At 61.2% G+C, this 57671-nt stretch carries 48 protein-coding genes and 1 pseudogene (2 of these 49 cut by a window edge); 16 read left to right on the top strand and 33 right to left on the bottom strand.

Going from position 1 to position 57671, the window contains the following annotated elements; translation table 11 throughout:
- The 4 genes from secA to MON38_RS19555 all read right to left on the bottom strand — a co-directional run.
- Nucleotides 1-1903 carry the 5' portion of a preprotein translocase subunit SecA gene (gene secA, locus MON38_RS19570; RefSeq protein ID WP_241937850.1) on the bottom strand. It extends 1502 nt beyond the left edge of the window, so 1903 of the gene's 3405 nt are visible here — the first part of the coding sequence; it begins with the start codon at nt 1901-1903; its stop codon lies off the left edge, out of view.
- 243 nt (nt 1904-2146) lie between these two features.
- Nucleotides 2147-3325 carry a UDP-galactopyranose mutase gene (glf, locus tag MON38_RS19565; protein WP_241937849.1) on the bottom strand — a complete coding sequence of 393 codons (1179 nt, stop codon included), beginning with the start codon at nt 3323-3325 and terminating at the stop codon, nt 2147-2149.
- A 69-nt stretch (nt 3326-3394) separates the two neighbouring features.
- Nucleotides 3395-4699, bottom strand: a complete 1305-nt coding sequence (locus MON38_RS19560; RefSeq protein WP_241937848.1) for a glycosyltransferase family 1 protein — start codon at nt 4697-4699, stop codon at nt 3395-3397.
- Nucleotides 4700-4863: 164 nt separating this feature from the next.
- Nucleotides 4864-5391, bottom strand: coding sequence for a GNAT family N-acetyltransferase (locus MON38_RS19555; RefSeq protein ID WP_241937847.1), 528 nt, complete (start codon nt 5389-5391; stop codon nt 4864-4866).
- A gap of 106 nt (nt 5392-5497) precedes the next feature.
- Here MON38_RS19555 and MON38_RS19550 point away from each other — a divergent pair, with 106 nt between their 5' ends.
- The 3 genes from MON38_RS19550 (at nt 5498) to MON38_RS19540 (ending at nt 7216) form a co-directional block, all read left to right on the top strand.
- Nucleotides 5498-5950, top strand: a complete 453-nt coding sequence (locus tag MON38_RS19550) for a MarR family winged helix-turn-helix transcriptional regulator (RefSeq protein WP_277881573.1) — start codon at nt 5498-5500, stop codon at nt 5948-5950.
- 43 nt (nt 5951-5993) lie between these two features.
- Nucleotides 5994-6431 carry an organic hydroperoxide resistance protein gene (locus MON38_RS19545; RefSeq protein WP_241937846.1) on the top strand — a complete coding sequence of 146 codons (438 nt, stop codon included), beginning with the start codon at nt 5994-5996 and terminating at the stop codon, nt 6429-6431.
- Between the two features lie 104 nt (nt 6432-6535).
- Nucleotides 6536-7216: a type 1 glutamine amidotransferase domain-containing protein gene (locus MON38_RS19540; RefSeq protein WP_241937845.1), complete on the top strand. Its 681-nt coding sequence runs from the start codon at nt 6536-6538 to the stop codon at nt 7214-7216.
- A gap of 75 nt (nt 7217-7291) precedes the next feature.
- Here MON38_RS19540 and dapF read toward each other — a convergent pair whose 3' ends face one another.
- The 3 genes from dapF to MON38_RS19525 all read right to left on the bottom strand — a co-directional run bounded on the left by dapF (nt 7292) and on the right by MON38_RS19525 (nt 10677).
- Nucleotides 7292-8089, bottom strand: coding sequence for a diaminopimelate epimerase (dapF, locus tag MON38_RS19535; protein WP_241937844.1), 798 nt, complete (start codon nt 8087-8089; stop codon nt 7292-7294).
- A gap of 174 nt (nt 8090-8263) precedes the next feature.
- On the bottom strand, nt 8264-10084 hold the full coding sequence (locus tag MON38_RS19530) for a peptidoglycan D,D-transpeptidase FtsI family protein (RefSeq protein ID WP_241937843.1): 1821 nt from the start codon (nt 10082-10084) through the stop codon (nt 8264-8266).
- 104 nt (nt 10085-10188) lie between these two features.
- Complete coding sequence (locus tag MON38_RS19525; RefSeq protein ID WP_241937842.1) at nt 10189-10677, bottom strand: DinB family protein; 489 nt, start codon at nt 10675-10677, stop codon at nt 10189-10191.
- Nucleotides 10678-10862: 185 nt separating this feature from the next.
- Between MON38_RS19525 and MON38_RS19520 the strand changes: the two genes are divergently transcribed.
- From MON38_RS19520 to MON38_RS19510, 3 genes are all read left to right on the top strand, one after another.
- A complete protein-coding gene (locus MON38_RS19520; RefSeq protein WP_241937841.1) occupies nt 10863-11747 on the top strand; it encodes a class I SAM-dependent methyltransferase in 885 nt (294 codons plus the stop codon).
- A gap of 105 nt (nt 11748-11852) precedes the next feature.
- Nucleotides 11853-12806, top strand: a complete 954-nt coding sequence (locus MON38_RS19515; RefSeq protein ID WP_241937840.1) for a Ppx/GppA phosphatase family protein — start codon at nt 11853-11855, stop codon at nt 12804-12806.
- A 167-nt stretch (nt 12807-12973) separates the two neighbouring features.
- A complete protein-coding gene (locus MON38_RS19510; protein WP_241937839.1) occupies nt 12974-14038 on the top strand; it encodes an Ldh family oxidoreductase in 1065 nt (354 codons plus the stop codon).
- A gap of 15 nt (nt 14039-14053) precedes the next feature.
- Here the strand turns inward: MON38_RS19510 and MON38_RS19505 are convergent, their stop codons facing one another.
- Nucleotides 14054-15442: an MFS transporter gene (locus MON38_RS19505; protein WP_241937838.1), complete on the bottom strand. Its 1389-nt coding sequence runs from the start codon at nt 15440-15442 to the stop codon at nt 14054-14056.
- A gap of 438 nt (nt 15443-15880) precedes the next feature.
- Between MON38_RS19505 and MON38_RS19500 the strand changes: the two genes are divergently transcribed.
- The gene (locus MON38_RS19500; protein WP_241937837.1) at nt 15881-16672 is read left to right on the top strand and encodes a T9SS type A sorting domain-containing protein; all 792 of its coding nucleotides are present in this window, start codon (nt 15881-15883) and stop codon (nt 16670-16672) included.
- An 88-nt stretch (nt 16673-16760) separates the two neighbouring features.
- Here the strand turns inward: MON38_RS19500 and MON38_RS19495 are convergent, their stop codons facing one another.
- Nucleotides 16761-17609 carry a murein L,D-transpeptidase catalytic domain family protein gene (locus MON38_RS19495; protein WP_241937836.1) on the bottom strand — a complete coding sequence of 283 codons (849 nt, stop codon included), beginning with the start codon at nt 17607-17609 and terminating at the stop codon, nt 16761-16763.
- Nucleotides 17610-17757: 148 nt separating this feature from the next.
- Nucleotides 17758-18639 (bottom strand): murein L,D-transpeptidase catalytic domain family protein, encoded by an 882-nt coding sequence (locus tag MON38_RS19490; protein WP_241937835.1) that lies wholly within the window; start codon nt 18637-18639, stop codon nt 17758-17760.
- 325 nt (nt 18640-18964) lie between these two features.
- Between MON38_RS19490 and MON38_RS23035 the strand changes: the two are divergent.
- Both MON38_RS23035 and MON38_RS23030 read left to right on the top strand, forming a co-directional pair.
- A pseudogene (locus tag MON38_RS23035) lies at nt 18965-20110 on the top strand (alpha-amylase family glycosyl hydrolase); the annotation flags it as partial.
- On the top strand, nt 20096-21352 hold the full coding sequence (locus MON38_RS23030; protein WP_422388758.1) for a T9SS type A sorting domain-containing protein: 1257 nt from the start codon (nt 20096-20098) through the stop codon (nt 21350-21352). The pseudogene MON38_RS23035 and the gene MON38_RS23030, both read left to right, overlap by 15 nt.
- Before the next feature lie 85 nt (nt 21353-21437).
- Here the strand turns inward: MON38_RS23030 and MON38_RS19480 are convergent, their stop codons facing one another.
- The 6 genes from MON38_RS19480 to MON38_RS19455 all read right to left on the bottom strand — a co-directional run bounded on the left by MON38_RS19480 (nt 21438) and on the right by MON38_RS19455 (nt 29079).
- On the bottom strand, nt 21438-23678 hold the full coding sequence (locus MON38_RS19480) for a TonB-dependent receptor (protein WP_241937833.1): 2241 nt from the start codon (nt 23676-23678) through the stop codon (nt 21438-21440).
- A gap of 166 nt (nt 23679-23844) precedes the next feature.
- Nucleotides 23845-24084 carry a hypothetical protein gene (locus MON38_RS19475; protein WP_241937832.1) on the bottom strand — a complete coding sequence of 80 codons (240 nt, stop codon included), beginning with the start codon at nt 24082-24084 and terminating at the stop codon, nt 23845-23847.
- Nucleotides 24085-24224: 140 nt separating this feature from the next.
- Nucleotides 24225-24614 carry a hypothetical protein gene (locus MON38_RS19470; RefSeq protein ID WP_241937831.1) on the bottom strand — a complete coding sequence of 130 codons (390 nt, stop codon included), beginning with the start codon at nt 24612-24614 and terminating at the stop codon, nt 24225-24227.
- Between the two features lie 72 nt (nt 24615-24686).
- A complete protein-coding gene (locus MON38_RS19465) occupies nt 24687-25379 on the bottom strand; it encodes a HupE/UreJ family protein (protein ID WP_241937830.1) in 693 nt (230 codons plus the stop codon).
- Nucleotides 25380-25418: 39 nt separating this feature from the next.
- Complete coding sequence (locus MON38_RS19460; RefSeq protein ID WP_241937829.1) at nt 25419-26747, bottom strand: tetratricopeptide repeat protein; 1329 nt, start codon at nt 26745-26747, stop codon at nt 25419-25421.
- Nucleotides 26748-26868: 121 nt separating this feature from the next.
- On the bottom strand, nt 26869-29079 hold the full coding sequence (locus MON38_RS19455) for a DUF4331 domain-containing protein (protein WP_241937828.1): 2211 nt from the start codon (nt 29077-29079) through the stop codon (nt 26869-26871).
- A 319-nt stretch (nt 29080-29398) separates the two neighbouring features.
- Between MON38_RS19455 and hscA the strand changes: the two genes are divergently transcribed.
- Nucleotides 29399-31270 (top strand): Fe-S protein assembly chaperone HscA, encoded by a 1872-nt coding sequence (gene hscA, locus MON38_RS19450; protein ID WP_241937827.1) that lies wholly within the window; start codon nt 29399-29401, stop codon nt 31268-31270.
- 82 nt (nt 31271-31352) lie between these two features.
- On the opposite strand, the gene MON38_RS19445 is transcribed toward hscA, so the two are convergent.
- The 12 genes from MON38_RS19445 to MON38_RS19390 all read right to left on the bottom strand — a co-directional run bounded on the left by MON38_RS19445 (nt 31353) and on the right by MON38_RS19390 (nt 46417).
- Nucleotides 31353-31865, bottom strand: a complete 513-nt coding sequence (locus MON38_RS19445) for a hypothetical protein (protein WP_241937826.1) — start codon at nt 31863-31865, stop codon at nt 31353-31355.
- A 98-nt stretch (nt 31866-31963) separates the two neighbouring features.
- The gene (locus MON38_RS19440) at nt 31964-36364 is read right to left on the bottom strand and encodes a CARDB domain-containing protein (RefSeq protein WP_241937825.1); all 4401 of its coding nucleotides are present in this window, start codon (nt 36362-36364) and stop codon (nt 31964-31966) included.
- A gap of 100 nt (nt 36365-36464) precedes the next feature.
- On the bottom strand, nt 36465-36779 hold the full coding sequence (locus tag MON38_RS19435; protein WP_241937824.1) for an FtsB family cell division protein: 315 nt from the start codon (nt 36777-36779) through the stop codon (nt 36465-36467).
- Between the two features lie 76 nt (nt 36780-36855).
- Complete coding sequence (gene eno, locus MON38_RS19430; RefSeq protein WP_241937823.1) at nt 36856-38127, bottom strand: phosphopyruvate hydratase; 1272 nt, start codon at nt 38125-38127, stop codon at nt 36856-36858.
- Nucleotides 38128-38253: 126 nt separating this feature from the next.
- Nucleotides 38254-39261, bottom strand: coding sequence for a prolipoprotein diacylglyceryl transferase (gene lgt / locus MON38_RS19425; RefSeq protein WP_241937822.1), 1008 nt, complete (start codon nt 39259-39261; stop codon nt 38254-38256).
- 97 nt (nt 39262-39358) lie between these two features.
- Entirely contained in the window at nt 39359-39637 is a 279-nt protein-coding gene (locus MON38_RS19420) for a hypothetical protein (RefSeq protein WP_241937821.1), read from the bottom strand.
- Complete coding sequence (locus MON38_RS19415; protein WP_241937820.1) at nt 39630-40271, bottom strand: RNA polymerase sigma factor; 642 nt, start codon at nt 40269-40271, stop codon at nt 39630-39632. Before MON38_RS19415 ends, MON38_RS19420 begins: the two co-directional genes overlap by 8 nt.
- A gap of 198 nt (nt 40272-40469) precedes the next feature.
- Nucleotides 40470-42383 carry an NAD(+) synthase gene (gene nadE / locus MON38_RS19410; RefSeq protein ID WP_241937819.1) on the bottom strand — a complete coding sequence of 638 codons (1914 nt, stop codon included), beginning with the start codon at nt 42381-42383 and terminating at the stop codon, nt 40470-40472.
- A 191-nt stretch (nt 42384-42574) separates the two neighbouring features.
- The gene (locus MON38_RS19405; RefSeq protein WP_241937818.1) at nt 42575-43816 is read right to left on the bottom strand and encodes a M1 family aminopeptidase; all 1242 of its coding nucleotides are present in this window, start codon (nt 43814-43816) and stop codon (nt 42575-42577) included.
- A gap of 65 nt (nt 43817-43881) precedes the next feature.
- Nucleotides 43882-44607 carry a ribonuclease III gene (gene rnc, locus MON38_RS19400; protein ID WP_241937817.1) on the bottom strand — a complete coding sequence of 242 codons (726 nt, stop codon included), beginning with the start codon at nt 44605-44607 and terminating at the stop codon, nt 43882-43884.
- Between the two features lie 157 nt (nt 44608-44764).
- Nucleotides 44765-46015: a beta-ketoacyl-ACP synthase II gene (gene fabF / locus MON38_RS19395; protein ID WP_241937816.1), complete on the bottom strand. Its 1251-nt coding sequence runs from the start codon at nt 46013-46015 to the stop codon at nt 44765-44767.
- 165 nt (nt 46016-46180) lie between these two features.
- Nucleotides 46181-46417, bottom strand: a complete 237-nt coding sequence (locus MON38_RS19390) for an acyl carrier protein (protein WP_019948606.1) — start codon at nt 46415-46417, stop codon at nt 46181-46183.
- Nucleotides 46418-46585: 168 nt separating this feature from the next.
- On the opposite strand from MON38_RS19390, the gene MON38_RS19385 reads away from it, so the two are divergent.
- Together MON38_RS19385 and pyk are read left to right on the top strand one after the other, a co-directional pair.
- Nucleotides 46586-47014, top strand: coding sequence for an IPExxxVDY family protein (locus tag MON38_RS19385; protein WP_241937815.1), 429 nt, complete (start codon nt 46586-46588; stop codon nt 47012-47014).
- Nucleotides 47015-47400: 386 nt separating this feature from the next.
- The gene (gene pyk, locus MON38_RS19380) at nt 47401-48840 is read left to right on the top strand and encodes a pyruvate kinase (RefSeq protein ID WP_241937814.1); all 1440 of its coding nucleotides are present in this window, start codon (nt 47401-47403) and stop codon (nt 48838-48840) included.
- An 86-nt stretch (nt 48841-48926) separates the two neighbouring features.
- Here the strand turns inward: pyk and MON38_RS19375 are convergent, their stop codons facing one another.
- The gene (locus MON38_RS19375; RefSeq protein ID WP_241937813.1) at nt 48927-50468 is read right to left on the bottom strand and encodes a T9SS type A sorting domain-containing protein; all 1542 of its coding nucleotides are present in this window, start codon (nt 50466-50468) and stop codon (nt 48927-48929) included.
- A 200-nt stretch (nt 50469-50668) separates the two neighbouring features.
- Nucleotides 50669-50920 carry a 30S ribosomal protein S20 gene (rpsT, locus tag MON38_RS19370; protein WP_198066977.1) on the bottom strand — a complete coding sequence of 84 codons (252 nt, stop codon included), beginning with the start codon at nt 50918-50920 and terminating at the stop codon, nt 50669-50671.
- Nucleotides 50921-51196: 276 nt separating this feature from the next.
- Here rpsT and MON38_RS19365 point away from each other — a divergent pair, with 276 nt between their 5' ends.
- Nucleotides 51197-52177 (top strand): YheT family hydrolase, encoded by a 981-nt coding sequence (locus MON38_RS19365; protein ID WP_241937812.1) that lies wholly within the window; start codon nt 51197-51199, stop codon nt 52175-52177.
- A gap of 102 nt (nt 52178-52279) precedes the next feature.
- On the opposite strand, the gene rsmG is transcribed toward MON38_RS19365, so the two are convergent.
- The 3 genes from rsmG to MON38_RS19350 form a co-directional block, all read right to left on the bottom strand.
- Nucleotides 52280-52897: a 16S rRNA (guanine(527)-N(7))-methyltransferase RsmG gene (gene rsmG, locus MON38_RS19360; protein ID WP_241937811.1), complete on the bottom strand. Its 618-nt coding sequence runs from the start codon at nt 52895-52897 to the stop codon at nt 52280-52282.
- 110 nt (nt 52898-53007) lie between these two features.
- The gene (locus tag MON38_RS19355) at nt 53008-53631 is read right to left on the bottom strand and encodes an RNA polymerase sigma factor (protein WP_070728736.1); all 624 of its coding nucleotides are present in this window, start codon (nt 53629-53631) and stop codon (nt 53008-53010) included.
- A complete protein-coding gene (locus tag MON38_RS19350; RefSeq protein ID WP_241937810.1) occupies nt 53622-54770 on the bottom strand; it encodes a glycosyltransferase in 1149 nt (382 codons plus the stop codon). Before MON38_RS19350 ends, MON38_RS19355 begins: the two co-directional genes overlap by 10 nt.
- Nucleotides 54771-54962: 192 nt before the next feature.
- Here MON38_RS19350 and tgt point away from each other — a divergent pair, with 192 nt between their 5' ends.
- The 3 genes from tgt to MON38_RS19335 form a co-directional block, all read left to right on the top strand.
- Nucleotides 54963-56093 (top strand): tRNA guanosine(34) transglycosylase Tgt, encoded by a 1131-nt coding sequence (tgt, locus tag MON38_RS19345; protein WP_241937809.1) that lies wholly within the window; start codon nt 54963-54965, stop codon nt 56091-56093.
- A gap of 96 nt (nt 56094-56189) precedes the next feature.
- Nucleotides 56190-57269 (top strand): LptF/LptG family permease, encoded by a 1080-nt coding sequence (locus MON38_RS19340; protein ID WP_241937808.1) that lies wholly within the window; start codon nt 56190-56192, stop codon nt 57267-57269.
- A gap of 85 nt (nt 57270-57354) precedes the next feature.
- Nucleotides 57355-57671: the 5' end (the start) of a DMT family transporter gene (locus MON38_RS19335; protein WP_338423788.1), read on the top strand. It continues 631 nt past the right edge of the window; only the first 317 of its 948 coding nucleotides appear in the window; its start codon is at nt 57355-57357; the stop codon falls past the right edge of the window.

The raw sequence follows: 57671 nt of genomic DNA, 5'->3' as shown, positions 1-57671 counted from the left end.
CGAGGGCCACGGCGTTGTATTTCTCACGCACCGTCTTGTACACCTGGTCATCCGAGTCCTTGCGCTGAATGCCGCGGTTGGTCGGAATCACCACCACGTCGAGCTTATAGATTTCCCAGAACTCGCCGGCTTCGGTTTCGGCCGTGCCGGTCATGCCGCACAGCTTGTGGTACATGCGGAAGTAGTTCTGCAGCGTCACAGTGGCGTAGGTCTGCGTCGCGTCTTCCACGCGCACGTTTTCCTTGGCCTCAATGGCCTGGTGCAGGCCGTCGGAGTAGCGGCGGCCTTCCATTACGCGGCCGGTCTGCTCGTCCACGATTTTCACCTTGCCGTCGTCGGTCAGGATGTACTGGTCATCCTTCTCGAACAGCGTGTAAGCCTTCAGCAGCTGGTTCACGGTGTGCACCCGCTCGCTTTTCTCGTTGTAGTCGCTCATCAGCTTGTCTTTCTGATGCAGCTTCTCTTCGGCCGACAGCGCGGCGTTTTTCTCGATGTCGGCAATAGCCATGCCGATGTCGGGCATGATGAACAGCTTGGGGTCTTCGCCCTGCGCCGTAATCAGGTCAATGCCTTTCTCGGTCAATTCAATCTGGTTGTTCTTCTCGTCAATGGTGAAGAACAGCGGCTCGTCGGCCTTGGGCATCTGGCGCGAGTTGTCGGCCAGGTAATGGTTTTCGGTGGCTTGCAGCACCGCCCGGATGCCGGGCTCGGAGAGGTACTTGATAAGCGGCTTGCTCTTGGGCAAGCCGCGGTGGGCGCGGAACAGCATGAGGCCACCCTCACCGTTTTTATCACCCTCTTCCACGCCGGTTTTGCCTTCGGCAATCAGCTTGCGGGCCTGCACGAGGTAGTTCTGCACCACCTTCTTCTGCTCGTCTACCAAGCGCTGAATGCGTGGCTTGAGCTGGTAAAACTCGTGCACATCACCGCGCGGCACCGGGCCGGAGATGATGAGCGGCGTCCGCGCATCGTCAATCAGCACGGAGTCCACTTCGTCGACCATCGCGAAGTGGTGCTTGCGCTGCACCAGTTCCTCGGGGTCGCGCGCCATGTTGTCGCGCAGGTAATCGAAGCCGAATTCGTTGTTGGTGCCGTAGGTGATGTCGGCCTGGTACGCGGCACGACGCTCCGGCGTGTTGGGCTGGTGCTTGTCGATGCAGTCCACTGTGATGCCGTGAAACTCGAACAGCGGCGCGTTCCACTCCGAGTCACGCTTGGCCAGGTAGTCGTTCACCGTCACCAGGTGCACGCCTCGCTTCGACAGCGCGTTCAGGAAAGAGGGCAGAGTCGAAACCAGCGTTTTGCCTTCACCGGTGGCCATCTCGGCAATTTTGCCCATGTGCAGCACCGCGCCGCCCATCAATTGCACATCGTAGTGCACCATGTCCCAAGTGATTTCGGCCCCGGCGGCGGTCCACTTGTTGGCCCAGATGGCTTGGTCGCCCACAATCTGGCAGTTGGTGTGGGTGGTGGCGTACTCGCGGTCGCGGGCGTTAGCGGTTACCACCAGCTGGCCGTTTTCCTTGTAGCGGCGGGCGGTATCCTTCACGATGGCGAAAGCGGCAGGCAGCACCTCCAGCAGCACGGCTTCGAGGTCCTTGTTGCGCTGCTTTTCCAGCGCGTCAATCTGCTCGAAGAGGCCTTCTTTGGCAGCCACGTCCAACTGGGGCTGCGACTCAATTTGCTGGTGCAGGCTGGCAATCTGGCCGTCGAGGCCGGCGAGGCGCTCGGCGATGCGGGCGCGCACCACGTCGGTTTGCGCGCGCAGCTGGTCATCAGTCAAGCCGGCCAGTTTGGCATATTCGGCATTAATCAGCGCCACGTAGGGCGTGATTTCCTTTAAATCACGCTCCGACTTGGAGCCGAATATTTTGGCGACGGTCTTGCCTAGGAAGTCAAACATCAGGTAGTTTTTATAGCGAAATGCGTTTGCGCGCACCTCAAATTTACGGAGCGTTCTGCTAAAACCGTCCCAAAACAAAAAGCCCCGCCAAATTGGCGGGGCTTTTCGTTGCAGTCGAAGAACGTCATGCAGAGCGCAGCGAAGCATCTTGCCCGTGCGACGCAATCCAATCGAGAGGATTAGTGACTGCGGTAAAGATGCTTCGCTGCGCTCTGCATGACGTTCTGCTTGTTCGCTACAGCGCTACTCCTGCTGCGGCGAGCGGCTCACTAGCTTCTCCACCAGCGACGAGCTGCCCGAGATGGCCGGCAGCACCGGCGAGGTAGACTTCTCTTTCTCCGTCAGCTTCTTGTACAGCGTGAGGGCCTGGGCCACTACCTGGTCCATATTGTAATACTTGTAGGTAGCGAGGCGGCCCACGAAGTGCACGTTAGGCGTTTCGTCGGCCAGCTTCTTGTACTTGTTGTACAGCTCGGCGTTTTCGGGCATCGGGATGGGGTAGTACGGGTCACCTTCGGCCTGCGGGTACTCGTACACGAGGGCCGTTTTGGGGTGCTCCTGGCCCGTGAGGGCCTTAAACTCGGTGATGCGCGTGTAGAGGTTGTCGTTGGGGTAGTTCACCACCGGGGCGGCCAGATGCTTCTCCTTGTTCAGCGTTTCGTGCTTGAACTCGAGCGAGCGGTAGGGCAGTTTGCCAAATTTGAAGTCAAAATACTCGTCCACGGGTCCCGTGAAAATCATTTCCTTGAAGGGAATGAAATCCATAATCTCGTGGTAGTCCGTGTTCAGCATCACCTTGATGTTCGGGTGGTCGAGCATTTTCTCGAACATCCGGGTGTAGCCGTGCAAGGGCATGGCCTGGTAAGTGTCGGTGAAGTACCGGTCGTCGCGGTTGGTGCGAGTGGGCACGCGGCTAGTCACTGATTTATCGAGTTGCGAGGGGTCGAGGCCCCACTGCTTGTTGGTGTAGTTCTTGAAGAACTTGTTGTAAAGCTCACGGCCCACTTTGCTCACCACCACGTCTTCCGACGTCTTTACAACATCAACCGGCTCGGCCACCGAGGCGAAAAACTCCTCTACTTCAAAGCTGGTCAGGTTCAGGCCATACAGCTTGTTGATGGTGTCGAGGTTGATGGGCATGGGCACCATCTGGCCGTCTACCGAGGCGAGCACGCGGTGCTCGTAGGGGCGCCAGTCGGTGAAGTTGCCGAGGTATTCGAACACGTCTTTCGAGTTGGTGTGAAAGATGTGCGGGCCGTATTTGTGCACCAGAATGCCTTCCTCGTTGTAGTGGTCGTAGGCATTGCCGGCAATGTGGCTGCGCTTGTCAACGATGAGGACTTTTTTGTTGCTGCGGGTCGCCAGCCGCTCGGCCAGCACGCTGCCGGCGAAACCGGCCCCAACGATAAGATAGTCAAACATGGTGCGTAGGGTATGGATGTGAGTAAGGAAGAACGATTCAGAAGGGAATTGACGGAGTAAAAGGGCCAGCTAGCGGGCTGGCATGATGGGCGGCAGCGTCACTTCCGGCACTTTGGTGGCCATCAGCGGCTCGTGGGCCTGGGTGGTGGTGGCCGCGTCGGGAGTTTTGGCCGCGAGGCGGGCCTGCATCAGGTCCACCATCTGCTGCCAGGTCTGGTCCCACGATATGGTGGCCAGGTAGTCGTCGGTGCGCTGGCGCCAGTCGGCATCGTGGTGCTGCACAAGGGCCTTTTCGATGGCCTTGCCAAAATCGGCGGCGTTATCGGCGATGTGCACCAGGTCGAGGTCGCCGTAAGGCCGCACCACGTCGCGGATGGGCGTACTTACCACGGCGTTGCCGGCGGCGAGGTACTCGGGGGTTTTGGTGGGCGAGATGAATTTGGTGCTTTCGTTATCAGCAAACAACAGCGTCGCCACATCCCAACCCTTCAAATAGGCGGGCAGTTCCTTATAATCCTTGCCGCCGAGGTAGTGCACGTTGGCGGTGCGGGGCAGCGTGGCAGGGTCAATCTTCACCACCGGCCCGATGATGACAAATTGCCATTCCGGATGATTCTGCGACAGCTGACGCAGCAATTCAATGTCCAGCCGCTCATCCACCACGCCGAAGAAGCCGATGCGCGGGTGCGCAATGCCGGCCTGGTCGGCGGGCTCGGCCATCGGGCCGCGGGCTTGGCCAAAGTGGGCCTTGTCGATGCTGCTGGGGAAAGGGTGCGCGTCGGGATGCTGCTCGCGCTTCGATTCGTAGAGCGTGTGGCCGCCGGTGAACACGAGGTCGGCCTTGGTGAACAGCTCCTGCTCGCGCTTCTTCAACTCGGGCGGGGCGAATTTGAAGGCGGCCAGCTCATCCATGCAGTCATACACGGTGAGCTTGGGCGTGAACTGACGCGACTTGCCCAACGCCATGGGCGTGTAGTACCAGAAGATGTAATTGGTAACGCCCTGCTCGCTGAAGTAGTGGCTCAGCACTTCGAACTGGGCCTGGTCGGCGGCTTCCTCGTCGGCGCGCAGGCGCTGGGGCAGGTGCACTACCACCACTTTCACGCCGTTGTCGCGGTCCTTGATTTCAACGTGCGGCTCGATGAGGTCGTCGTTGTGGTAAAAGGCATCTTCGACGTAGAACACCCGGCCCTGCTGGGCGAAGCGCGACATGAGGTGCTGCGGGCGCTGCCACACAAAATCCCAATGCAGGTGCGCGAAGCACACCAAATCGGGCAAAGAATAAGTGGAAGGGTTTTCGGCGGCTGATTCGCTGGGCCGGACAGCGGTGGCGGAAGTGCGTGCAGACGCTTCCACCGTCGAAGAAGGGGGCATGAAAAATAGCAGGAAAAAGGAGTTTCGCGCCGCGCTGGAGGGACTTTCTACCTAACCAGCTGGGACGCTTGCTACCCTATACGGAGCCCGCCGGCCAAAGGATATAGCCCGGCTTACTTTGCTAAGCATTCACCGATTCTTCACTTTATCAATCAGATATACCCTTACGCCAATTCCTCTATCGTTGTTGGACTGTGCAGCAGGCATTGCCATTCCACGGCATCGGCCCAGCCCTGCGCGGTGCGCAGCCAGCCGTACCGGGTGCCCACGCGCCGGAAGCCAGCGGCGCGAAACAGCTTCAAACTCGCCGAATTATCCGCGCCTACGGTGGCGTAAATCTGGTGCAGGCGTAGCACGTTGCGGGCGTGGTGTTGAAGCAGCGCCAGGGCCTGGCGGGCGTAGCCGTGGCGGCGCTCGGCGGCCAGAATGGTGATGCCCACGCCGGCCCGCTGGTGCAGCGGGTCGTAGTCGAACAGGTCGATTACGCCCACGGCCGGGCTGCCAATCTCAGTAGTAATCACGAGCCGCAGCTGGCGCACTACGTAGAAATCAGCGGTGGCGTGTTCCAGGTATTCGCGCAGGGCGTGGCGCGACACCGGCGCGAGCGTATCGGACACGCCCCAGATGTCGGGGTCGTTTTCGAGGGCGTAGAGAAATTCGAGGTCGTCGGGTTCGAGGGCGCGCAGGTGCATGGTGGGATAAAGGTATTGGAAAGGCTTGCCAGGAATATTTTTGAGAAATAAATTGTACACAATCAAACATTACACAACCATTTCAGCTTATCCTATTCGAAACCGCATGGCCACCTCCCCTACCCCATCCGCCAAGAACTCGCTGCTGAAGCTGGAAAGCCAGATTTGCTTTCCGGTTTACGCCGTGTCACGTCTCATTACCAAGGCCTACCAGCCGCTATTGCACGCCCTCGACCTGACGTACCCGCAGTACCTCGTGTTTCTGCTGCTGTGGGAACACGAGCAACTGACGGTGAAGGAGCTGGGAGAAAAGCTGCTGCTCGATTCGGGCACGCTCACGCCGCTGCTCAAGCGCATGGAGCAAAAGCAGTGGCTGAGCCGCCGCCGCGACCCGCGCGACGAACGTTCGGTCATCATCGGGCTACTGCCGGCGGGTAGGGCCTTGGAAGCCCAGGCCCAGCAAATCCCAATGCAGATGCTTAATAAGATGCACATGCCGGAAGCTGAAATTGTGGCTTTGCGCGCCCACCTTACCCATTTACTTACCCAGCTGGCCTAAGGGCTTGCAATTTTTCTTACCCATTTTTTCTTACCGATTACCGATGAAAATCGAAAAAATCTTCACCGCCCAGGCCCTGGCCACGAAGGGCGGCCGCGACGGCCGTATCAGCACCAACAACAACGTGCTCGACCTCGAACTGAGCACACCCAAGGAAATGGGCGGCCCCGGCAAAGCCGGTGCTACCAACCCCGAGCAACTGTTCGCCGCCGGCTATTCGGCCTGCTTTGAGGGCGCACTGGGCGTGGCGGCCCGCCAGGCCAAAGTGAAGCTGGAAAATGTGAGTGTGGAAGCCCTCATCGGCTTCGGCAAGGCCGAAGACGGCGGCTTCGGCATCTCGGCCGACTTGCATGTGAACATCCCCGGCATCGAGCAGAAGCAAGCCGAGGAGCTGGTGGAAGCCGCCCACGGCATCTGCCCCTACTCGCGTGCCACGCGCGGCAACATCGAGGTGAACATCACCACCACGACCAACGCCTAAGCGCGGCTGGTTCCGTTTTTAGTTACTTCTGACAAGGCCTCGGTCTACGCCGGGGCCTTGTCGTTTTCGGCAGTATTGCCATTCATTTTTTAACCCCCAATGCTATGAAAATCGTCTTGATTCTGACCTCGCACGACCAGCTCGGCAACACCGGCCACAAAACCGGTTTCTGGCTCGAAGAATTCGCCGCGCCCTACTACACTTTCGTGGATGCCGGGGCGGATATTACCCTCGCTTCGCCCAAAGGCGGCCAGCCGCCCCTCGACCCCAAAAGCGACGAGCCCGGGGCCCAGACCGAAGCCACCGAGCGTTTCAAAAAAGACCCTGCCGCCCAGAAAGCGCTGGCCAATACGGTGACGCTCGACACCATCAAGGCCGAGGATTTTGACGCTGTGTTTTACCCCGGCGGCCACGGCCCGCTGTGGGATTTGGCCGAGGATAAGCAGTCCATTGCGCTCATCGAAAGCACTTTTGCGGCCGGCAAGCCGCTGGCGCTGGTGTGCCACGCCCCCGGCGTGCTGCACCACGTGAAGGCCGCCAACGGCGAGCCGCTGGTAAAAGGCAAGTCGGTAGCCGGCTTCACGAACACCGAAGAAGAGGCCGTGCAGTTGACCAACGTGGTGCCTTTCCTGGTGGAAGACATGCTGAAAGAAAACGGCGGCAACTACTCGAAAGGTGCCGACTGGCAGCCTTACGTGGTAACGGCCGGCAACCTGATTACGGGCCAGAACCCGGCCTCATCGGAGCCGGCGGCGCAAGAGTTGCTGAAGATGCTGGCGAAGTAAGCTAACGCCATCCAGCCACAAAAAAGGCCTTCCGCACCAGCAGAAGGCCTTTTTTGTGCATTAGAACCAGTGCGCTTACACCTCGCCGCCAAATACACGCACCGCCGGGCCGCTCAGCCACACGTTGGCGAAGCCGCCATCGGGGCGGGTTTCGAAGCTTACTTCCAACTCGCCGCCCATGGTTTGCAGACGCACGGGCGAGGTCGCGCCGCGCTGCGAGGCGGCCAGCGCGACGGCCGTGACGCCGGTGCCGCAGCTCAGGGTTTCGTTTTCGACGCCGCGCTCGTAGGTGCGCACGGGCCAGGCGTGGGCGGGGTCGGCGGGGATTTCGACGAAGTTGACGTTGGTGCCGGCAGGGTCGTAGGCCTGGTCGTGGCGGATGTCGTGGCCAGTGCCGTACACGTCGAACTCGGCCAGCGCGGGGTGTTCCTCAGGGTCGAGGAAGTGAATGTGGTGGGGCGAGCCGGTGTGCAGAAATACGTCGTCCTCCCCCACTCCGGCTTCGATGGGCGCGTTCACGTCAATCATGCGCAGGCGTACGGTGCCATCGGCTTCCACGCGGGCATCGTGGGGGCCGTCGACGGCCAGGAAATGGGTTTCGGAGCTTATTAAACCCAAATGCTTGGCAAAAGCCACGGTGCAGCGGCCACCGTTGCCGCACATGGAACTGGGGCGGCCATCGGCGTTGAAGTACACCATTTCGAAATCGAAATCGGGCTTGTTGCGCAGCAGAATCAGCCCATCGGCCCCGATGCCGAAGCGACGGTGGCAGAGGTGGGCAATCAGGGCGTGGTCGGTTTCGTCGAAGGCGCGGGTACGGTCGTCAATCATCACGAAGTCGTTGCCGGTGCCCTGGTATTTGTGGAATTGCATTTGGGAAAATTGATAGCTTCAATCGAAAAGAAACGTCATGCTGAGCGCAGCCGAAGCATCTCTACTGCAATAGCAAATTGATTACTTGCGCGGTAGAGATGCTTCGGCTGCGCTCAGCATGACGTTCTACAGCATGACGACCACAAAGAAACCGCTACCCCGGCATTTCGTTCCTCAATGGCCCTGCCCGGCCAAATCGCCGCAACGGAGCCAGTTTTCCCAGCGCTTGCGCTTTTTGGCGATTTTGCCGCGCAGGTATTTCTCCATAATCAGGGCGGCGCAGGGGGCGGCGGAGAGGCCACCGAAACCAGCGTTTTCGATGTAGACGGCCACCACGATTTTGGGCTTTTCGGCCGGGGCGAAGCCGGCAAAGGTGGCGTGGTCGTCGCCCTCGTCGTTTTGCACCGTACCGGTTTTGCCGGCTACGGCAATGCCTACGTCGTCGAGGTTGGCCAGTTCGGCGGTGCCGCCGCGGCGCAGCGCGGCCACCATGCCGGGGATGAGCTCGGCAAAGTGGACGCTATCGACCAACGTGCGGTGCAGTTGCCGGAAGCGGGGCAGCGGGCCGCTGCTGCCCACGCTGCGCACGAAATGCGGGATGTAGTAGTAGCCGCGGTTGGCGATGATGGCTTGCACGTTGGCCATTTGCAGGCCGGTGAGGTTGATTTCGCCCTGGCCGATGCTGAGGGAATAGATGCTGCCGTAGGTCCAGCCGCAGCGGCCGCGGCGCTTGTCATAGTAAGCCGGCGTGGGGATGAAGCCGGGGCGCTCCTGGGGCAAATCGACGCCCAGCAGCGTATCGAGGCCGAAGGACCGGACGTGGCGCGTCCAGGCGGCCAGGTTCAGGTGGCGCTGGGCGCAGGTATCCACGGGCTGCACCAGCGTGTCGGGCACGTTATTCACCACGTTGCGCATTACCTGGTAGAAGTAGGGATTGCAGCTGTATTTGAGGGCCTGGGTAAGGTTGCGGGCGTTGGGGTGTTCGTGCACACAGTTGATGAGCGACTGGTCGCAGCGGAAGCCTGTTTCGGCGGTAATGCCGCCCAACTGCAGGGCCACCGCCGCGTTCACCAGCTTGAACACCGAGCCCGGCGGGCTGGCCTGCAGCGCGGCGCGGTTGAGCAGCGGCATGTCTTCGGCCAGCAGCAGGGCGCTGCGCTCGCGGCCCCGGCTGAGAGCGGTGATGGTGGCGGGGTCGTAGGTCGGGGCCGAAACGTAGCAGAGGATTTCGCCCGTAGCGGGGTCGAGGGCCACGATGTAGCCCTTGCGTTCGCGCATGATGCGCTCGGCGTAGGCCTGTAGCTCGGTGTCGAGGCTAAGGTGCAGGTCCTGGCCGGGGTGGTAGGTGGTGTCGGTGGCCCAGGTGCCGTGGGAGTGGTTCAGCACGTCCACCAGGGGATGGTAGGCCCCGAAACTGCCTTTCAGCAGGCCGTTGTAGTAGGTTTCGAGGCCGCCGTTGCGCAGGCGGTAGAAGCGGCCCCGCGCCAGCCGTTGCGCCTGGTACAGGAAGGGCTGGGCATTGGCGTAGGCGTAGCCTAGCACGGGCGCGGCCACGTGCGTGGTGTAATTGCGGGCCGTGTATTCGCGCAGCTTGAGCGTGGGCCACTCGCGCTGGTGGCGGCGCAGCAGGTCGTATTCAGCAACTGTTAAATCCAGTTGCAAGGGCAATTCGCGGCGGCGCAGGTCGCGGCTGCGGTACTCGAAGGCGCTATCGGGCCAGCCCAGCAAACGGTTGAGGCGAGCTGAATCGAGGCGGCCCCAGGATGGCAGCACCAGAAGGTAGCGCGCGCCGGTGTAGGCCAGCACCGAGTCGTTGCGGTCGAGAATCCGGCCCCGGTGCGGCCAGAAAGCTTCACGACGCGGCGTGTACGTATCGTGCGGCAGCATGACGCCCACACCGGGCACCGGCACGCGTCGCCACCACAGCACCAGGACGAGCCCGGCCAGCAGGAAAACGAATAATGCAGCTAACTTCTTGCGGTTGGCAGACAGCATCCGGCAAAGCTACTGTTCTGCCAGCGGGTTGGCCCACCGGCTTCGATGAACGGGGCCTGCGACCTCACGAAGCCGGGCTGCGGGCCGGAATTTCAACTTTGGGGTTAGGTCACTGCTTTGCGCAACAGTGCAATCTGCCCGGTGTGGTAGAGGTAATGTTGCGCCACGCCGTGCAGGGTCACGTAGATGGAGGAGCCATAGCCCACTTGTGCATCGATGGTGGTATTGATGGGCCGGTCAAGGGTTTCATCGGAAACAGTTGCCGCGGCGGCCAGCAGCTGCTCGTGCGCCGTGCGCAAGCCAGCCAGCACGGCTTGCCAGTCGGCTTCGGTGGGGTTTTCGGGGGGTGATGGCCAATCCTCGGCATCGCTCACCTGCACCAAGCTGCCTTCGACCAGCCGGCGGCGGGCTACCTCGGCCCACACCCCGGCGTGGCACGTGATTTCCCAGATGCTGTGGGCATTGGCAATGGGCTGCCGGGCGGCTTGCGCAGCAGTCAGGTCCTTAAGAGTATCCAGCAGCGAGGGACCGGACCATGGCTCGCCATCGAAAGCGCGGCGGAGCTGGTCGAGCAGGCGAGTAATTTCAGGCATAGCGGGTGGAGAAATGGTGGTGGTGAGCAGGATGTGTTTTACGTGCGCCGCTTTCGAAAGTGCAGGTGGTCGTATCGTGGCGTCTGTTCAATGCCGAGACGCAAAGTGTCGCGTCTCTACAGCAGGCAACCTGCCCTACCCAACCCCGCCCTACCGGGCAGGGCCCCTACCTTTGCGGCCTGCTTATGTACGACTTCCTCACCACCTCCCCCTGGCCCGACTACGAGCTGATTGATTCCGGCAACTTCCAGAAGCTGGAGCGTTTCGGTAAATACATTCTCGCCCGGCCGGAGCCCCAGGCTATTTGGGACCCGCACCTGCCGCTCAAGGAGTGGGAAAAGGCCGATGCCGCCTTCGCCCGCGCCCCCGGCTCCACCGAAAAAGGCCAGTGGCGCCTCAAGCCCAGCATGCCCGAGCAGTGGGTGATTGCCTACGAGCGGCCCGATGGTCTGAAATTGAAATTCCGCCTCGGTCTGTCGTCGTTCAAGCACGTGGGCCTGTTCCCGGAGCAGGACCCCAACTGGCAGTTCATTTACAACCAGACGCGAAAGCGCCGCGCCAAACTGCCGCGCGTGCTGAACCTGTTTGCCTACACGGGGGCCGCCACGCTGGCCGCCCGCGCCGCCGGGGCCGACGTGACGCACCTCGATTCGGTGAAGCAGGTGAACTTCTGGGCCCGCGACAACATGGAAGCCAGCCAGCTCGACGGCGTGCGCTGGCTCGTAGAAGACGCCATGAAGTACGTGCGGCGCGAGGTGAAGCGCGGCAGTAAATACCAGGGCCTCATCCTCGACCCGCCTGCCTACGGCCGCGGCCCCAACGGCGAAAAATGGCAGCTCGAAGACGAGCTAAACGAGATGCTCAAGCTCAGCCAGCAGCTGCTCGACCCCGAGGACCATTTCTTCGTGGTGAACCTGTACTCGCTGGGTTTCTCGGCCCTGATTCTGGATAACCTGACCACCGCCATTTTCCCTGGCCCGAAGGCCGTGCGCGAGCTGGGCGAGATTTACCTGCACGACGCCGGCCAGCGCAAGCTGCCGCTGGGCACGTTCTGCCGGTTTGCCACGTAGCGCGGTCGTACCCGGCAGGGACTTTTAGTCCGCGCCTGCCCAATAGCCGTATTGCCCACTCGCTTTGCTAAACTCGCGGACTACAAGTTCGCGCTACTTCCTTACATGCACACCCCGCACGCCCATCGCCGCCTCGCGCTCATTGATTTGGGCACTAACACCTTCCACCTACTCATCGTGGAAATGCCCACCGTGCCCGGCGAAAAGCCGCTGGTCATCCTGCGCACCAAAGCCGGCGTGCGCCTCGGCGAAGGCGGTATCAGCCAGGGCATCATCGCCCCGGCGGCCTACGACCGGGCCCTGCACACGCTGGCCGGCTTTAAGGAAGAGATGGAGCTGCACAATGTGAGCGAAGTGCGCGCCACGGCCACCAGCGCCATGCGCGTGACGAAAAACGGCCCCGAGCTGGTGCGCGACATCTTCGAGCAAACCGGCATTCAAGTCAACGTCATTCCCGGCGAGCGCGAGGCTGAGCTCATCTGCCAGGGCGTGCGCCAAGCAGTGGATTTGGGCGAAGAAGCGCAGCTGATTATGGACATCGGCGGCGGCTCCGTTGAGTTCATCATCGCCAGCCAGCACACCATTTTCTGGAAGCAAAGCTTCGAAATCGGGGCCCAGCGCCTGCTCGACAAGTTTTTCCCCGACCCCAGCGGCGTGTTTCCCGCCGAGGCCGTGGAGGCCGAGCAGCGCTACCTCGCCACCGTGCTCGAGCCGCTCATCGAAGCTGTGCGGCGCTACCGCCCCGCCAGCCTCGTGGGTGCCTCGGGCAGCTTCGACAGCCTGGCCGACATGCAAATCGGTGAGCTGCGCACTGAAAGCCAGCTGCCGCCCTGCACCGAGCTCGCGCTGGAATCTTTCCAGACCAGCTACCGGCATTTGCTGAGCGGCAACCACGAGCAGCGCAAGGCCCTGCCCGGCATCCTGCCCATGCGGGCCGACATGCTGGTAGTGGCCGCCGTGCTCATCGATTTCGTGCTCGGCATTGCGGAAATCACGCTTATCCGCACTTCGGCCTATGCTTTGAAAGAAGGACTGTTAGCGGAAATGCTGGCGGTCTAGCATTTTCGGAGCAAGTTCAGCACGTCATGCTGAGCGCAGTCGAAGCATCTCGCGTGCAGCAGTAAGCCCAATCGTCGGGATTGGTTACGCGGTAGAGATGCTTCGGCTGCGCTCAGCATGACGTTCTTATTAAGTCCCGAAGACCCTAATTACCTAAGTCCCCCCAAATGCCCACCTTCTCCTACAGCCAGCTTTTCACCTTCACCGAAAGCGTTTTCCGCAGCATTGGCTGCCCGGAGGAAGATGCCACGCTGGCCACCGAAACCCTGCTCTCGGCCGACCTGCGCGGCGTGGACTCGCACGGCGTGGCTCGCCTCGTGGGCTACGTTCGGCTGTGGGAGGCCGGCCGCATCAACGCCACGCCCCGCGTGGGTGTGACGTATGAGACACCCAGTACTGCTGTTGTGGATGGCGACGGCGGCCTCGGCCTCGTGGTGGGCCCCAAAGCCATGCGCGTGGCCATCGAAAAGGCCCAGCAAGTGGGTACCGGCTGGGTTTCGGTGAAGAACTCCAACCATTTCGGCATTGCCGGCTACCATGCCATGCTGCCCCTGGCGCACGACATGATGGGCATTGCCATGACCAACGCCTCGCCGCTGGTCGCGCCCACGTATTCGCTGGATAGATTGCTCGGTACCAACCCCATTGCCGTGGCCGTGCCCGCCGGCGAACAGCCCGATTTCGTGCTCGATATGGCCACCACCACCGCCGCCAACGGCAAGCTCGAAATTGCGCAGCGCAAAGGCCTGCCCCTGCCCGAAGGCTGGGCCCAAACCGCCGACGGCCAGCCCAGCACCGACGCCAATGCCGTGAAAAACGGCGGCGCCTTGCTACCCTTGGGCGGGGCCACCGGCTCGCACAAAGGCTACGGTTTGGGCGCGGTGGTCGACATCTTCTCGGCCGTGCTTTCGGGGGCCAACTACGGGCCGTGGGTGCCGCCGTTCGTGGCCTTTCTGCAGCCTTCGGCCAACCCCGTGGGCCAGGGCCTGGGCCACTTTTTCGGGGCCATGCGCGTCGATGCCTTCCGGCCCGCCGACGAGTTCAAGGCCCACATGGATAACTGGATTACCACCTTCCGCAACGCGCAGGCTGTGGAAGGCAAACACGTCCTCATCCCCGGCGACCCGGAGCGCGAAATAGCCGCGCACCGCCTGCTGGATGGCATCCCGCTGCTGGATACCGTGGTGCATGATTTGGAAGGCGTGGGGGCAAAGTTTGGGGTGAAACTGTAGGGCGCGCTCCCGTCTTTACGCCGCCTGCAATTCGCCTTTTATTGCTTCATTTTTCGCGGGGTTCGATTCTTCGACGAAAAACCAGAAGAAGGCCAGCGCCACCGCCGCCACGGCGGCCAGCGCCAGAAAACCCACGCGGTAGCCAAAGTGCTGCACCAGATACCCCGCCCCCACCGTGCTTAGCGAGGCCCCAATGCCCAGCGCCGTGGCAATAGCGCCCTGCACGAAGTTGAAGCGCCCGGTGCCCCGCGTGAGGTCGGCAATCATAATCACGCTGATAACGCCGAAAATGCCGCCTGCCAATCCATCCAGCACCTGCACGCCCACCAGAAAATAGGCGTTGTTGCTGAGCGTGTAGAGCACGCCGCGCACCGGCAGCACCGCAAACGCCAGCAGGAAAACCGGCTTGCGGCCCGCGTCCGGCGCGCGCCGGCTCACCCAGGCGGCTACCGGAATCATCACCAGCTGCGCCACGATGATGCAAGCCGACATGAACAGCGCGGAAGCTTTCTGGTTGCTCAAGGCCAGCTTCTGGCCCACCAGCGGCAGCATGGCCGCATTGGCGAAGTGAAACAGCACCACCGCAATGGCGAAGCGCAAAATGCGCGGGTTGCCCAGCACCTGCCGGAAACCGGCGGTTTGCTCAACGCCCTTTTCGGTCGCCGCCGGGTCGGTTCCAGACGCAGCTTTGGCACCTGCAGAATCCTCGGTTTCGGTAGCAGGTTTTGCAGCGGCTGATTCTTTTGCAGCAGAAGCATCTTTAGCCGTTTCAATTTCGTCGGTTTGTGGATTATCGGCTCCCTTGCCCCGGGCGAGGTCGTTGTCGATGTCCTTCGGGTTGATGCGGAGGGCCGACCAGCTGCCCAGCGCGCACATCAGGGCCACGAGGTAGAAGATGCCTTCGTAGCGCCAGTAGTAGCCGATGAGGCCGGCCAGCACGGCCGCCAGCACGTTGCCGCCGTGGTTCCAGGCCTCGTTGTGGCCGGTTTGCTGCGCGAAGCGGCGGTGCCCCACCAGCCCCAGCGTGATGGCCGCCACCACCGGCGCGTAAATGGTAGTAGCCGCCCCGGTCAGCATCTGGGTTGCGTAAATGACGGGCGGCGACACGAACGTGACGGCCGCCACGCAGCTCGCCGCTACTACCACCGAGGCCAGCACCAGCAGCCGCCGCTTGTGCGTGGAGGTATCGACCAGCGAGCCGGCGGGCGTTTGGAGCAGCACCGCCACCAGCCCGGGCAGCGACATGGCCAGCCCGATGCTGCCCGGCTGCCAGTGCCGCACCGAAAGCAGGTAAATGGCCAGGTACGGCCCCACACCATCGCGCACATCGGCCAGAAACAGGTTCAGCGGAGCCAGCGCGCGGATGCTGCGCCGCTTACCGGCCAATGCGATGGAATGCGCCATACCATGGAGCGGCCCGAGAGGGCCAAAAGCATGAAAGAATTACTACTCGGCTTGTTCGTGTGGGCAACTGGCCCACAGCGTCGAGGTTATCGCCTCAATACTCCCACTTGGGTTCCAAGGTTGGCGAAAGCAAAAGCTTGATGCCCACGGTTCGGCGGCGGTTGCTGTTCGGTTAGCGGGTGGCCAATGCTTTTTACAACGCCAACACTGCCATCGGGCATATCTATCAACAGCACAGCGCATACACTGAGAATACCAGTATTATTTGCGGACCCAAACCCACGGTTTTCGGAGCAGAACGTTCCAACAGCGGCGACAGCTAACCTTTGTACTGAAAGCCGGTCCAAACCAGCCTAGTATTGCCGCCAGTGCCTTACTACACGGCGACGCGCTGTTTATCATTATCTTTCCGATACCACCTTTAACCCTTAGTGCTCAATGAACCTTTCCGCGTCGACTTTGTCAACTTGCGCAGGGCTGCTGACTACTTTCGCCGCAGTCGGGCAGGTGGTGCATCCGGCCAGTGCCCCTACCGTTGCTCTGAACTGGCAACCGGCTGCCAATCCTGACGCCTTGGCAATTGACGTTGACGGAGACGCCCAGCCGGACCTCACGTTTACCGACTCGAATTCTTATGCGAGCACCCAAGGGATGCCTACTATCCGAACGTTTTACGTTACGCCCGCCGTCGGCCTAGAATTAGCCCTCGATTCCATGGAGTACGACAGTGCTCACCGGTACCAGGCCGGGCAGCCCATTTCGCGGGCCGTGCGGTGGGCGACGAACGGGGGCTACGTGGCATACACCGTGCTTGGGAACGGCGGCCTTGGTGGGCGGGGCTTTTTTCGCGACGGCCAGCCTGGATATGTCGTTATCCGGAAAAACACCGCCGGCCGGTGGCGCTACTGGTGGTTCAACGTCAAAGCCAGCTACTACGGCAGTGGCACCAGCACCGTCAATTTTTATGGCCAAGCCTCGCAGGCACTGGCAGGAGCAGTTCGGCAGGCAGCTGCCGAAGTTTTGGTGTTTCCAAACCCGGCTACCACTGGCTGGACACTGCAAGGAGCTGCCCGCTACCAATTACTGGATGCAACCGGCCGACGCCTCGACTCTGGCGTCGTCACCGGCACCGCTTTCATCAGCAGCCAAGCACTGGCCCCCGGGATGTATTTGCTGGAGTTGCAACAGCCAAACGGTGCGTGCTTGTACCGAAAACTAATTCGGGAATAATACTTCAACAACGCGCTGAACGGCAACTGGTGCCACGTATTGCTACGTGGGACCCGTTGCCGTTCAGCGCGTTGGCGCCACTAAGTTGCTATGATACCTGACCGGTGTGCGCCTGCGGCACCAGAGCAGCAATGGCCACGTCCTGGTTCAGATACTGCGAAGTATAGCCAGCGTTCGACTTGTTCAGGAACAGGCAGGTGCCGCCATTCACGGCATCAATAATCTGCGAATACTGGTCCATTGGCAGGGCCGGGCAGCCGAGGCTGCGGCCCAAACGGCCGTTTTGCTTAATAAAGTCCTCGCTCACGTAGTCGGCGCCGTGCATCACCACCGAGCGGGCGGCGGCGTTGGTATTGTAGCCTTCGTCCAGGCCTTCGAGACGGAGCGAGTGGCCGTGCTTGCCCTCGTATTCGCCGCCCGTGGCATAGAAGCCCAGGCTGCTCATGTTGCTCTGGTCGGTGTTGGAAAAGTTCGTGGCTTCGTTCTCACCCGAGTTGTGGCCGTGGGCCACGAGCGTGTGGAACAGAATTTCGTTTTTAGCCAAATCGAGCACCCAGAGGCGCTTTTCGGTGCTGGGCAGGTCAAAGTCGACCACCGTCAGCGTCTGCTTATCCTCGGCCAGCTTGCCGGCTTGGCGCAGGTTGAGGTAGCCGGTCATGGCTTTGGCAAAGGTTTCAAAACGCAGCCCTTCCTGCTCGGCCCCAAGGGCGTTGTAGGTAGCGCGCAGCGTTTGGTCAAACTGGGCTTTGGGCGAAAAATCCATTTTAGGCATGCGCAATTCGTTGCGCGAGCCGCCGGCCATCGACTGCTGAATGTTGCCGGCCAGCGGCGTAGCTAAGAACAACGACGCCAGAAACGGCAGAACGCGGCGCGCCAAACGCTGACGACGCAGGCTTTTGCGTTTGCGCTGAACAATGCTGGGCTGGTGCTGGTGCATAATCGAAGTAGCTGATGGTGAACAGAAGCCGTTGTTGCGCTTGCAACCACTGCTTCTGGTGCTTTATACGGGATTCAAATCCCGATGGCTATTCTTAAACCCCCTGCTTGTTCAAATGATTCCCCCCGGGCCCGGCCCGGCCGCCCGGCTAGCGCCAGCCGCGCTGCACAAAGCGCCGCCCGGCAGCCCCGCCATCGAGCCAGCGCGAGGCCAGGCCGGGGCCGCTCACGAGCAGCATGCTGCCCACCCGCAGCGTGGCAATGATGTCTTTGAACTGCTCGGGCGGCAGCGCCGGGCAGCCGCGGCTGTAGCCCAGGTGGCCGTTTTGCTGCACGTATTTCGGGCTGGCATAGTCGGCGGCGTGCAGCACCACGTAGCGGTCGAAGGCATTGGCGTTCTGGCCCTTGTCGAGTCCTTCGATGCGACGCGAGTAGCCGTGAATGCCGTCGTAGGTGGCGCCCGTGCGGTAGAAACCCAGCGAAGTGCAGGCCGAGGATTCCTGGTTGGAGAAGTGGCGGGCGCGCAGGTGGCCCGAGCCCGCGCCGTGGGCCACGAGGCTGCGGTGCAGCACCTTGGCTGCTTTCAGGTCGATAACCCAGAGGCGCTCGGTGGTGTTGGGCAGGTCCATATCGGCCACGGCCAGCAGGCCGGCGCGCTCGATGCGGCCGGTGGGGTGCAGCGTGAGGTAGCCCACGCAAGCCTGCTCCAGCACCTCCGGGCGCAGCTCAGCGGCGGCGGGGCCAAGGGCAGCGTGCAGCTGCTGAATGGCCTGGCGCAGGGTATCGGGCACGGCGGTCAGGGCCGGCACCGGCGTGAGGCGGAGCGAATCGGGCAACGGCACGGCTGGTTCAAATGCCGCGGTAGATGCCAGGGGCGCGGCGGCCGATACCTGATTGCGGCCCGGAACCTGCGATTCCTCGGCCCGCAGCTGGCAGGAGGCCACTAGCAGCCCCACGGCCAGGCAACTTACTACATGCGCCTTTTCAGCGACCTTTTTGGCAATACTCCACGATGCGCTCAACCTAACCATGGGCTGAAATTACGGCATGCTGCCGCAGCGACCAATTACTGGTCGACACGCCGGCCGGCATGGGCAAGAAATTAGGCCGAGGAATAGCCGCCAATGAAGCTCAACACTACAGCTCGGCGAAGAACTGGTGAACAATAAATACCCGGATAGCACAATTATCCAAAAAATGCAATCGAATGCGCAGACAACATTTTGTCATTCGAAGGCCATTCAGGTCATTCATTTTACCTTGAAGCCCCAATCAGGCGCATAATCCTTGTTTCGAGGTTGTGCTTGACTAATACCTGACACTGCTCTTTTTCCTCACAAAACCCAATTCCCACACATGATGCACTTTTCTTCTCATTTTCCATTCCGCAAACGATTCCGGTTCACGCTGGCTTTGGCAATGGCCCTGCTGGGGGCCGGCAACCAGAGCGCCCACGCCCAAAAAGTAGTGATGCAGGGCTTCTGGTGGGACTTCTGGAACTCGAACTACCCCAACGGCTGGGCCAACTACCTGGCCGACCTGGCCCCGCGCCTGAAAAGCATGGGCGTGGACGCGGTCTGGATTCCGCCCACCATCAAAAACGCCAACCAGGGCAACGGCTACTCCCCTTTCGACAACTACGATCTGGGCGATAAGTGGCAGAAAGGCTTCTTGGCTACCCGCATGGGCACCAAGGACGAGCTGCTGCGCGCCGTGGCCGTGCTGCACGCCAACGGCGTGGAGGTGATTCAGGATGTGGTGCTGAACCACAACGACGGGGCCGGCTCCTCGAACGGCGCGGGCGGGCAGGACCCGGGGGCCTGGGACGATGGCAGCACCAGCAAATACAAGAACTTCCGCTACGTGAGCTACGGCCGGCCGGTGAGCGACGAAAGCGCCGCCGACTACTACGGCCGCAGCGGCCGCTTTGCCAAAAACTGGCAGAACTTCAACCCCAACCCCGGCAACAACTTGACTTCGGGCGACTGGAACGCGACGTACTTCGGGCCCGACATCAGCTACTATTCGGGCTCGTACGGCCAAAGCTCCAACGCCACCACCTACAACCCCGTGCAGGCCAGCGACTACATGCGCACCGGCAACCGCAACTGGCTGGTGTGGTACAAGAAACAAGTAGGCTTCGATGGCGTGCGGCTGGATGCGGTGAAGCACTTTCCGGATTTTGCCTCGGAGGATTTCCTGTATAACCTGCAAAGCAACGCCGGCTGGGCCAGCGGCGGGGCCACCATGTACGCCGTGGGCGAATGGGTGGGCTCGGCGGCGCAGATGGACGGCTGGGTGAGCAACGTGCAGAACCGTTCGGGCACGTTCGATTTTTCGCTGCGCAACGGCTTGTACAACATTGTGAGCCAGGGCGGCAGCTTCGACATTGGCACGCTGCCCGGCTACCAGCAGGGCACGCGGGTGGTGAACATTGGCGGCACCTACGTGCACCGCACGGTGCCATTCGTGAACAACCACGACACCATGCGCCCGCAGACCGACGCCAACGGCAACTACACCGGCTGGAACACCGGCTCGGAGCTGGCCCCGCACATCGACCCGTTCGACCCGCGCCTCTCGGCCGTGTATGCCGCTGCGCTGGCCATGGACGGCTCGCCGATGCTCTTTTTTGAGGACGTGTTCAACGTGGGCAACACCAGCAAGCGCTACAGCCACAGCCCCAAAAGCACCACCGACCTGCCCACCCGCGACGACCTCGTGAACCTGGTGTGGTGCCACCAGAACCTGCACTTCAAGGACGGCGCCTACAAGGTGCGCTACCAGGCCGCCGACCACCTCGTGATTGAGCGCAGCACCAAGGCCATCATCGGCATCAACGACAACTACAGCACCTGGCAGAACAACACGGTGAGCTGCGATTTTGCCCCGGGCACCGTGCTGAAGGACTATTCCGGCGCCAACGGCACTGCCACCGTGACGGTGAGCGGGTCGCAAACCGTGGCCATTAATACGCCGCCCTGCAACGGCACGGCCGCCGGCGGCCGCCGCGGCTACTCGGTGTGGGCGCCCACCAACGCCACCACCGGCTACACCCGCCCGGCCCTGACCACCACCCAGGAATGGGAACTGGCCAACGACCTTGGCGATTCTGACAGCCGCTCGCTGATGCAGGGCGGCGCACTGCCCGCCGCCAGCACCGCCTACCGCACGGCCGGCCGCATCTACGGCGCCGCCAACAAATCCATTACCTACAGCCTCTTCCCCACCGATGCCACCCGCAGCCTCACGGTGGCCGTGCTGAACAGCGCCGGCACCGTGGTGAGCAGCCAGACCGGCACTGGCAACCTCACGGGCACCTACACGCCCACCACCGAGGGCTGGTACACGCTGAAAGCCAAAAACGCCAGCACCGCCAACCCCACGCAGGGCGCCTTCGTGAAAGTGACCTACACCGCCCCCACCGTGGTAACCGGCGCCATGACCGGCCGCCGCGACGCCAACGCGCTGGCCACCGCCCCAGAAGCCGCCACCGCCGAAGTGCTGGTGTACCCCAACCCTACCGCCGCCGACCGCATCGACGTGGTGATTACCGCCAACCGCGAGCAGGCCGCCACCGTGCAGCTGCACGACCTGATGGGCCGCCTGGTGCACCAGGAAACCGTGCGCCTCTACAACGGCTCCAATGAGCTGCGGCTCGGCGTGAAGAAGGAGCTACCGGCTGGCATCTACCAGCTGAGCGTGCCCGAGTTCCACGTGAGCCAGAAGGTAGCAGTGCAATAAGCACGCTCCATGCAGCAGCAAAAAGCCTCTCCGGGAAACTGGAGAGGCTTTTTTGTGCCTACTATATGTGGCTACTAGCCGCCGGCTAGAAGAATACGCTCACGTTCAGCTTGGCATAGAACGGGGTACCGGGCGTGAAGTGCAGCTCGTCGATGCCTTCGAGGGGTTCAGGTTTTGGCGTGTTCAGCAGGCGGGTTTGGGTAGCAAACTGGGCTTGGTTCCATTCCACATTCAGCAGGTTTTCGGCTGAAGCGCCCACCTGGAAGCGCGGCGTGGTGTAGGCCAGCACGGCATCGAGCAGGAAATAGCCACGGGCCGTAATGCTGCCGTCGTCATTGGCCGGGCGGTCGTCGATGTGGCGGTAGCGCAGGCTGCCGCTCATGCCCTTGGGCGCTTTGTAGGTGAGGCCGCCGGTGCTGGTGAAGGTGGGCGCGAGCGGGATGTAGTTGGCCTTTTCGGGCGCGTCGAGCTGGCGGCCGTGGTTGTAGTTGAAGTCGGCATCGGCAAACCAGCGGCTGCCCACTTGGTAGCGCACCGACAAATCGAGCCCGTAGCGCTGGGTGGGGCCAGTGCTTTCCACCACGGCCTCGTCGCCCACATACACCAGTTCATCCTGCAAATGCAGGCTCCAGAGAGCCGCATTCACCACCAGGCTGGGCAGCGGCTTAAACGTGCTGCCGATTTCGGAGCCCAGAGCGCGGGGCAGCACGTTGGCATTGCGGCCCTGAATCACGCCGCGCGCATCATTGGAATGGAAGCCAAAGCCCGAGCGCGCAAACAGCTGCACAGCCGGAGTGAGCTGGTAATACAGGTTAAGCTTAGGCGACACCCGGGCCCGGGCCACGCGGCCCGCCAGCGGCGCGGGCACCCCGGCGGCTTCATCAATAGCCCGGCCCCGGAAATCGAAGGTGAAGAAGTCGGCCCGCACGGCCGCGTTCACCGTGAGTCGGTCGGTAAGGCTCAGGGTTTCGTCAAGGTAGACATTGATGTTTTGCTCGAAGAGGCGGCCCGTGCTGATGGTATCGAGCACCTGCCGCCGCACGGTGTGGCGCAGGCCCAGCGTCGAGAAATCGTTGCGGGTGCCCACGCCCAGCGTACTGTGCAGGCTGCGGGCCCCCAGCTGGTTGTCGCGCTCGTAGGTGGCCGAGTAGCCGAACAGGTGCCGGTCGTCGGTCTGGTCGATTTGGTCGCCGTTTATCGAATCGTGCAGGAAGAACGTGAAGTTGGAAAACAGGCTGAAATCGTACTTCGAGTAGTAGGCCTGCTGGCGCAGCACGGCATCGTGCGGCAGCGCGGTGGTGAGCACCACGCTGGCATTGGTGCGGCTGGTGCGGCCGCCCTCGGTGGGGTCGATGCTGCCGTAGCGCGAGATGAGGCCGTCGCGCACGGCTCGCTCGGGCACCTGCCCGCTGGCGTCCCAGTTCGACGTAAAATGCGAACCCAGCAGCGTGAGCGAGGTTTTCTCGCACAGCTGGCCCGTGTATTTGGCCATACCGTTGAAGCGCTTGAAGTGCTGCGGCGCATCGAAATAGGCGTTGGTGAAGTTGTATTCGGCGGCCACGTAGGCACTCTCGGGTCGCTTGCTGAGCAAGTGGCGGTCGTTGCCCAACAAGTCGAGCATCACCAGCGCCCGGCGGGTGTCGAACTGGCCCAGCTCCAGCTTCACCTGGCTGTGTTCGAGCCGGGTTTTAGTGCTGAACTCGCCCGCGCCGGCCGTGGCAAAATCGCCGAACCGGGCCGCATACGGGCCTTTGTACACCTTCAGTTGGTCTACTGTTTCCGGTATCACGAAGTGGAAATCGGCGTAGCCCTGGCCGTGCGCGTGGCTCACCATGTTCACCGGCAGCCCGTCCACGCTTACCGCGAAATCGGTGCCGTGGTCGCAGTCGAAGCCACGCAGGAAAATCTGCTCGGCCTTGCCCCCACCCGCATGCTGGGCAATGAACAGGCCCGGCACGAGCCGCAGCAGGTCCTGGGCCGAGTTCACGGGCCGCAGCAACTGGTCGATGTGCGAGATGGCGGCCAGGCTCTGGTTGGGGTCGTGAGGCTGGCTCACGGTTACTTCCGCGAGGCTGAGCGTGGTGGTAGCCACGCGCACGGTCAGGCGCTGGGTTTCGCCGGCGCGCGCCGTCACAGGCACGGCTTGGGCGCGGTAGCCCAGCGCGCTCACCCGCAGCGTATGAGCGCCGGGCTGTACGTCGTTCAGCCGAAAATTGCCCAGCGCATCGGTGGCCGTGCCGCCGGGCTGGCCCTGCAGGCCCACGCTCACGCCCGCCAGCGGCTGGCCCGATAGAGAGTCGACCACGCTGCCACGCAAGGCGGCCATGGTTTGTGCGTGAGCCGCGGAAGTCACCAAAAAAAGCCCAAGAATAAGCGCCCAGGCCGATAGTATGGGGAGAAGTTGTTTCATCTAGTCTGGTTTCAAGGCCCATGGCCGGCGGCACCGCAGTTCCGCCAGCCATGAGCTCAGTTGAAGAATAACGCGATACCGACTAGAAATTGGCCTTGCTCATGCAGTTGGCGCGGCACTGCGCCCGGTGCTGCGCCTGTTGCCGCCCGAGGTGCCCGCGCGGTGTGCTGTGCCCACCCGTGGCCCCCGCCGTCGGCAACGTGCGGCGCGGCATGGCTTCGAACAAAGAACTAGAAACGCGGCCCGCCGCCGGCAACTGCACGCGGGAAACAACGCCCGTAGCGCCCGCCACGGGTTGGAGAGAATTGGCCCGGAAAATCATGAAATGAGGAGTTGAACGCGCCCGGTTTAGCCCATAAAGCGCGTCGGATGGTTGGATAAGATGAAACGGCGCGGCTGCGCATGGCAGTCGCACACATCGGCCACGGTTGGAATCGCACCAAACCGCAGTCCAGAATCAACTTATCCCCGCCGGGGCGGCAACTCAATCTGGCCCCGGTAGCCCACGGGAACGGCCACCTCGCGGGCGGCCCGCCGCACCCCGGTAGTCCTGAAAACCGGCCGGGCAAACACCACCCGCAACTCCGTGAGGCAGTGCGTATCCAGCCCTTTAAAGGAAGTGAGCAGCTGCTGGAGCGGCAGGCGCTCGCCGTTTTTTTTCACGGTGTACTGCACGCCGTTGCAGTCGTCGAAACAAGCCAGCCGTAACGTGTGCTTTAGCTGGCAGTCCTGGCTATGCACATACGCAAAAGGCCGGTCAATCACCTTGGCCGGACGCTCCACAAGGCCCGCCCCCACTACCAGCAGGTAGTTGAGCAGCAGCAGCAGCGTGAGGTAAGGGCGCAAAAGCATGGAATCGGGCCGGGTTCGCGCTATCTACGGCGAAAATCCCTGGTAAGGGTGTAACAATGTGCGATTAATTCTTCAGGCAAAAAACACGCGCTCAATGGTCCAGTAAGCCGCCACCACGCCGATAACTACCGACACTGGCACCACCACCCGCTGTTTGTACCAGGTTTTGTTGGCGGCCCAGCGGCCCACCAGCGCCCAGCACAGCAATATCACCGACACCTGGCCCAGCTCCACGCCCACATTGAAGGAGATGAGCGAGCCAAAATAGTCCTTCTGCGGCAGCCCCAGGCTGGTCAGCGCCGAAGCAAACCCCATTCCGTGCACCAGTCCGAAGCCGAACACAACGAGCAGCCGCCAGGGGTTCAGCTTGTCGGTAATGATGTTCTCGATGGCTACAAACAGAATGGACAGCGCGATAATCGGCTCAATAATGGCCGACGGCGGCGAAATCAGCCCGTACATGGCCAGGCCCAGCGTGATGGAGTGCGCGATGGTGAAGGCCGTGGCCTGCAGCAGCACCGGCTTCAGGCGCGGCTCCAGAATGTAGAGGCTGATGATGAACAGAATATGGTCGAACCCCAGCGGAATGATGTGCGTGAAGCCCAGCTGCAGGTAAGTCCAGAAAATCTCGGTGCGCGAGAGCTTGCTCAAGTCCGTGTTCAGCACGTGCGCGGCCGCTGGCACAGCCACTAGCAACAGCAGCGGGAGCAGCGCCAAGGCCCGGCGCGGCAGATTTGGGTGGCGCAGCAGCCGCGGTTGTTCCATCAAAGTCTGAGTACTCACGACCAACTACTTGATACTAGCCTAGCGCGCCGCCAGCAGCTTTTTTCCTTCGGCCTCTACCTCGGGGTTGAGATAAGGTGCGGTTTTCAACGAGTTCTCAATCAGCGCCTGGCCCTCGGCCTGTTTGCCCAGCTTGGTGAGAATGAGGCCGGCGCGGCACAGCAGCACCGGGTTTTTTGAGCCCGTGCGGCGAGCCGCCTGCATATATTTCTGGGCCTCGGCATACTGGCCGCGCTTGTAGAGCACCCAAGCCATGGTTTCGTTCACGTCGATGTTGTCGGGTCGGCGGTCGTACTCAATTTTGGCGTGCTCCATTGCCTTGTCCAGCTCGTTGGTTTTCAGGTAGGCGTAGGCCAGTTCGCGGTCGGCATAATGGCCCATCTGCTCGTTGCTGTCGGCTTCCTTGGCTGCATCGGCCAACATATCGATGGACTCTTTAGCCATTTTATTGGCCTCATCGGGCTGGCCATTCAGGCGGTAGAGGTCGGTCAGCTCATCGGCAAAGGCATAATCCTTCACCGTAATACGCGCCTCCTGGTAAAGCTTAATGGCGCGGGGATAGTCTTTGCGGGCAGCCGCCATGCGGCCCAGGCCGGCCAGCGCATAGGCGTAGCCGGGGCGAGCGTACAAAGCCATCTGGTAATACTCCCGCGCTTTGGTGGTATCGCCGCTTACCTCATACAGGTGAGCCAGCGCCACGCGGGTCCACTCGGTTTGTTCGAGGCCAATGTAGCCAGCTTTCACAGCCATATCCATGGCCTGAATGGCTCCGGGCATGTCGCCGTAAATCTCCCGCAGGTAGCTCACGCGTGCGTAGGCCGGCAGGTCGGGGCGCACCGAATTCATTCGGTCGGCCATTTTCACGGCTTGGTCGTAGTGGCCCATCTCCACGTTGGCATCGGTCAGTAGGCCGTATACGAAGCCGCTGCTGGGGTTTAGCTTCTGCGCCTGTTCGGCCAGGCCGAGGCCCTGCGCGAAATGGTGTTGGGTGAGGCACAGCGAGGCTTTGCAGCACAGGGCTTCAAAGTTTTCGGGTTCGGCACGCAGCACCTGCTCCAGCAGTTCCATGGCGGCGCTGTCGTAGTAGGGGTGGTTGCCGGTTATGCGGCCTTCCTGCATGTAGGCCTGGGCCAATAGCAAGCGGCTTTTCTGGTCGTCGGGGTTGGTGCGTAGCTTGGCCAGCAGGCCTTCAATGGCTGCTTTCGCATTCACCCACTCCTTGCCGGCGGCCAGGCTGCCATGGCGTTCCATGAGTTTGGGTGTGCGTAGCTCGGGTTTTTTAAAGAGGAAGATGGCAGCAGCCAAACCGCCAAACACCAGGAGCAAAGCCGGGTAAAGATATTTTTTCAAAACAGCGGAAAAAGACAAGTGGAAAGCACGGTAAAAATACACTCCAGCCACAAAAAAAGAGCCGCCGTCAGTCCTATCTGGGACTTAACGACGGCTCTTTTCAAGCATTAGCTATTGGCAACTATTGGCGCTCGATGCGCACCGATTGCACAACCGTCTTACCATTGTACAGCGTGCCGATATACTGGCCAGGGGCAATGTCGCGGCCGGGCTGCCAGGTAAGTTCATTGGCACCCGCAGCGAAGGCTTTGTTGTTGGCGATGGTCGCTACTTTACGGCCCGTTACGTCGGTGATGACGAGGCTCATCGTGCCTTTGGCGGGCAATTCAAAGCGCATCGTCGTGCGGTCGATGAACGGGTTGGGGTATGCCTGGGCCTTGGTCACGTTAACCGACAGGCCAAGGCTACCCGTGCGCTGGGCCAGTGCCACGCGCTGGGCATTGGTACCGCTCCAGGGCGTCTGGGCGTAGGGGAAGGCCACGCGGAAAGTCGTATCGTTTCTCTCCACGTTCGTGGTGAAGCCCAGTACGTTACCGAGTTGCGCCGTCACCGGCGAGGTCGAGGTGCCCACCGTATAGTCGTCGTACCACAGGCCAATGGCCGCCAGCACTACACCACCTACGGCTTGCAGTTCGATGCGCGTTACGTCGTCTTCGAGGCGGCGACCGTTCGGGAAGCCGTCCATGTTCGGGATGGCGATGTAGCCAGTTCCGCTAGCCGTGTAGCGCGTGTCGGTGAGGCCCAGCTTGGCAGCGGCGAGCAGGCCTTCCGAGCTGAAATCGGTTGAGGTACGCGAAGTGGGCTGCACAGCCAGGTTGATGCGCAGCATATCACCGAAGGTAGGCAGGAAGTTGTTGATAAAAGGTTTGCCGGCAGCCAGTGGGTTGCCACCCGTTTTACCCGTAGCCAACTGGTAAGGAGGCAGGTTGGGCACCCCGGTGTGGAAGATGGGGAGCAAGTCGACCGAGCGCGGGGAACCCGACTGGCCATTGTTGAGCAAATACTCGCCAAAGCCGCCGCTGGCAATCGGTGCCAAAGCGGTGCCGTTGGTGGCGGCATTGTTGAACAGCGGAGCAAGCCCGGGGGCACCGTTGCGGAAGTCGAAACCACCAGCCAGGGGAGCCGGCAACAGGCCAGCCAATGACTTCGTCTGGATGCGCAACGGCCCCAGGCCGGGAACTGCCTCACCGTAGTAAGTCTGGTTGGCCGGCTTAGGCGCGGCGCCGTTGCGAGGCGTGTTGTCGGCCATGTACAGGCCCAGCTCAGGGTTTTTCAGGTTGGCCTCAAACATGGCCTGCTGTGAGCCAGCCGTCGGGGCAGCCACACCAAACGGTGTAGCGGTGTTCCAGGCATCCTTCATACCGATGGGCTGGATAACCTCGTTGGTGAGCGGCATGCCAATGCGCGACACCTGAATATAGCTGCCGGTTTGAGTGCGGGTACCGTCGGCGTTGATGGTACGCAGCGACAAACGGCTTGCCGAGGCCCATACGCCAATGGTGTAAGGCGAAACCGGGTCGGTAGCCGAAGCGCCAGCCAGCGGGTTGGTCGTGGCCGAAAGCGCTGCCGTGCCAGTGCGAACCAGTGCTGACACCGGAATCTGCATCACAATGCTGTGCACATTCTTGCGAGCCAGACCGTCACGGGCGGCGCTGGCCGTGCGCACACTACCCAAGTCGAAAATGGCACCCAAATCGGTAAAAAAGGCATCGTCGGTTGGGCCGCAATACACTTTCATGCCGCTCACCGTCTGAATGGTGCTTTCTAGGTAGGCCTGGTAGTTAGCTTTACCTAAACCGGCAGTAGTATTCGTAATTGAAACCGGCCCGATGTTCGGCGCCGGTACCTGCCCGGCCGCAATCACAGTCGTGAATGGAGCGCCACCCAAGCTCTGCTCCAGCTTGTAGGTAGTTTTCAGATTTTCCTTGCCCAAGCGGACGCGGAAGAAAGTCGTCGGGTCTTCGTTGACCCGCGTGAAGGTGAAGCGGTAGGTGATGTCGTCACCCGTAGTGCTGGTGTTATTCTTAACGTGAATCTCGTAGCGGATATTCTCACCAAACGTGTTAAAGTTCGGACCACCCTGCGGCAACTCAAAAGGAATGTAGTTGGCAATGATTGTCGCCGTGGCGTTGGCGTCATTGGCGGCCGCGTCGGGCGAGCGGAAAACGTAGAGGTCGGTGTTATCGGCCAGAGGGTCATCGGCGATAAGCGGGGCTTCGCGGTGGCTCGAGGCCTCCAGCTTGTTGTGCTGGCCGCTCAGGGCCACCACACCTCCTGCCGAAACTGCGAGCAGAGCAGCTTGGAAAAGGGGACGAGTAAGTAGGTTTTTCATAAAAAATGGGAAAGTGGGGGTTTGGGGTGAAGTGGAAATTGGGAAAATCTAAGCTGGACGGCAAAGGCATGCATTCCTTTATTCATTCATTGATAGCACCTGTTAAATCCGTTTCTCCTTTCTTACGTGCAGAACTTTATCTATGGTTTGAAATTTTTGAAGATTTGGCTTATAAAATTTCGGTTTTTGCATCGGCCATTTCAGCGAAGGCCCTGCACGCCACGGCTGGGTCGTTTAGCCGCTACTTTTGTGGCCCGCTCCGGCGTATTATTCTCTCTTACTTTTTTCGGGCCCTTTGCAGGAATGGCCCCGTGACTTTATGGCTACAGTAGCTATCAACCTTGCCACCGGCAGCCTCCAGCAGGAAGAAATTATTGTGGGTATCGATTTGGGCACCACCAACAGTCTGGTGGCCTACGTGCACCCCGAAACCCGCCAGCCGGCCGCCATCAACGACCTGGGCCGGGGCACCATCGTGCCCTCGGTGGTGCACTTCCCGGCCGACGGGGCCGCGCCGGTAGTCGGCAACGAGGCCCGCGAGTTTCTGCTCACCGACCCGGCCCGTACCATTTACTCGGTGAAGCGCCTGCTGGGCAAGAGCTACCGCGACCTGGGCACGCACGCCAGTCAATTGGGTTATAAGGTAATTGACGATAACACCGAAGGCCTGGTGAAAATCCGGGTCGAAGACCGGTTCTACTCCCCCATCGAGCTGTCGGCCGACATCCTGCGCGAACTGCGCGCCCGCGCCGAGCACGCCCTGAAAACGCCCGTGAACCGCGCCGTTATCACGGTGCCGGCCTACTTCAACGATTCGCAGCGCCAGGCCACCCGCGATGCCGGCCGCTTGGCCGGGCTGGAGGTACTGCGCATCGTGAACGAGCCCACCGCCGCCGCCCTGGCCTACGGCATCGGCCTGAGCCCCGACGAGGAGAAAACCGTAGCCGTGTACGACCTCGGCGGCGGCACCTTCGACATCAGCATTCTGCGCATTCAGCAGGGCATTTTTGAGGTACTGAGCACCAACGGCGACACCTACCTGGGCGGCGATGACCTCGACCGCGCCGTGGTGGACCACTGGACGGCCACCTTCGGCCTGCCGGAAAGTTTTCACACCAACCCGCACTTGCAACAGCAGCTGCGTCTGGCCGCCGAAATGGCCAAGAAATATCTCAGCCAGCACGACGATTTTACGACCCACCTCACCGACGAAGCCGGGCAGAACACGACCGTGACGCTGACGCGTGCGCAATTCGACGACCTCATCCGGCCGCTGGTGGCGCGCACCATAGCCGCCTGCCGCCAAGCTGTGGACGACGCCAAGCTGACGGACCCGCTCGATGCGGTGCTACTGGTGGGAGGCTCGACGCGCGTGCCGCTGGTGTATGACGAAGTGTCGAAATTCTTCGGGCAACCGGCCAACAACTCGCTGAACCCGGATGAGGTGGTAGCGCTGGGCGCCGCCATTCAGGCGGATATTCTGGCCGGCAACCGGCGCGACGTGCTGTTGCTCGACGTGACGCCGCTCACGCTGGGCATCGAAACGCTGGGCGGGCTGATGGACCCCATTATTCCGCGCAACTCAAAGATTCCGACCAAGGCGGGCCGCCAGTACACCACCAGCGTGGATGGCCAGGTGAACCTGAAGATTGCCGTGTACCAGGGCGAGCGCGACCTCGTGAGCCAGAACCGCAAGCTGGGCGAGTTCACGCTCACCGGCTTGCCCGCCATGCCGGCGGGCCTGCCCAAAGTCGATGTCAACTTCCTGCTGAACGCCGATGGCATTCTGAAAGTGGAGGCCATTGAGTTGCGCTCGAACACCCGCCAGCAGGTCGAAATCAAGCCCCAGTACGGCCTCACCGACGACCAGGTGGAGCAGATGCTGATGGATTCGCTCCTGAATGCCAAGGACGATGTGGCCGCGCGTCTGCTCATTGAGGCCCGCACCGCTGCCGAGCAGCTGCTGTATCAGGTCGACGGCTTTACGCGCAAAAATCGCCAGCACCTCACGCCCGAGGAACTGGCCGCCACCGAGGTTCAGGTTGCCACGGTGCGCACCGCCCTGGCTGGCTCCGACCGCGACCCTATCCTAAAAGCCATGGACGAGCTCGATGAGCTGACCCGTCCTTACGCCGAGCGCGTGATGAACATTTCTATTCAGCAGGCCATGGCTGGCAAGAAAATTAGTTAGGCCTATCATTCCGGCTCAGAAGAAATCTGAGAACCACGCTTTCGGGTTTAGCCAGATACCTCCTGCCTCGGACTAACAGCTTTTAACGGACTGAATTTGCGCCGGCTTTGGGCGCTACCCGGCGCGCGGTGCGCCCTAGCCCAAACCCCAGCACGCCCCGTGCCGCCGTATCCCGAAACGTGACTTCGAACAGCACCGAGGGCTGCGGCAGGGCCGAATCGGCGGCGAAAGCAAAGCTGTAAAAGAGCCGGGAGGCGCCGCCATCGCCCAAGCGCACGCCAAGTTTGTAAAGCTCCAGAGGCGCAGCGCGGCGGCCTGCTCTCCACAAGGGTCGGGCCGCGGTTTCGAAAGCGGCCGGGCTTACTGCCCGGCGTACTTCCGGAGCCAGCCGGGCATAGGCCGTGGCGTATTCGGCCCGCAATACCGCCCGCAAAAACTGCCCCGCTACCTGCCCTTGGCTGTATCGGGGCGCAACCGATGGCCGTTGGCTGCGGGCTGGGCTTTGGGCGAGCAGCCCGGCGGCCAACAGCGCGACCAGCCCCCCAAAGGCCCGCCTGGCGGTGCGCGGCAAACCTAGAATACGGGTAGTAGCCATGCCTAAAAGTAAGCGGGGACGGCGAGTTGGGCCGAAAGCCCTCCTCGCCGCCCCCGCGGACTGGTGCCGTAGCAGCCGGCCGGAGCCAGTTGCTGGGGTTAATTAATGAGTACCCGGCGCGTCACGCTCAGGCCCGAGCCGGTGAGGCGCAGCGTGTAGACACCGCTGGCTAGGCCTTGGGTGGCTACCTCGGTGCGGTTGGCACGGCCTGCGCTCAGCACCAGCGCCTGGGCCTGCACGCGCTGGCCCAGCGCGTTGTAGAGCTCCAGGGTGGCTGGGCCGGAGGGGCCGGAGCCATTAAGCCGCACCAGCAGCGGCTGGCCGTTGGCTACGGGGTTGGGAGCCACGGCAATGGTGTAGCCGGCCGTTTCGTCGCGGGTGGCGGTGGCTTGCGTCACGGTCAGGCGCAAAGATGCCATGTTGTTGGCTTCGTTGGTTTCGGCCACGGCGTTGGCGGGGTCGGCCATGAACAACACGAAGTAGCTGCCGGGAGTGGTGTTGGCCGGCACGCGGGCCGTGAGCAGACGGTTGGCCGTCAGGTTGAGGCCCAGCGCACCGCCGGGGCTGGTGCCCAGCAGCACGTCGTTGGCGCTCAGTACTTGGTCGGTGGAGAGGTAGAAGCCCACGGCCGAAGCGCTGGCCGCGCCGCCGCCCTGGTTGGCGACCGTAGCCGTCAGGCTCACATTGTTGCCAGCGGGCACGGTCGAGGGCGAAGCACCAATCTGGGTCAGCAGCAAGTCGGGCTGCGGCGCGCTCACGCAGCTAACGGTGGCCACAAAGCCGGCCGCATTCACGTAGCCGTCGCTGCTGAATACGACCGTGAGGGCTCCGGCCGCATTGGTTGCCGTGAGGGGCAGGGGCAGTTGGCTGGTTTGGTAATAGCCGGAGTACGTTGCCAGCAGGGGCGCGTTGGCGTTGGTGCCATCGTAAATGCTCACGAAATCGTAGCCCGACTCGGTGTCGAAGGCGGTGAAAGCCAGCTGCACCATAGCACCGGTGGTGGCGGGTAGCAGCGTGAGCATGCCGCTGGAGTTATCGGCGTAGTTGCTCAGGCCGCCGTTGTCGTAAACCGAAGTCGAGCACGAAGTAACGGTCGCCACCCCGCTCAAGGGCACCACGTTGCCACTAAAGGGCGGGTTCACGGTGAGCGGCTGGCTGATGACGTTGTTGGTTTCGTTGGTTTCGGCCACGGCATTGGTGGGGTCGGCCACGAAAAGCACGTAGTAGCTGCCCGCTGCCGTGCCGGTGGGCACCACTAGCGTGCCAGTGCGCGAAGCCATTTGGCCCGAGCCCAATGCCCCTCCCACTACGGTCGTCAGCAGCACGTCGCTGGCATCGAGGGTCTGGTCGCTTGAAAGGTAAAAGCCAAGCGTGCTGCTGGGAGCCGTTGTGGTGCCGCTGTTCAGAATAGCGCAGCTGGCCTGAATGCCGAAACCCGGCGTGGCGTTGGTGGCAAACAGCTGCGGTTGCTGCGGTATCAGGTCGACGCCGGGAGCCAGCAGCAGCAGCGGTGTGCTGCTCACGTTATTGGTTTCGTTGCTTTCGGCCACCGTATTGGTGGGGTCGGCTACAAATAGAATGTAGTAGTTGCCCGCCGCCGTGCCCGCCGGAATGGTGAGGTTGTTGTAGCGCGACAGGTAGCCTCCTCCGGCGAGCGCAACGCCCGGCGAGTTCAGGAGCAGCACGTCGCTGGCATCGAATGTCTGGTTGGTCGAAAGATAGTAGCCGATGTCGCTGCTGCTGGCCGTGCTGTTGCCCAGGTTCTGGATGTAGCAGCTTACCCCCACGCTATTGCCCGCCGCGCTCACGCTGGGCGACACGTAAGGCTGCGACGTGATTAAATCGACCACCGGCGCCACAATCTGCAGCGGGTAGCTGCTCACGTTGTTGGCTTCGTTGCTTTCGGCCACCGCATTGGTGGGGTCGGCCACAAAGAGAATGTAGTAGCTGCCCACGGCCGTGCCGGCCGGAATGGTGAGGTTGTTGTAACGCGACTGGTAGCCGCCCGCGCCGAGCGCCGCGCCGGGCGAGTTCAGCAGCAGCACGTCGCTGGCATCGAGGACCGCGTTGGTCGAGAGGTAGTAGCCGATGTTGCTGCTGCTGGCCGTGCTGTTGCCCAGGTTTTGCACATACCCACTGGCGCTGACAATCCCGAGGGGCGCACTCACGTTGGGCGATACGTAAGGTTGCGACGTGATTAAATCGACCACCGGTGCTACAATTTGCAGCGCCGCGCTGGCTACGTTATTGGTTTCGTTGCTCTCAGCCACCACATTGGTGGGGTCGGCTACGAAGAGCACAAAATAATTGCCCAGCGCCGTGCCGGCCGGAATGGTGAGCGTGTTGTAGCGCGACAGGTAGCCGCCCGCGCCAATCGCCCCGCCGGGCGAGTTCAGGAGTAGCACGTCGCTGGCATCGAGGACTGTGTTGGTCGAGAGATAGTAACCAATGTTACTGCTGCTGGCGACGCTATTGCCCTGGTTGTTAATCGCGCAACTAATATTGATGGTGCTATTTGGCACGCTCACGCTGGGCGACAGGTAGGGCTGGGTGATGAGCAGGTCGATGGAGGGTGCCACTACCTGCAACGGCATGGCCGTCACGTTGTTGGTTTCGTTGGTTTCGACCAGCTGGTTCAGGTGGTCGGCCACGAACAGCACGTAGTAGTTGCCCAGCGCCGTGCCCGTCGGCACGGTGAGCGTAGCGTAGCGCGTGGTGTAGCTGCCGCCGTACACGGTGCCCGTGTTGCTGGTCAGCAGCACGTCGCTGGCGTCGAGCGTTTGGTTGGTTGAGAGGTAGTAGCCCAGCGTGGCCGGCGATGCCAGCGAATTGCCCTGGTTGTAGAGCGAACTGCTGGCCTGCGTGCTGCCCCCTGCCGGCACCGACGTGGGCGACAGATACACGCTGGTGTTGGTGAGGTCGATGGTGGCGGCCATGACGGTGAGCGCCAGGCTGCGCACGTTGTTGGTTTCGTTCACTTCGGCCACGGCATTGGCCGGGTCGGCCACAAACAGCACGTAGTAGTTGCCCGGGGCCGTGCCCACCGGAATCACGGGGTTGACGTAGCGCGAGCTGTACTGGTAGGCCGGCAGCGAGAATCCCGTCGTGGTGCTCAGCAGCACATCGCTGGCATCGAAGGAGGTATTCGTCGAGAGATAGAAGCCCACGGTGCTGCTGGCGGCCGTCACGTTGCCCTGGTTCAGAATGGTGCAGCTGGCCTGCACCGAGTTGCCGGCCACGGTGCTCGTGGGGTATAGCTGCTCCTGCTGAATGACAAGGTCGATACCGGGCGGGTTCACCGTGAAGCTCACGGCCATCACGTTGTTGGCTTCGTTGCTCTCGGGCACCTGGTTTTGGTAATCGGCCACAAACAGGATGTAGTAAGTGCCCGGAGCCAGGCCGCTGGGCACGGCCGCCGTGCCGTAGCGCTGCGAAGGGTAGCTCACATACAGCTGGGCCCCGTACTGCGAGGTCAGCAGCTGGTCGGCGGCATCAAGCGTCGCATCGTTCGAGAGGTAAAAACCCACGCTGCTGCTCGGGGCCACCGCGTTGCCCTGGTTGCTGATGTAGCAGCTCATGTTCAGCGCCGTGCCCGGGGCTGGGTTAGTGGGCGAGATGCTGGGCTGCTGAATGACGAGGTCGATGCTGGGCGCGGCAACTGTGAAGCTAACCGCCGACACGTTGTTGGTTTCGTTGCTTTCGGATACCTGGTTGAGGTAGTCGGCCACAAACAGCACGTAGTAGCTGCCTGCCGCCGTACCAACCGGTATGGTCAGGTTGGTGTAGTGGCTCGACGACTGCCCCACGCTGATGGCGTAGCCGTAGGTGTTGCCCAGCTGCACGTCGCTGGCATCAAGCGTCTGGTTGGTCGAGAGGTAGTAGCCCATGCTGCTGCTGCTGGCCGTGGCGCCCGACAGGTTGTATACCGAGCCGCTGGCGTAGGTAGCGTTGCCGGCCAGCACGCTCGTAAGCGAAAGCTGCGCGCTCTGCACCGTCAGGTCGGCTTGGGCCTGCGGGGGTATTGTCGTCACGCAGCCAATGGTGGCGGCAAAGCCGTCGTACTGCGCCACGCCGTCCGAAGTGAGGCGTACCGTGAGCGCCCCCGAGGCCGTAGTGCCGTAAAGCGTGCCCGGCTGGCTATACGAGTCGTAGCTCCCAATCAACGGGGCGGCAGTGCTCGTGCCGTCGTACACGTATAAATGGTCGTAGTACGACTCCACCACCACGTTATTAAACTGCAGCCGCACTTTGCTGCCGGCAGTTCCCGGCATGATGGTCGTGATGCCGTCGGCATTGGCCGAGTAAGGCCCGTTGGGGCCGCCATTGTCGTAGAGCGTGCCCGAACAGGTGGTGATGGTGGTGCTGCCAACCTGGGGCAGCTGGTAGGTTTGCGCGCGTAGTGCCCGCGGGGCGGCCAGTACTACCAGCAACAGCAGCAGCCAGCCCGTCGCCAGTTGCCGGGGAGACCGCAACTGACCCAAAAAGTAGTTTTGCTTCATAAAAACGAGGAATAAGGGTGCGGGAAGAAATCAGGAACAAGTAGGTAATGCGCAGGCTGCACGGCTCCGCCTGCCTCTGGAGCGGCGGCGTGCGCAGTTGTTATTCGGTGGTGGCGGGCACCAGCACGAACACGTCCTCGCCGGGGCGCTTCATGAGGTATTTCTCGCGGGCAAATTTTTCGAGCAGCGCCGGCGAACTCATCAGTTCGGCGCGGTCCTTTTTCACCACCTCAATGTTGTCGAGGTAGTACTGCTTCTCGTTGCGCAGGTCCTGCCACTTGCGGTAGATGTCGATTTGCTTGCCCACGTCGTTGGCATCGAACACGAGCATCCAGACGAGGAAGCCCACGCCGGTCAGAAAATAAAAGCTGCGCACTACGCGCAGCACCGGCATCACAAAAGGAGGTAGATTCATCGGGCTAAAGATAATGCGAAACGGCCAATTCCGCACGCGCAGAATTGGCCGTTTCCGGAGGTAACTACGTGAGTGCTTACATCTTTTTGCCGGGGAAGTAGGCTACTTCGCCCAGCTCTTCCTCGATGCGCAGCAGCTGGTTGTACTTGGCCATCCGGTCGGAGCGCGAAGCCGAGCCGGTTTTAATCTGGCCGGTGTTCAGGGCCACGGCCAGGTCGGCGATGGTGCTGTCCTCCGTCTCGCCCGAGCGGTGGCTCATCACCGATTTGTAGCCGTTGCGGCGGCCCAGGTTCACGGCGTTGATGGTTTCCGTCAGCGTGCCAATCTGGTTCACCTTGATGAGGATGGCGTTGGCGATGCCTTCGTCGATGCCGCGCTGCAGGCGGTCCACGTTGGTCACGAACAGGTCGTCGCCCACCAGCTGGGTTTGCTTGCCCACGCGCTCGGTCAGGCTCTTCCAGCCGCTCCAGTCGTCCTCATCCATGCCGTCTTCGAGGCTGATGATGGGGTATTTCTTCATCCAGTCGGCCCAGTAGTCCACCATCTGCGACGACGTCAGCTTGTCGCCGGTGCTCTTCTTGAAGTGGTAAACGCCGTCTTCGTAGAACTCCGACACGGCCGCATCCATGGCAATGAACACGTCTTCGCCCGGGCGGTAACCGGCCGTTTCGATGGCCTGCAACACAATCTTAATGGCGTCCTCGTTCGACTTGATGTTTGGCGCAAAGCCGCCCTCGTCGCCCACGTTGGTGCTGAAGCCCTGCTTCTTGAGCACGTTTTTCAGGTGGTGGAAAATCTCAGTGCCCCAACGCAGCGCTTCCGAAAACGAAGACGCGCCCGTGGGCATAATCATGAACTCCTGGAAGTCAATCGAGTTGTCGGCGTGCGAGCCGCCGTTCAGGATGTTCATCATGGGCACGGGCAGCGTGCTGGCCCCTACCCCACCCACGTAGCGGTAGAGCGGCATGCCGGCATCCTGGGCGGCGGCGCGGGCGGCGGCCAGGCTCACACCCAGAATGGCGTTGGCGCCGAGGTTGGCCTTGTTGGGCGTGCCGTCCATTTCCAGCATAATTTTGTCGAGCAGGGCCTGCTCGTACACCGAGAAACCCACCAGCTCTTCGGCAATTTTGCTGTTCACGTTCTCCACGGCCTGCAGCACGCCCTTGCCCATGTACATGGACTTGTCGTCGTCGCGCAGCTCCACGGCCTCGTGCTTGCCGGTGCTGGCGCCCGAGGGCACGGCGGCGCGGCCCACCACGCCCGAGTCGAGCGTGACGTCTACTTCAACGGTCGGATTACCGCGCGAATCAAAAATCTGGCGAGCGTGAATTTGCGAAATGAAGCTCATAGCGTTTCGGTTTTAATCAGTTGAATGAGCCACAAACCTACGCGAAGCAGGGCGGATTTGCGGCCTTTGGCTGGCAATTTTACCGCGGCTTTGGGGGCAATCGTGTGCGCGCGGCGGCCGTAGCGGCTACCGCACGGCGGCGGCCGGCGTGGGCGCGTCGCCGGCTTTGCCGAGGTCGCGCGGGGCGTAGCCGTAGGGGTTTTCGGGGTCCTTACCGGCCCGCCACAGCACCCAGATGCCGATAAAAATCAGCGGAATGCTCAGCAGCTGGCCCTGGTTGAACAGGTGGCCGTTTTCAAAATCAACCTGGTTTTCTTTCAGGAACTCGCCCAAAAACCGCTGCGTGAACAGCAGCACCACAAACAGCCCGAACAGCTGCCCGCGCGGCGTGCGCTCCTTGGTGCGGTTCCACATCGAATAGAGCAGCGCGAGCAGGAAAATGCAGAACAGCGCCTCGTAAATCTGGGTGGGGTGGCGCGGCACGGCTACCTGCGTATCGGCCGTTACGGGGCCGTTCACGGGCTGGGCCAGCACGGTAGGCTCGCCGGGGGTTGCGGGGTTGGCCACGCGCTGCACGGCGTAGGAGCCAGCCGGCACGGGCTGGTTGGGGGCAAACCGCTTCAGGTGCTCGCCATCGCGTGGGAACACGAAGGCCCACGGCACATTCGTGGGCTTGCCCACAATCTCGGAGTTCATCAAATTGCCGGTGCGGATGCAGGCGCCGCCCAGCGCCACCACAATCACAATCCGGTCTAGCACCCAGAGGTAATCGAACTTGTTGTTGCGGGCAAACAGCCAGCAGGCGAACAAAATACCAATGGTGGCGCCGTGGCTGGCCAGCCCGCCCTGCCAGATTTTGAACACCACCATGGGGTCGGCTTTCAGCGCTTCGAAATCATAAAAGAGCATGTGGCCCAGCCGCGCGCCCACGATGGTGCCGATGAGCATGTAAATCGTAATCACGTCAACCCACTGCGGCGACACCCGCTCGGAGCGGTAGATGTGCGTGAGCACGAACGTGCCCACCACGAAGGGCAGCATGAAAAACAACCCGTACCAGCGCAGCGTGACCGGCCCCAAATGGGCAATAATGGGGTTGACGTTCCAGAAAACAGCGGCGAGGATGGGGTGCATGCGGGCGAAAATGAAATAGAGGGTCAAAGGTACTCAGCCCCCGGCTTGGCACCGGGCGGTAAAAAATAGGTTGAACACGTCAGCGGCAAAGGCCCGGTCAGCGCGAGGCGGGCGCGGTGGCTGCCGCTGGAGCCGCCGCCGAAGCGAAAGCCGCGTTGTCGCCGCTCAGGGCCAGCACCAGCGCGCCCAGCAGCACGGCGTAGGCGGGCCGGCGCACCCAGCCCGGCAGCCAGGGGCGGCTGGCTTCGGCGGCGAGCCGGGCCTGCACGCGGCCGTAGAAAAACGGCCGGGGCTGCGCCGACGGCTGCGTGCGCAGCTGGTTAAGCAGTGCCTCCCACTCTGAGTCGGCATCGGGGCGCATATCGAAATCAGACATGGCGAAAAGACGGTTTAACGTGTTTGCGAAGGGTTTGCCGGGCGCGAAACAGCAGGGATTCGACGGCGGCTACGGTAGTATCGAGCACGGCCGCAATCTGCTCGTAGCTCAGCTCCTGCTCGTGGCGCAGGGTGAAAGCGACTTGCTGCTGCTCGGGCAGCCGGGCAATATGGGCCAGCAGTAGCTGCAACTGCTGCTGGCCCTCTAGCAGCGCCTGCGGGTGAGCGTGGTCGGGCGGCTCGTGCAATGCCTTGTTATCGAACCCCAGCAGGCTGGTGAGGAAAGCGAAGCGCTTTTTGGCCCGCGCCCGGCGGCAATTCTTCAGCGCCCGCGAAGTGGCCAGGCGGTACAGCCAGGTGCTCAGCGACGCCTCGCCCCGAAACCGGGCTATGGTCTGGTAAACTTCCACAAACACCTCCTGGGCCACGTCTTCCGCTTCTTCAGGGTTGCGGAGCAGCGAATACGCGGTGCGGTAAACCTGCCCCTGGTAGCGGTCGACCAAGGTGCGAAACGCGGCTTCACTCCCGCCCTGCAGTTGTGCTACTAAGTCGGCATCCGCATCGACAGCCAGCGTCGGCACTTGGGCACAAGCCGGCGAATCAGATGTTAACGGCAGCAAAACGGTGGAAGTCACAGGAGCCAAACTGAACAGTAGGAATAAGGTCGTTGCAGCTTCCGCAACGGCTCAGCGCCGCTTCTGAAACAGTTGCACAGTGTTAGGACCAATCGGCGCGGGAAACTTGCGCCAACTTCCGCACAATTCAGCATTAAAGCCCCCAAAGCCGGTCATTCCTCTCGATGCTGATGCCAGCGGCTTGAAACAGCGCATGCGCTACAGCGCCGCCAGCTCCTCAGAAAATCCGCCGCTCAGAATCGGAAACCGCAGCCAGGAGCGCGGGTCCACGTTATAGTCGTCGAGGTGGAAGCTGGGGGCGTACCGCTCGCGCTTCCACTGGTTGCGGCTCCAGAGGCTGTAGAAGCGGCGCACGAAGGCTTTGAGTTGCTCGTGGTCGAAGCTGGTTTCCTCGCCTTCGAGCGCGGCCAGCACTTGGCGCGGACTCAGGCGGTTGTAGAACGCCAGCCGCTCGATGCGGTTGAGCAGGGCGTAGGGCATCAGGTCGCGTTCGTCGGTTTGCTTGTCGGCCAGCGGGCGCAGCTCGGCGGTGGGCTGCAGGGCGTTCACGTGGCGCAGGGCGGGGTAGCCCAGCTCGGTTTCGGCCCAGCGCAGCCACTTTTTTACGAAGTCCTTGTCGACGCCCGCAATGGGCGAGATGCTGCCGGCCGTGTCGCCGTCCATCGTGCAGTAGCCCACGCTGGCCTCCGAGCGGTTGGAAGTGGTAATGAGAAGGCAGTTCAGCACATTGGCCAGCATCCAGATGCCGGGGGCCCGCACCCGCGCCTGAATGTTTTGCAGGGCCAGGTCGTCGGTCTGCCAGCTCAGCTCCCGCCCCAGCGCGTGCTGGATTTTGCCCACGTAGCCCGTTACTTCCTCATCAATTTCCCAGTTGTGAAACCGCGCGCCAATGCTGTCGGCCAGCTCTTTGGCCGAGTTGAAGGTGTCGTCAGAAGAATTGACGGTGCCCTGATAAGCGCAGGTCAGCAGCTGCTGCACCAATTCCTGGTTTTCAGTTAAAAGTTGAGTGTTAAAAGTTAAAAGCTCCTGCGGCGCGGGAATATCTTCAACTTTTAACTCTTCACTTTTAACTTTTAACTCTCCAAAGCAGCCGCTACGGCGTTTGAATTCCTCCAGACCAAGCTCGGCTACGCCCAAACGCACCATTTCGGCCACGCCCACCGCGCAGAAGCACGAGTCGGCCCCGCCGCTCAGGCTCAGTACGAAGCCGCGGCTGCGGGCCTTGCGCAGGTAGTCGAACAGGCCCAGGCTCATGGCCTGGTTCAGCTCCTTGTACTCATCGGGCGCGGGCAGCGGCACGATTTCGGCCGCCGGTTCGAGCTTGGTCGCGAAGTCTACGTCCACCCATTCCAAATCCACTTCCTTGAAACTCAGCAGCTGGTTGCGCTTCAGCAAATGCCCATTGCGGGCCACCAGAATTTCGCCGTCGAAGATGATACGGCCGGCTTCATTGCCTAGCAGGTTGGCATAGAGGTAAGTGCAATCGAACGTGCGCGAAGCCTTCATAACCAGTTGGTAGCGCACGTCGGTTTTGCTCATGGCAAAGTGGCTGGCCGAGGGGTTCACAATCAAATCCACGCGGCCCATCAGGCGGCAGGCGGGGCGCACGTTGTCGGCCCGCCAGGCATCCTCGCAAATTTCGAAGCCGAACCGCACGCCCTGGTGTTCAAAAATGAGGTCGCCCAGCGGCCACGTCTCCCCGGCCCAGCTCACGGTGCCCGTTTCGCCCGCTACCCAGGGCGCGAAGAAGCGCGCCTCATAATGCACGCCATCGTTAGCCAGAAACTGCTTGGCCGCGAAGCCCAGAATCTGACCGTCGCGCAGTACGGCTGCCGTGTTATAGGTCCGGCCCGGCAGGCGCACCGGCAGCCCCACCACCACGCAAATACCTTGCGTCCAGGCCCGCACCTGCTGCAGGTGGGCCAGCGCCGCCTCGGGCATCCAGTCGCTCAGGAACAGGTCTTCGCAACCGTAGCCGGTCAGGCACAGCTCGGGCAGGCACAGCAGCTCCACACCGGCTGCCTTGGCCTGCTCGATGGCCGTCTGAATGTTCCGCAGGTTGTTTTCCCAATCAATGGGAATCTGGTTGAGGGCGGCTCCGGCAATACGCATAGCAGTCAGTTAGCAATGAACAATGAGTAATGAACAATTTCGCGCCGGGAATGATGGGTCAGCCGCCCAAAAGGTCCGGCCACTCGCGCATTTTGGCTTTATGCCGCCTCACCGCCACAGCCGAAGCATTTCTTTGATTCGGGGTGGCGGGTATGGCCCGCCAGCGTCCGGCAAAGTAAGCGCACCGGCCACTAGCGGCTGATTTCAGCCAGCAGCCAGGCGCGGGTTTTCAGGCCGGCCTGCTGCTCTACAACGGCCAGCAGCTCGTCGGTGCTGCGCACGTGGCGAGCGGCCACGGTAGCCAGCAGCCGCACAAATTGCTCAGTGCCCAGGCGCGTGTGCAGCGCCGCCAGCACCGCCGTGCCCTTGTTGTACACCACCCGCCGATACATGGGCCGAGGGTGCTTCCGGTAATCGAATCCGCGAATGGGCGGTGCATTGCCCACCGTGGCGGCCCGCTTGGCCAGTTCGGCCTGGTAGCCGTCCTCGTCGCCGGATTCGCGCAGGTATAATAGGCTTGAGTACGTGGCAAACGCTTCGTTCAGCCAGTCGTTATAGTCGTGCACCGAGCCGTAGCCCCACCACTTGTGGCTGATTTCGTGCGCCAGAATCAGCAGCGCCTCCCGGTCGGCGGCCACATCGAAATCGGTGTAGGTAATCACCGTGGCGTTTTCAAGCATCCCAAACGCGTCGGCATTGGTACCGGGCAGCAGAATGGTGAAATGCGTAATCGGGTCCTGCTGCCCGATGCTCCGGTTGTAGTAGGCAATAATGCTTTCGGCCTTGCGCAGCAGCACCGTGTCCGTACGCGCCAGCGCCGGCCCTGCCTTCACCACCCGAATCCCCGGGGCTCCGGCCGAAGCCAGCTGCTGAAACTGCCGGGCCACCAGCGCCGTGATTTCGATGGCCCCGGCGCGGCCCCGGAAAAGCCAGCGCCCCGCCCGCTGCTCCACCGCTGCCGAGTTGCTTTCTACCTGGTAGCCTTCCGGCGCCTGCACTTCCAGCACGTAGTTCACCTCCTCATACTCGCGGTAGGGCCGAAAGGGCAGCCAGCCGGAGTGGCCGCTAAAAACCATTACCTGCTCATTAAACAGGCGCCCTTCCGGCGTGCCCGAGTACGTCAGGCTCACCGTGCGCGCCCGTCCGCTAAAACGTGCCACCACCTGTTGCAGCGTATCGCCGAAATAGGGATAATAAACCCGCGTCGCGCGCGGCGTTGCATTCCCCGAACTGAGCAGGTTCTCAATCCGCAGCTGCCGGCCCAGGTTCAGGGCCAGAGTGGTGGCCGTGTCGTCGGCGGCCAGGGTAATGGTGTAACGACAAACGAAGGAATGCGTAGCCGGAATCGCGCGCATTTGCACGCTGACGGTAGGCACAGCCCCCGCCGATACGGCCAGCCCCAGCAGGCCCGCTAGCAACAACAGATACTTCATGCAGGAGCACGCTCGCGGGTAAGGCGAAGGCGGAAAGAATGGTGGAAAGGGAAAGAAAGCCGAAGCTACGCCACGCCCAACTCCGTCAGGGCCCGCTCGGCGGCCAGCTGTTCCGCTTGCTTCTTACTCAGGCCCATGCCGGTGGCCACCACTTCCTCGTCCAGCAGCACCGAGGCCGTAAACTCCATCATGCCGCCCGGCCGGGCTTCGCCCGTGATGTCGTAGCGCAGCACTTTGCCCTGGCGCTGGGCCCATTCCACCAGCTTGCTCTTGAAGTTGGCCGTGGTGGTGGTGAGCGTGTGCACGTCCACAAAACCCTTCACAAGGCGCGTGAGCACGAATTTGCGGGCCGCTTTGTAGCCCAAATCAAGGTACACCGCGCCCACCAGCGCCTCCAGCGCGTTGCCATTCACCGAGCGCGAGCGGGCGGCGCGGCCTTGCGCGGCATCCAGCTGCACCAGCTTGTCAAGGCCCAGTTTCAGGGCAATGCCATTCAGGCTTTCGCGGTTCACGATACGCGAACGCACCTCCGTCAGGAAGCCTTCCTGCTCGTAAGGGTATTTCTTGAACAGATACTCGGCCACCACTGTGCCCAACACTGCGTCGCCCAGAAACTCCAGCCGCTCGTTGGTCTGGTGCCGGCCCGCGCCCGGCAGCTGCCGCACCGCCGACGAGTGCGTGAACGCCAGCCGGTAGAGCCGGGAGTTTTTAGGCGTCTGGCCTGTCACGGTCGCCACCGCCTGCCGAAACGACTTATCGGAAGCAAAAAGCCGGGAAACGAAGCTGAACAAGGGAAGGAAGTAAAAGGTGGGAGTTATAATAGAAGAACGTCATGCAGAGCGTAGCGAAGCATCTCGCGTGCAATAGTAAATCCTTTCGATTGGATTACTACCCCGAGCGAGATGCTTCGCTACGCTCTGCATGACGTTCTTCTATTTTCTAGCGCAACTACAGCTTGCGGAAAATCACCGACGTGTTGTGCCCGCCGAAGCCAAACGTGTTGCTCATAGCCACGCGCACGTCGCGCTCCTGCGCCGTGTTGGGCGTGAAATTCAGCGCCTGGTTGATTTCCGGGTCAGGTGTGCTGAGGTTAATGGTGGGCGGCACCAAGCCGTTCTGCATCGCCATAATGCAGGCCACCGCCTCAATGCCGCCGGCACCGCCCAGCAGGTGGCCAGTCATGCTCTTGGTCGAGGAGATATTCAGCTTCTCGGCGTGCGCGCCGAATACTTTTTCGATGGCTTTGATTTCGGCCCCGTCGCCCAGCGGCGTGCTCGTGCCGTGGGTGTTGATGTAATCTACTTCCTCGGGCTGAATGCCAGCGTCGCGCAGGGCATTTTTCATTACCAGCACCACGCCTTCGCCGCTCGGGTCGGGCGCGGTGATGTGGTAGGCGTCCGACGACATGCCGCCGCCAATCAGCTCGCAGTAGATTTTGGCACCGCGCGCCTTGGCATGCTCGTACTCTTCGAGCACCAGCGCGCCGGCACCTTCGCCCAGCACGAAGCCGTCGCGGTCCTTGTCATATGGCCGCGAGGCCGAGGCCGGGTCGTCATTGCGCTCGCTCATGGCTTTAAGAGCGTTGAAGCCGCCCACGCCCGATTCAGTGATGGCCGCTTCGGAGCCGCCCGTCACCACCGCGTCGGCCAGGCCGAGGCGGATGTTGTTGAAGGCCGCAATGATGGCATCGTTCGACGAGGCGCAGGCCGACGTGGTCACGAAATTCGGGCCGCGGAAGCCGTTTTTAATGCTGATGTTGCCCGACGACGAGTCGGCAATCATGCGCGGGATGAAGAACGGCGAGTAGCGCGGCGTCCCGTCGCCCCGCTCAAACTGGAAGCATTCTTCCTGCAGCGATTTCAGGCCGCCGATGCCGGAACCCCAAATTACGCCCACCCGGTCCTTGTCGACGCCGCTCTCGAGCAGGCCCGAGTCGGCAATGGCCTCGTCGGAGGCAATGACCGCGAACTGCGTGAACAGGTCCATTTTGCGGTGCTCCTTGCGGTCGAAGTAGGTGTCGGGGTTATAATCCTTGACCTCGCAGGCAAAACGGGTTTTGAACTTGGTGGGGTCGAAGCGCGTGATGGTGGCGGCACCACTCGTGCCGGTGCGCAGGCCTTCCCAGTAAGCCGGGGCCGTATTGCCCAGCGGCGTGATGGCCCCAAGGCCGGTAACGACAACGCGTCGGATGGACGACATAAGCAGGCGCCAGGGGCGCGAAAGGTGAGGCGGGAATAAACAGCAAAACCGGCCGGCGGCTAGCCGGCCGGTATGCGCAGAATGGGGGAGTTATTCCGGGCGAAGCGGGAAAACGGACGAGTAAAATCGGCTCGAATAGCGCGCTTGGTCAAGAATAAGAAGAAACTATTTAGCGTGCTCTTCGAGGTAGCTGATGGCCTGGCCCACGGTACCGATGTTCTCGGCCTGGTCGTCGGGGATGCTCACGTTGAACTCCTTTTCGAACTCCATAATCAGCTCGACGGTATCCAGCGAGTCAGCACCCAGGTCGTTGGTGAAGCTTGCCTCGGGGGTAACCTCGGAGGCTTCAACGCCCAGTTTATCAATAATAATGGCCTTTACTTTTTCTGCGATTTCAGACATTTCCGTGGGGGTTTAGGGAAAACTACGGCGCAAAGTAACGAGAGAATTTTCATCTAACCCACGGCCGCGCTTTCGAATTGCGGGTACAACATTATGGCGGCGGCTCGTTGTGGGCCGTAGCTTTGCCCCCCGCCCGCTGGCAGATGCCTCCTTTCCTGCGGCCGCCCCATGAAGACTTTCACCCTGGATGTTGACTACGAGTGCGACTTCGCCCTGTTCGGGCTGGTGAGCAGCACCCGCGACTACACCCTGGCCTGGACGCTGAACCAGGCCCTGCGCCTGCGCTTCGTGAAACAGCCCGAGCTGCTACTCAATTTGCTCAGCCGCGGCCGGCTGGTGTTCACGCACTACCTCTACGCCACCGAAACGCTCACCTGCCGGCTGCTACGTAACCGCTCCATCGCGCCCTCCACGCTCAAAAAGCCCTTCCTGGCCCCCGACATCAAGGAATACGATTACCTGCTGGCCGTCACCAACGGCGCGGGCGCGCTGGCCGATGAGGAGCTTCTCCAGCGTCTTACGTCGCTCGATGCTGTGCAGTACGCCTGCCAGTTCGACCCGAATACGCTCAAGTATAAGGAGAACCTGCTGCTGTGATTGCAGGTGCAATTGCGAGAAATGAAAAGACCGTCATGCTGAGCGCAGCCGAAGCATCTCTACCGCTTCGCTGCAAGAGCATTGATTACGTTGTGCGGTAGAGATGCTTCGGCTGCGCTCAACATGACGGTCCGATAATTTTACAACCCTCCCCTACCAGCAAAAGGCCGGAAAAACGTTTGCAATCATCACCCCGGGAAAGTCGCATCGAAATCCATAGGCTTTTCGGTTTAATTGAACGACTTTTGCCCTTGCAGGCCTTCGCGTCGGCCGTAAATGGCGGCCCGAAACACCTGTAGCTATTCCGCCTGGCGCGTTGCGTCAGCATCCCCTCCCGGCTCGGGCGGGGCGTTTTTTTGTCCTGACATTTCTGTATTCCGCTTTGCATGGAAAACCTCCCCACGTTCAACAAAACCAAGATTGTGGCCACTGTTGGCCCCGCCTCCAATACCTACGAGCGCCTCGGCATTCTGATGCGCGAAGGCGTTGATGTGTTCCGCCTCAACTTCTCGCACGGCTCCTACGAAGACCATCTGTCGGTCATCAACACCGTGCGCCGCCTGAACAAGGACATGAAGACGTCGGTGGGCTTGTTGCAGGACTTGCAGGGCCCCAAAATTCGCCTCGGCGAAGTTGAAGGCGGCGGCGTGGAAATCAAGGCCGGCGACAAAATCAAGCTGGTGTGCGGCGAGAAAGAAATCAGCACCGCCACGCGCCTGAGCACGATTTACCTGGGCCTGGCCCGCGACGTGAAGGCCGGCGACATGATTCTGATTGACGACGGCAAAATTGAACTGAAAGTGCTGGCCACCGACCGCGACCACGAAGTAGACGTGGAGGTGGTATACGGCGGCCTCGTGAAGCCCCGCAAAGGCATCAACCTGCCCGACTCCGAAGTATCGGCCCCGAGCATGACCGAAAAGGACATCGAGGACCTGAAATTCGGCCTGGAGCACGACGTGGACTGGGTAGCCCTAAGCTTCGCCCGCAAGGCCGACGACATCCGCTTCATCAAGAACCTGATTGCCGAGAGCGGCAAGAACACCCGCGTCATCGCCAAAATTGAGACGCCCGACGGCCTGCGCAACATCGACGAAATCATTGCCCTCACCGATGCCGTGATGGTGGCCCGCGGCGACCTCGGCGTGGAGGTGAAGATGGAGGAAGTGCCGATGGCCCAAAAGATGATTATTGCCAAGTGCAACGCCGCTGGCAAGCCCGTCATTGTGGCGACGCAGATGATGGAGTCGATGATTACGGCTCCCCGCCCCACCCGCGCCGAAACCAGCGACGTGGCCAACGCCGTGCTCGACGGCGCCGATGCCGTGATGCTCTCGGCCGAAACCGCCGTGGGGGCCTACCCCGCCGAGGTTATCCGCTCGATGGTGGGCACGATTCTGAGCGTGGAAAGCCGCAGCCCGCAGCTGTTCCACAAGTGGTGGCCGGTCGACCCCAAAGGAGCCAACTTCATGGCCGACAGTGTGCTGTCAGCCTCGTGCCACCTGGCTAAGAACACGGGCGCGAAAGCCCTCACCGGCATGACGCACCGCGGCTACACGGCCTTCCAATTGGCCAAGTACCGCCCCAAAGCCAACATTTTCATCTTCACCAACAACCGCCCGCTGCTCACCGTGCTAAGCCTGGTGTGGGGTGTGCGCGCCTTCTACTACGACCGCCTCATCAGCACCGACAGCACCGTGGCCGACATCCGCTACGTGCTCACCACCACCGGCCACCTCGAAGCTGGCGACGTGTACATCACCACCGGCTCCATGCCCATTCAGGACCAGGGCAAAGCCAACATGGTGAAGGTGAGCATTGCCTAAAGCAGCCTGAGTTCAAGTCTTCTTTTTAAGCAAAAAGTCCCCGCAACATCTGTTGCAGGGACTTTTTTTGTAGCTGCGTAGCTCGGCTACTCGTGGTTCAGCTTCCAGCTGACAGCCGTGCCATCCGGCCCGTTTAGGTGCAGCAGGTAGAGGCCGGATGGCTGCCCGGCAAGTGGCACTGCCAAGGCCGTTTGGCCAGCCGCTACTGGCGCGCTCCACACCGTGCGGCCCAGCGCATCGGTGAGGTGCAGGGTGGTGCCGGGGCGGGCCACCTGGGCCAGCGTGAGGGTGGCGACTTCGGCGGCGGGGTTGGGATGCAGAGTGGCTACGGCCGCCGCCTGCGCGGCGCGCGTGGGCAATAGGCTGACAAAGGTCTGGGGATTGCCGCAGGTAGTCGTCACGCCATTCACCGTTGTGCGAGAGTACGATTGCACATAGTCCTGCTCAACCACACTGGTTAATCCAGCATCAAATGAAATTCCCCAAGCCAGATAGTCGATTCCTCGCTCGTATGAATTCGAGTTTCCAGGTCCTGTCTGCGGGTAATAAGGCACGTAGCTGATTGAACGAGCCGTACCAGCCGCCTGGCGGCACCCTCCGCTATTCGCAGCAATGGGCAAGCCCGCCAGCATATAAGGATAACTACTTGACCCAATGATGCGGTACTCACCCGTCAGTAGCCGTAGTGCCGCAGGCTGAACAGGGCTCGCGTTAGGCTGCCATTGATTGCCTGCCTGCGCCACCGCCCAGCGCTTTACTTCAATGGGATAAATAATTGTTTGGGCCGGGCCACACGAACCAAAGCCGTAGTTCTGATACCGTCGCTGCTCCTGATAAGTAATAATGATGCTGTCAGCCGTGATGCGTCGCCCAATTACTCGCCGCAGCGTTCTGCTATCCGTGCAGCTTACCGGTGCGACAACGTCGTCCCGGAAATACCCGAACTCGTCTCCCGGCTGCACATCAAAAAAAGCGCGCGGATTGTAAATGGACTGCTCGAAACGGGCCGGTAATACTGCTTGCTCTAATTGCCCGCCCGTCGCACCGCCCAGCCACTTCGGCCCCGCCAGCAGCCCATAGCGTCGGCTGAGCCGCAGCGGCGTAACGATACCAGAATTGGCAATGTTGATAACCGCCACCGTATCCTGCACGCCGGGGCTGATGGTCTGCCAGCTTCGGCTTACCAACGTAGCCGTTTGCAGCGGCTGGCTGCTGGCGTTCCAGGTGCTGCCCACCGCCGCTCGTGGAAACAGCGTCAGGCTGACGGCCAATTGCACATCGGTCTGGGCCAGTGCCTCCAGTGTATAGCCGGCCTGGTTAGGATTCCAGCGGAGTGTAGCTCCGAAAAGGTTGTTTTTGCTACGGGCAAACCCTGCTCTCCCGGTGGTTGCGGCCTTATCGCGCAGCCGCCGATTGAACGCGTACACCGAGTCACCATTAGCGGCAATATAGGCCGAATCGACCCGCAGCGTGTAGTGTTCGCTGCTGCTGGTTACCGGCGTAGCCGCGTACGTATAAATCAGCCCCGGCCGAAATGGCCGCCACGCCTGCTGCGCGCGAGCTCCGAAGCAACTGAAAAAGAACAGCGCGGCCAGCAGCGGCCGCGCCCAGGTGTAGGCGTGTTTCATGGTTGGATAGATTGGCGTGGAATGATAGCCGGAAGGTAAGCATCCCGGCCAAATTATCCTTGAATTAATCTATCCTTGTCAATTCCATTTCTTGACTACACGCAAGAAGCCCCGCTCGGAACCGAACGGGGCTTCTGTGATGAGCGGAAGACCAGACCTTGGGGCGGCGCAGCCTGGCCTTCCTAGACTCGTAGTCGCACTTAGAGCGCGTTAACGAGTTTTGTCAGCTTGCTCTTGTTGTTAGCAGCTTTGTTCTTGTGGATGATGTTCTTCTTGGCCAGACGGTCCAGCATCGAAGACACCTTCTTCAACAGCTCCTGAGCGGCCGTTTTGTCGGTCGTCGTGCGCAGCTTCTTGATGGCGGTGCGGGTGGATTTGTGCTGGTAACGGTTCAACACGCGCTTGGCTTCGTTGCTGCGGATGCGTTTGAGGGCCGACTTATGGTTTGCCATGAGCAGGAATATATAGGAGCGTTATGCTATGAGTTCTGTGTTTGGGAGGGCAAAGGTACGAAGCTGCTTTGCAATTGCAAACCTCTGCGGAAAAATATTGAGTGCAAGCCCGTTCTAGCCAGTAGCTGGCGCTGCTTATTACTCGAAAAGCCGCCCACATTCACGCTACATTCACTTTCAACCGCTTAAATTAGTATGCATGCCGATTATGTGCGAACTTTACCTGCTACCCACCCCATGCAGCGCGCTGCTATTCATTAATCGTTATCCCGCGCCATGCCTCTCGTTGCCGACTCCCGCTACCAGCCGCCGTTTTACCTCTTCAACGGCCATTTGCAGACCATTGTGCCCAGCCTGTGGCGCACTGTGCCCGACGTGGCCTACCAGCGCGAGCGCCTGGAGCTGCCCGACGGCGACTTCCTAGACCTGGACTGGAGCCGCCGGCCCGAACACCGGCCCACCGATGGCTTGGCCATTGTGTCGCACGGCCTCGAAGGCGACGCCTCGCGGCCCTACGTGCGCGGCATGGTGCGCGTCCTGAACCGCGCCGGCCTCGATGCGCTGGCCTGGAACTACCGCAGCTGCGGCGGCGAGATGAATCGCCTGCTCCGCTCCTATCACCTCGGCGATACCGAGGATTTGGACCGCGTGCTGCGCCACGCGCTGGCCACCGGCCGCTATCGCCGCGCCTATTTGCTGGGCTTTTCGGCCGGTGGCAACGTGACACTGAAATACCTGGGCGAAGACGCGGCCCGCGTGCCGGCCGAGGTGCAGCGCGCCGCCGTGTTCTCGGTGCCGACCGACTTAAAGGCCAGCTCCGAGCACATCGGCCGGCCGCAAAACCAGGTGTACATGCGTCGATTTCTGAAATCGTTGCGCCAGAAAATCCGCGACAAAGCAGCGCTGATGCCGGAGCAGGTTGACTTGGCGGGCTTAGAGGAGCTGCGCAACTTCCCGCAGTTTGACGACAAATACACCGCGCCCATGCACGGCTTCGACTCGGCCGATGCCTACTACCACTACGCCAGCTCCGGGCGTTACCTCAGCGGCATTCGCATCCCCACGCTACTGGTGAATGCGCAGAACGACCCCTTCCTGCCGGCCTCGTGCTACCCGCGCGAGATGGCGGCCAATTCGCCTTACGTCTTTCTCGAGACGCCACCCGATGGCGGGCACGTGGGCTTTGCCGAGAGTAACGGCGAATATTATTCTGAACGCCGGGCCGTGGCATTTTTAACTGCGGAGACACCGGCGTAATTCGGGAAATCTGTCATCCTGAGCGCAGCGAAGGACCTTTTCACGTTAGAATCTCTGACGTGAAAAGGTCCTTCGCTACGCTCAGGATGACAGGCGTCTTCCCTACTTCGCTGGCACGAAAACCACCTTCTTCGTTTCGAAGAACTCCTCCGGATAGAAGTCGCTCAAATCCGTCACGCGCGCTTTCAAGCCCGACTCTGCGATTTCCTCAGTCAGGTCACCACCTTTCAGGTAATACAGGCCCGCACCGGGCGCGCCCTGGGGTTTAAAACGGTGGGCAATCCAGGGATGGAAGGTGGCGAGGCGGGCCACGGCGCGGCTCACCACGTAGTCGAACTTCTGGCGCACCTGCTCGGCGCGGGTTTGCTCTGCAGTCACGTTGTTCAGGCCCAAAGCGGCGGCCATGAACTGCACGGCGCGGATTTTCTTGCCGATGCTGTCGACAAGGTGAAAATGGACTTCGGGAAACATAATGGCCAGCGGCAGGCCGGGCAGGCCGCCGCCGGTGCCCACGTCGAGCACGGTGCTGCCTTTGGGGAACTGGATGACCTTGGCAATACCCAGCGAGTGCAGCACGTGGCGCTCGATGAAGTTGTCCATGTCGGTGCGCGACACCAAGTTGATGGCTTCGTTGGTGGCCCGAAACTCGGTTTCGAGCTGCGCGAAAAGCTGGAGCTGCTGCGGAGTGAGTGCGGGGAAGTGGTGCTGCAAGAGGTTCATGGGTGCAAAACTAACTGTCATCCTGAACGCAGTGAAGGACCTTATTACGCCAGAACCAATTGTTCTGGCGTAATAAGGTCCTTCACTGCGTTCAGGATGACAAACGGATATTAAATAATCTGCTTGGTGTGTTTCACCATGTCATAGAGCAATTCGCGGGCGCGGTGCAGCTGGGCTTTCACGGTGCCGAGCGGGGCTTTGAGCTCGGTGGCAATTTCCTCGTAGCTGAGCTCATCGAAATAGCGCAGCGAAACCAGGCGCTGGTACTTGTCCGGCAGGCGCGACACGACGTGGCGCATGATTTCGATTTTCTGGTTGCGCACGGCGTGCTCGGCCGGGTTCAGGTCGTTGTCGCGGAAATCGATGGTGATTTCGTCGCCGTTATCGACCTTGATGGCCGAGTCAATCGACATGGTTTTGATTTTATTCTTGCGGATAAAATCGATGCAGTTGTTGGTGGCAATGCGGAACAGCCAGGTGCTGAACGCATACTCGGGGTTGAACTTGTGCAAGTTGCGGAAAGCCTTGGCAAAGGCCTCAATGGTGAGGTCTTCGGCATCGTCCTGGTTGCGCACCATCTTGAGCACCACGTGGTAGACGGGCTTCTTGTAGATGTGCATCAGCTCGGCGTAGGCCTTCTCGTCGCCGTGGTCGACGGCGGCGCGAATCAGCTTAAAGTCGTGTTTGGCTTTGGCTGAAAACTGCTTTTGAATGTCTTGATTATTTACTTCCATCGAAGGGTGCGGTTGAGGGAGAGCGAAATTCCCAGCGCAAGGTATTGAACAAAATAAACCACGTCGAGCACCGGCAGAAGCCCGACGTTTACGGGCTGGTCGAGGCGGCGGCTCAAGCGCGCATACACGGCGCTTACGAACAAAGTTCGCAGAACCCATACGACTGCCAAAGGTACCCAATTGTTTGGCGAAAAAACTAGCACAACGGTAGCCAAATAGAACAACATATTGGCTAGCACGAAGGTACCAACGCGCAACCGGTCAGCTAATCGGTAGGCGCGCCCCGCCGACAGGTGCCGCCGCTTCTGCCGCCACCAAGCCCGCCAGGTGGCGGCCGGCTCGCTCAGGGTGTGGGCGGCGGGCTCGGCTACTACGGCCACGCGCTGGTGGGCGCGCACCGCGTCCTGCACCAGCAGGTCGTCGTCGCCCGAGAGCTGGCGGATGTGCGAGGCGAAGCCTTTGGTGGCCGTGAAGCAGGCCCGGGTGTAGGCCAGGTTGCGGCCCACGCCCATGTAGGCCCAGCCGCGCCAGGCAAAGCTGAGATACTGCGCAGCCGTGAGCAGCGTTTCGTAGCGGATGAGTTGGTTGAGGAAGCCGGGCGCTTCGACGTAGGCGGAAAAGCCGAGTACGACATCAACTCCGCCGTTATAGGCAAAGCCGCGCTGCATGAGGCGCAGCCACTGGTTGGTGGCCGGAATGCAGTCGGCATCGGTGAAGAGCAGGCGTGGGTAGCGGGCGGCCTTGATGCCGAGGGTGAGGGCATATTTCTTGGGCGCGAAGCCGTCGGGAGTACGGTCGATGGTGACGAGCCGCACGGTGCTGGGGTAATACTGGGCCAGCTGCTGGGCGTATAAATAGGTGTCATCCTCGCTGCGGTCGTCGATGAGCACGATTTCGAAGGCGGCGGGGTAATCCTGCTTGAGCAGCAGCGGCAGCAAGCGGCGCAGGTTGTCGAGCTCGTTGCGGGCGCAGACGACAATGGAAACGGGCTCCGAGTCGGGACCGAGGGCATCGGCCGGGGCTTCGGGGGCGCGGCGCGCGAAGGGCCAGAAGAAATACGCGGCGTAGAAAAGCTGCACCAGCACGCACGCCAACAACAGCCAGAAAAACGGGGAAGTGGGTACGAGTGGAAGCAACAAAGCAGCGGGTACGAATGAGCCCGCAAAAGTACGAGGCGCGAAACGGGCGGGTTACCTTTGCGCTTTAGTCATACGCGCCTGTCATCCTGAGCGGAGCGAAGGACCTTATTACGCCAGAACGTTTTGTCCGAACGTGATAAGGTCCTTCGCTCCGCTCAGGATGACAGGCGACCAATGACCGTTTAACAGCCCATGACCTTCGACCTCCTCGCCCAAGACCCCGCCACCAAGGCCCGCGCCGGCCGCCTCGAAACGGCGCACGGCCTCATTGAAACGCCCATTTTCATGCCTGTGGGCACGGCTGGCACCGTGAAAGCCGTGAGCCAGGCCACGCTGAAGGACGACGTGCAGGCTCAGATTATCCTCGGCAACACCTACCACCTCTACCTGCGACCGGGCCTCGACGTGTTGCGGGCGGCCGGCGGCCTGCACAAGTTCAACGGCTGGGACCGGCCGATTCTGACCGACTCCGGTGGGTACCAGGTATACTCGCTGAGCAACACCCGGAAGATTAAGGAGGAGGGCGTGAAGTTCCGCTCGCACATCGACGGCAGCCAGCATTTGTTTTCGCCGGAAGGCGTGATGGATATTCAGCGGGTAATTGGGGCCGACATTATTATGGCGTTTGATGAATGCACGCCCTGGCCCTGCGAGTACGACTATGCCGGTCGCTCGCTCGACATGACGCACCGCTGGCTGAAGCGCTGCATTGCGCGCTTCGACAGCACCGAGGGCCTATATGGCTACGAGCAGAACCTTTTCCCGATTGTGCAGGGCAGCACGTTCAAGGATTTGCGGGTACGCTCGGCCGAGTTTATTGCCGAGCAGGGCCGGGCCGGCAACGCCATCGGCGGGCTAAGCGTGGGCGAGCCGGCCGAACTGATGTACGAGATGACCGAGCTGGTCTGCGACATTCTGCCCAAGGACAAGCCGCGCTACCTGATGGGCGTGGGCACGCCGGCCAATATTCTCGAAAATATTGCGCTGGGTGTGGACATGTTCGACTGCGTGATGCCGACCCGCAACGCCCGCAACGGCATGCTGTTCACCACGCAGGGCATCATGAACGTGACGAACCTGAAATTCGCCACCGACTTCACACCCATCGACCCGGTGCTGGATGGCGCGGCCAGCAACTTCTACACCCGCGCCTACGTGCGCCACCTCTTCCAGTGCCAGGAGATGCTGGGGCCGCAGATTGCCTCGGCCCACAACCTCACGTTTTACCTGTGGCTGGTGAAGGAAGCCCGCAAGGAAATCATCGCCGGCACGTTTGGTCCCTGGAAGGAGCGCATGGTGAAACAACTGATGACGCGCTTGTAAAAGTGTTGAATGTTGAGTTTTGAATGTTGAGTGCAGTCCGCCTCATTCAACTGCTTAATTCAAAACTCAACCCTCAAAACTCAACATTATTTTAAAATGAATATCCTCGATAAATACATCATCAAGAAATTTCTCGCCGCGTTCTTTTTCTCGGTAGCTATTCTGGTGACGGTGATTTGCGTGATTGATTTCACGGAGAAAAACGACGACTTTATTCAGCATAATCTGTCGATGTCGAAAATTATTTTCGGCTATTACATTTTTCTGTTTCCCTATTTCGCCAACCTGTTATCGCCGATTACCATTTTTATTGCGGTGGTATTTGTGACGGCGCAATTGGCGGCGCGCACCGAAATCGTGGCCATTCTGGCCAGTGGGGTGAGTTTTCGGCGGCTAATGGTGCCGTATGCGGCCGGTGGCGCGGTAGTGGGTTTGCTGATATTCGGACTGATTGGCTGGGTGTTGCCGATAGGGAATAAATCGCGGGTACAATTCGAGAAGGCGTACATCAAATTGCCATACCGGTTTCAGGGGCGCAACGTGCACATCAAGATTGGGTCGCGCAGCTACGTGTACATGGAGAGCTACGACAACGTGAATAACATCGGCTTCCATTTTGCGCTCGAGACCGTGGACAGCACTATTCTAAACCGCCGCCTCACGGCCGATGCCATCAACTGGGATTCGACCAAGCACGTGTGGCACCTCTCGCCGCAGCTGGTGCGCACGTTTCGCGGGCCGCAGGATGAAACCCTCAAATCCATTCCGGCCCGCGATACCACGCTGAATCTGCTGCCCGCCGACTTCGCCAGCAACTACAAGCTGGCCGAAACCATGACGCTGCCAGAACTCAACCGCTATATCCGCACTAAAATTGAGCGCGGGGCCGACGATACCCAGATTTACCTCAGCGAGAAGTACGAGCGGTACTCCTACCCCTTCGCCATCATCATCCTGACCCTGATTGGCGTGATTCTCAGCGCCCGGAAGTCGCGCGCCGGCGTGGGCGGGCAGATTGCGCTGGGCTTCGTACTGGCTTTCATCTTCATCATCTTTGTGATGCTGAGCCGCAACCTAGCGCAGGTAGGTAGCCTTTCGCCCATTGTAGCGGCGTGGGTGCCAAGCACCGTGTTTTCGATTATCGGCATCGCGCTGTACCGGTTTGTGCCGAAGTAATAGGTGAGTAGGTAAGTAAATGAGTAAGGGAGGGCCTGCTCATTTGCTCGGTTGTTCGCACTTTACCCATTTACTCGTTTGCACCTTGCTGAAAGACTATCTCAAGCTCCATTTCATTGTGCTCCTGTGGGGCTTCACGGCCATTCTGGGCAAGCTGCTGACGGTACCGCCGGTGGAGCTGGTGTTCTGGCGCACGCTGCTGGCGGCCACCGGGCTGGCGGTGCTGCTGGTGGCGCGGCGCATGCCCTGGCGCATTCCGGCGGGACAGGTGCTGCGGCTGCTGGCGGTGGGTGCATTGGTGGCGGCGCACTGGATTACGTTTTTTCTGGCCGCGCGCCTGTCGTCGGTCAGCGTGTGCTTGGCCGGGCTGGCCACGCTGGCATTGTGGACCTCGCTGCTCGA

Origin of the sequence: Hymenobacter cyanobacteriorum, assembly GCF_022631375.1 — a bacterium.
In the GTDB taxonomy this organism is placed as follows: Bacteria; Bacteroidota; Bacteroidia; order Cytophagales; family Hymenobacteraceae; genus Hymenobacter; species Hymenobacter cyanobacteriorum.
This window is presented reverse-complemented; position numbering and strand designations above follow the sequence as displayed.

Excerpts from the sequence above, each read along its gene's own strand:
- MON38_RS19490 (WP_241937835.1), bottom strand. The coding sequence starts at position 18,639 with ATGGTTAGGTTGAGCGCATCGTGGAGTATTGCCAAAAAGGTCGCTGAA.
- MON38_RS19560 (WP_241937848.1), bottom strand. The coding sequence starts at position 4,699 with ATGCCCCCTTCTTCGACGGTGGAAGCGTCTGCACGCACTTCCGCCACC.
- MON38_RS19355 (WP_070728736.1), bottom strand. The coding sequence starts at position 53,631 with ATGGAAGTAAATAATCAAGACATTCAAAAGCAGTTTTCAGCCAAAGCC.
- tgt (WP_241937809.1), top strand. The coding sequence starts at position 54,963 with ATGACCTTCGACCTCCTCGCCCAAGACCCCGCCACCAAGGCCCGCGCC.
- MON38_RS19470 (WP_241937831.1), bottom strand. The coding sequence starts at position 24,614 with ATGCTTTTGCGCCCTTACCTCACGCTGCTGCTGCTGCTCAACTACCTG.
- MON38_RS19505 (WP_241937838.1), bottom strand. The coding sequence starts at position 15,442 with ATGGCGCATTCCATCGCATTGGCCGGTAAGCGGCGCAGCATCCGCGCG.
- MON38_RS19405 (WP_241937818.1), bottom strand. The coding sequence starts at position 43,816 with ATGAAGTATCTGTTGTTGCTAGCGGGCCTGCTGGGGCTGGCCGTATCG.
- MON38_RS19540 (WP_241937845.1), top strand. The coding sequence starts at position 6,536 with ATGAAAATCGTCTTGATTCTGACCTCGCACGACCAGCTCGGCAACACC.
- MON38_RS23030 (WP_422388758.1), top strand. The coding sequence starts at position 20,096 with ATGCGCCCGCAGACCGACGCCAACGGCAACTACACCGGCTGGAACACC.
- MON38_RS19530 (WP_241937843.1), bottom strand. The coding sequence starts at position 10,084 with ATGCTGTCTGCCAACCGCAAGAAGTTAGCTGCATTATTCGTTTTCCTG.
- nadE (WP_241937819.1), bottom strand. The coding sequence starts at position 42,383 with ATGCGTATTGCCGGAGCCGCCCTCAACCAGATTCCCATTGATTGGGAA.
- pyk (WP_241937814.1), top strand. The coding sequence starts at position 47,401 with ATGGAAAACCTCCCCACGTTCAACAAAACCAAGATTGTGGCCACTGTT.
- rpsT (WP_198066977.1), bottom strand. The coding sequence starts at position 50,920 with ATGGCAAACCATAAGTCGGCCCTCAAACGCATCCGCAGCAACGAAGCC.
- MON38_RS19445 (WP_241937826.1), bottom strand. The coding sequence starts at position 31,865 with ATGGCTACTACCCGTATTCTAGGTTTGCCGCGCACCGCCAGGCGGGCC.
- MON38_RS19480 (WP_241937833.1), bottom strand. The coding sequence starts at position 23,678 with ATGGCCGCCTTGCGTGGCAGCGTGGTCGACTCTCTATCGGGCCAGCCG.
- MON38_RS19550 (WP_277881573.1), top strand. The coding sequence starts at position 5,498 with ATGGCCACCTCCCCTACCCCATCCGCCAAGAACTCGCTGCTGAAGCTG.
- MON38_RS19500 (WP_241937837.1), top strand. The coding sequence starts at position 15,881 with ATGAACCTTTCCGCGTCGACTTTGTCAACTTGCGCAGGGCTGCTGACT.
- eno (WP_241937823.1), bottom strand. The coding sequence starts at position 38,127 with ATGAGCTTCATTTCGCAAATTCACGCTCGCCAGATTTTTGATTCGCGC.
- MON38_RS19475 (WP_241937832.1), bottom strand. The coding sequence starts at position 24,084 with ATGATTTTCCGGGCCAATTCTCTCCAACCCGTGGCGGGCGCTACGGGC.
- MON38_RS19420 (WP_241937821.1), bottom strand. The coding sequence starts at position 39,637 with ATGTCTGATTTCGATATGCGCCCCGATGCCGACTCAGAGTGGGAGGCA.
- hscA (WP_241937827.1), top strand. The coding sequence starts at position 29,399 with ATGGCTACAGTAGCTATCAACCTTGCCACCGGCAGCCTCCAGCAGGAA.
- MON38_RS19465 (WP_241937830.1), bottom strand. The coding sequence starts at position 25,379 with ATGGAACAACCGCGGCTGCTGCGCCACCCAAATCTGCCGCGCCGGGCC.
- MON38_RS19495 (WP_241937836.1), bottom strand. The coding sequence starts at position 17,609 with ATGCACCAGCACCAGCCCAGCATTGTTCAGCGCAAACGCAAAAGCCTG.
- MON38_RS19390 (WP_019948606.1), bottom strand. The coding sequence starts at position 46,417 with ATGTCTGAAATCGCAGAAAAAGTAAAGGCCATTATTATTGATAAACTG.
- MON38_RS19510 (WP_241937839.1), top strand. The coding sequence starts at position 12,974 with ATGCCCACCTTCTCCTACAGCCAGCTTTTCACCTTCACCGAAAGCGTT.
- MON38_RS19520 (WP_241937841.1), top strand. The coding sequence starts at position 10,863 with ATGTACGACTTCCTCACCACCTCCCCCTGGCCCGACTACGAGCTGATT.
- MON38_RS19515 (WP_241937840.1), top strand. The coding sequence starts at position 11,853 with ATGCACACCCCGCACGCCCATCGCCGCCTCGCGCTCATTGATTTGGGC.
- MON38_RS19365 (WP_241937812.1), top strand. The coding sequence starts at position 51,197 with ATGCCTCTCGTTGCCGACTCCCGCTACCAGCCGCCGTTTTACCTCTTC.
- lgt (WP_241937822.1), bottom strand. The coding sequence starts at position 39,261 with ATGCACCCCATCCTCGCCGCTGTTTTCTGGAACGTCAACCCCATTATT.
- dapF (WP_241937844.1), bottom strand. The coding sequence starts at position 8,089 with ATGCAATTCCACAAATACCAGGGCACCGGCAACGACTTCGTGATGATT.
- glf (WP_241937849.1), bottom strand. The coding sequence starts at position 3,325 with ATGTTTGACTATCTTATCGTTGGGGCCGGTTTCGCCGGCAGCGTGCTG.
- rsmG (WP_241937811.1), bottom strand. The coding sequence starts at position 52,897 with ATGAACCTCTTGCAGCACCACTTCCCCGCACTCACTCCGCAGCAGCTC.
- MON38_RS19440 (WP_241937825.1), bottom strand. The coding sequence starts at position 36,364 with ATGAAGCAAAACTACTTTTTGGGTCAGTTGCGGTCTCCCCGGCAACTG.
- MON38_RS19455 (WP_241937828.1), bottom strand. The coding sequence starts at position 29,079 with ATGAAAAACCTACTTACTCGTCCCCTTTTCCAAGCTGCTCTGCTCGCA.
- MON38_RS19435 (WP_241937824.1), bottom strand. The coding sequence starts at position 36,779 with ATGAATCTACCTCCTTTTGTGATGCCGGTGCTGCGCGTAGTGCGCAGC.
- MON38_RS19545 (WP_241937846.1), top strand. The coding sequence starts at position 5,994 with ATGAAAATCGAAAAAATCTTCACCGCCCAGGCCCTGGCCACGAAGGGC.
- MON38_RS19555 (WP_241937847.1), bottom strand. The coding sequence starts at position 5,391 with ATGCACCTGCGCGCCCTCGAACCCGACGACCTCGAATTTCTCTACGCC.
- MON38_RS19375 (WP_241937813.1), bottom strand. The coding sequence starts at position 50,468 with ATGAAACACGCCTACACCTGGGCGCGGCCGCTGCTGGCCGCGCTGTTC.
- MON38_RS19385 (WP_241937815.1), top strand. The coding sequence starts at position 46,586 with ATGAAGACTTTCACCCTGGATGTTGACTACGAGTGCGACTTCGCCCTG.
- MON38_RS19525 (WP_241937842.1), bottom strand. The coding sequence starts at position 10,677 with ATGCCTGAAATTACTCGCCTGCTCGACCAGCTCCGCCGCGCTTTCGAT.
- fabF (WP_241937816.1), bottom strand. The coding sequence starts at position 46,015 with ATGTCGTCCATCCGACGCGTTGTCGTTACCGGCCTTGGGGCCATCACG.
- MON38_RS19340 (WP_241937808.1), top strand. The coding sequence starts at position 56,190 with ATGAATATCCTCGATAAATACATCATCAAGAAATTTCTCGCCGCGTTC.